Raw genomic sequence first — 57,082 nt, forward strand, 5'->3', positions numbered from 1 at the left:
GGGTCGTTGCCGCCCAGTTCCATCAGGCAGCGGATCAGTCCGCTGGCGTTCTTGAGCGCAAGCCCTGCCGCAGGCCCGCCAGTGAAGGACAAAAGATCGATAGGTGACCTCGCAAGCGACACCGCAGCTTCCGCCGCGCCGTGCACGATCTGGAACAGGTTGGCTGGCCATCCAGCTCTGCCTGCAAGTTCGTGCAACCGCGCGGCGGCCAGCGGCGCCTTGGGTGACGGCTTGGCAACTACCGCATTACCGGCCGCAATCGCTGGTCCCAGCTTGTGGCAGAGCAAATTAAGAGGGTAGTTGAATGGAGTTATCGCTCCGACGACACCAACTGGCTCATACGTAATCGTCGCGAGTCGGTCAGCGCCGCCTTCCACGATTGCGCAATGAAGTGCTTCCCCGTCAAGGAATGTTGCTGCATCGCCGGAGAGCTTCAGCGTGTTTTGTGCACGACGTACCTCGTTTCGCGCCTCGCGAATCGTTTTGCCCATTTCCGTGGAGATTATGTGTGCAAGGTTTTCGGCGTCCGCAGCAATCTCGGCAGCCAGGGCATTCAGCATGGCGCGGCGTACCGCCGGCGTCGAGCAACGAAACTCCCGCTGGGCTGCCTTTGCACGCACCACGGCTGCAGTAATCTCTGCGCTCGAATTGGTCGGAACTTCGCCGACCAAGGACCCATTGAAGGGGTTGCGGACAGCAATTGAATTGCTGGTGTCGAGTGCTCGGCGCTGGGCTTGCATCATGTCGGTGTACCTCGTCATTCGTGGTTGGTGCTTGATCGGCTGGCGCCAGTCAGCGCAGCAATGGAAACCGGGCGCAGCGGCCAGCGACGACCCGTTAGGTCATCTATCGATGGCTGGCGGACCTCCGGCATGATCTCGGCCATTAGTTGAGCGGTGTTAGCGGCACAGAAGCGACCTTGGCAGGCGCCCATAGCAAAGCGGCCATTATGCTTGACCTCGCGCCCCGTGAGCTTGTCTGCGCGGTCGCAAAGTTGGCGGAGATCACCGACCGTCTTGCTTTCGCAGCGGCAGAGGATGGTGTCGTCAGGGAGGTTTGAGAGCAGAGCCTCACCTTGGACAGGTGCAAAGAGTGCTGAGAGAGTTGCTTGGGCTTTGCGGGCGCGTTCGACCGTTCGGTCGACTAGGACCCCGTCGGTGGAGCGGGACAGTATTCCCGCGATCGCCCGACCGGCGCGACGTCCATCGGCTTGCGCGGCAAAGACCCCAAGCGCTTCGCGACAATCACCCGCTCTGATGATGATCGGCCGCTGGTTGGTTTGCATCGCCTTATTCGGGAGCCTGAAGTCATTGGGTTGAATGCCGTCATGAAGCCCGACGCGGTCGACATCGACGTTTTGCCTCTCGCCATCTTTTCGCACAATTAGGACACGCAGATTTCGATCAGTTCGTTCGATCGCCTCAATGCGAGTGCCACGCAGCCAGGGGATGCGGTGTCGATAAATGTCCACGAGGTAGCCGGCCGCTTCCCGCAGAATTTCTGGATAGGCAAGCATGCGGATGCCTGCGCCTGGCAGCCTGAGCGGGTCTCCCTCCTCGATGATGGCGACAGGCGGATTGCCCAGCCTGGTCATTTGAGCGGCGACGGCAATCAACAGCGGGCCCGTGCCGCCGATCAGGACGCGACCTTTCGGTGGCTGTCCGGTTTCCTTCATCGTGAGCTGCAGCCCACCGGCGGTTGAAACACCGGCCAGCTGCCAGCCAGCACGCGGTCGCACCTTTTCGACTGCGCCTGTCGCGACAATGAGGGCCTTGGTGCGTACTTGCTCAAGACTGCCGGAGTGTCGGTTTTCGATAAGCACGAGCCCGTCGCCGTCGACCCCGAGAAAGACGCAAGCATGACGTACGGGAATACGGGCGTCGGAGAAGGCCTTTTCAAGCGCCTTCCAATCGGCATGACTCGCTGCTGACTGTTGGATAGGCGCAAGGCCGGGGATCGGCTGCCGATGGATCGCGCCACCAAGTGTCTCGCGCTGTTCTATGACCTCGACCTTAAAGCCCGAACGCGCCGCTTCCACGGCGGCAGAGAGGCCCGCTGCACCGCCACCGATGACCAGGACATCAAGTTCAATCATTCGACTTCTCCAGTGCCTCGACCTGCATGCCCGGACGTGCCGAAGTGATACAGGCCTCCCGAATGAGCCCGTCGACACGCAACAGGCAGTTCTGGCAAGCGCCGATGCCGCAGAAATATCGGGTCTCCTCGCCAAGAGGGCCGTAACCGAAGCTGACGACGCCGGCAGCTTCAAGCGCTGCAGCCAGGCTCTCACCGGTGCGGAACGGTATGGCATGTCCCTGCCAGTGGAAGGTCTGATTGGTCATGCGGAGACCTCAAGGTGGGCGAACCTGGCGGGGTTGAAGAATGAGATATCGATGTCCGGCGTCTCGCCGCAGATCAACTGGACGATTGACTTGCCAGTGACTGGCCCAAGGCAAATGCCGTCTCCCTCGAAGCCGGTTGCTACGTAGGCGTTGGCAACGCCCGGGATTTGGCCGACCAGAGGCAGGCCATCGACCACTGCGGTGCGCGTTCCGGCAAAACTCCTCAGCAATCTCAGGCTGGCGAGCTGGGGAACGAGAGCAACGGCTTCGCTGAGAATACGGGTGACGGCATCAATGTCATTGGTCTCGCGGTCGCCATGATCCTCGCGGGTACCACCGATCAGGAACTGCCCGGTTACTAGCGGATCGATGACCAATCCCAAGCCGCGCGGTGTAGGCGCATTGCCGGCCTTTTGGCTTCCCTTGCTGAGCAGATAGCGGCCGGACATGATCGCGCCCGGCATAGCGCCGTTCAGCGCTGGTGCTCGTTCTGTGACCAGCAACTGACCCTTGCGCGGTGTCAGGACGTCAGAGAGGGCGAGAAGACCCGCCGAACCGTTGCCGGCCGCAATGACGACCACGTCTGCAGACAGTGAGCCGCGGCTGGTTGCAATCCCTGCAACACGAGAACCGCCACTTTCCAGCACCAATCCATCGACACGCAGGTTTCTGTCGACAATGATGCCGCTTGTCGTCAGCAGCCTGTGAACGATCTGATAGCCGATTGCATGCCCTTCGCCGCGAACCTCGACAGCTAGGGTCGCCGCTGGCGAAACGGCTGGCAATGCAGAGCGCAAGCTGGAAGCCGATAGTGTTTCCACCTCAACGCCTGCACTTGCAAGAGCCCTTGAATGCGCTTCAAGTACGGCGCCTTCTTCGTCGGAGGATGCAACAATGAAAGTCGAGCGCCTCTTGAAAGCACCGGCGAAAACTCCGTCTTCTGCCAGTTCGGCATAGAGCTGGACACCCTTAAGTGCCGCAGCCATCATCGGGCCGGGCTTCTTGCTTGCAACAGAAACGGCGCCATCGGCAGCCCCCGTTGCTTCGGCAGCGGGAGCTGCTGCATCAACGAGGCGCACGGCAATGCCGCGTTTGGCAAAAAAGTAGGCGGTTGCTGCTCCGACGATGCCGGAACCGACGACTATGGCACTGGACGGTGAACGCGATTGCATGGTTTGGAGCCGACCTGATTGGTTGTGGGCCAATATTGACGGCGGCGAGGTACAAGCGTCGATACAAGATGATGGGCTTGCTTGTTCACGAAATTTGTATCCGCTAGAAAGTTCTGACCCCTTAACAGGGAAGAAGGGGGACCAGCGCCATGGCCAAAATCAGCCTCACACTTATCCAGACCTTCTATCAGGTGGCGCGCCACGGTTCGTTTTCGGCTGCGGCGCGCGATCTCAACCTCAGTTATCAGTCGGCCGCCAATCATGTCCGGCGCTTGGAGCAGATACTGCAGGGAAAGCTCATCGATTCCGAGCAAGGGGCAAAGCGCATCTCGCTCACCCCAAGGGGGCGGGCACTCTTCAATCTCCTCCACCCCGAACTGGACATCATGCTGGAACGGCTGACGAAGCTGATCGAGAACCAGCGTTCGTCGCTGCGTGTTGGCATGCCTCAGGCGATCTTCTTCTATCTGTTCCCTAGGGTTCTCTCTCGCTTTCGAGAAGCCTTCCCCGACATAGAGTTCGCCGTCTACGAGCGCGACACCGTGCTGGCCGAATTGGTCAAGAATGGCAGTCTGGATGTCTGTATTTCGGAGCGCTACTTCGGTGATCCCGTCGTTCCTCAGCGCCTGCTGGGGAGCTACCGATTGAGCCTCGTTTATCCGCAGTCCTGGGGAGAACCGCCCGATCAACAGGACATTCCTGCATGGTCTGCAGGCCGATCGTTCATCACCTACGAGCCTGGCCAAACTTTGCGCAACCTGGCGGTCGATTTTCTTGGCCGTGACGGGGCCATCATTCAGCCGACGATCTCCACCTCGGGGAGTTCTAGCGTCAAGCGTTGTGTGGAGGAGGGGCTTGGCTTCTCGATCATTCCATCCTGGTGTGTTGGCCCGGAAGACGCATCGATCCGCAGCACAAAGCTGAGCAATCTTCCAGAGGTTCGCGTCTATTTCGGAAATGCTGGCTTTCTGCAGAAGCACCCTATGGTGCAACAGCTCTTCGAGGACTGTCGCAGGGAGTTGGTCGGCCCCGTGCTCGACCCACCACGCAGCAGCGAACTCGTCCCGCCACCTCTGTGACGTCGACATACAAAAAAGCCGATAAGTGGCTCGGACTCTCTAGCATTGTTCCCTGATAAATCGCGGCTAGGCTGACTTCGTCCGGTCGGAATGAAAGTCCTGAAATGGGCTTCGGCGACAGGCAAAAAAGAGATTCTGGGGAACAAAGGAGAATAAACATGAAGTTGCTCAATAAGATCTGCGGCGTGGCGACCATGGCGCTTTCGCTTCTCGCAGGTACCGCAGCGTCGGCCGGAACCATCGAGGACATTCGCTCCCGCGGTGTGCTTCGAATTCCCGCAATCCTCAACGAGACGCCCTATTTTACTAAGGATCCCCGCACCGGCGAGTGGCAGGGCTTCGTGATCGACATGGCAAATGACGTGGCCAAGACCTTGGACGTCGAATTGGAAGTGGTGGAATCCAGCTGGGCCAATGCCATCCTCGATGTTCAGAGTGGCAAGGTCGACATGGCATTTGCCGTGACTGCAACGCCGGTTCGCGCCATGTCTGTCTCTTTTTCCGATCCGACCTACTACAACAGCTTTGTGCTCGTATCGGCAAAGGAAGAGCTGACGGGCAAAACCTGGGGCGAATTGAACGATCCCAAGTTCACCTTCGCCGTCGACCTCGGTTCCGCTCAGGATCTTATCACCCAGCAATACCTTCCCAAGGCGAATATCCTTCGCTTCAAAACCCGTGATGAAGCAATTGTTGCCGTCACTACTGGCAAGGCTGACGGGCTGGTGAACACGATGCTAAATGGCCTGGTGATTGCCAAGAAGGCCCCGACCATCGGCGTCGTCAAGGTTCCCACGCCTATTTTGTCGACGCCGTCGGTCGTTGCGCTGAACTATGGTGCCGACGAAACGTTTAAGAGCTTTGTGTCGGCTTGGGCAGAATACAATCGCCGCATCGGTAACAACCAAACTTGGATACTCAAGAGCCTTGAGACTTTCGGCATCACTCTGGAGGATATGCCGGTTGGCTTTGGCTTCGGCGGCTGAAAAGCCAGCCTGTGGCCTTCCGATGTATTTGTTTGGAACTGATATGTCCGCTCCAGACTAATGCTGACGGCAAAAATAAATTGTCCGATCTTAATCGGGGGCTCCGAAGATATTTTCGGGTGCCCCCTGTTCGCATACGAGCGGCAGTCGTTGAGCGGGCACCCTCTTACATCAGTGGAGGGACCATGTCCTACACCAAATGCCGCGATGCAGTACTTGACAAAAGCAGCGAGCTCCCGCGTTCCCTAGTGGAATATTGCCCCCATCTGCGATCTGGGCCCGATCTGCAGAGGAAGGACAGGAAGGCGCGCAAGCAGCCAAAATATAACATCCTCAGTGTCCGAGAGGCCGGCTGCTTCTGAAGTTATCCGGCAGCATCTCTGTCGCTCCCGCAGCACATCAAAGCTTTGACATCAGGTGTGTTATTCCCGCTTGAGCACATTCACTATCCTGCGCCGGGGTGCCTGAGCTCAGGCCAATTGCGCCGACTACCTCACCGTCTATGACTACGGGCAGGCCTCCCGCAACTACCATCAATCGGCCTCCAATCGCCGAGTTGATGCCGTATGCGGGACTGCCTGGCTGGCTCGCGACACCGTAGCTTTCTGTCGTACGCTTTGCACCCGCGGCAGTATATGCCTTGTCTTGTGCGATAATCGTGCTGGTGATTTTGCCGCCGTCCATGCGTTCAAAGGCAATCAATTGCCCCGACTCATCGGTGACCGCGATACACATTGGTACGCCGATCTCTTCGGCCTTGTTGCGCGCGCCTTCGATTAGCACGCGGGCATCGGTGAGGCTTAAGCGTTTGATGGTCAGCATTTTGGTCTCCTTGCTTTAGGCTCTGGAAATGCGTTAGCAGGTCGATAGACTTGGAGCACCTCGAATCGCAGCTATCGCCGTCAGTTCGGGGAACTTATGTTTAATGCTGGGTCGAAACAGTCCCCGAGCGGGCGAGGCCACACCACTTCGCAATGATCATTGCCGTCGTTGCGACAAATCTCACATGATCTTCGCTGTCGACCCATTCGTCAGTTGCGCCGTTCTGAGTCAGACTGCCGCAAAGCGGCCCAAGACCTATCGTCGGGATGTTCCTCTGCACCATCGGATTTCGTATGTCAGAGCCTGTATGCATCGGATTGATCCAGGGTTTGAAGCCGCAGATCGCCTCAATCGATGAGGCCGCAGCCTTGACCAATTCATGGTCGGCCGGGACTTCAGCACCGGCAACGCCGGCGTCCCACAGGATTTTCGGTGGGTGAGTTGCCAGCCAGGGGTCGTTGGCGGTGAGCCATGTTCTTCCCGGCGGCCATGACGTGACTTAGTTTTCGTCAGTGGGGAGGCTCGCCCAAAAAAGAAGCAGTTACCTCGGTGTGTCCTTCAAATTTATTCTTGACAAGCCAAAAGCCGGTGGCACTGTAAATCGGTTTAGTAAAGCGTTTTACTAAAGCGGTTTACCTGATCGGCGATAGGGGTGTTGAACGGGATGGCAAGGACTGGAGCGACAAGCCTGAAGGACGTGGCGGAAGCCGCCGGCGTTTCGGTGGCCACAGTCTCCCGCTTGCTCAACGGTACGCTCCAACTGCCGCCAGAGACCAGAGAGCGGATCGAAACTGCGATCCGCGACTTGCGCTACGAGCCCAATCCCCATGCGCGCCGCCTCAGCCGCGGTCGCTCCGATACAATCGGTCTCGTCGTTCCAGATATCGCCAACCCATTCTTCGCAACGCTTGTTGCTGCAGTGGAGCAGGAGGCCGACAAGCGTGGGCTGTCGCTGTCGCTGCATGTCACCCTCAATCGTCCAGGGCGCGAGATTTCCTATGTGACTGCGCTTGCCCGCAATCATGTCGACGGACTGATCTTTGTGACCAATCACCCCGACGATGGCGTTCTGGCCGGTCTGATCAATCAGACTGGCAAAGTCGTGATCGTCGATGAAGACGTGCCCGATGCTGTTGTTCCGAAGCTCTTCTGTGACAACGAGGAAGGCGGATATCTGGCAGGGCGCCACCTTGCGGAGCATGGTCATCGGCGAATTGTCTATATCGGCGGTCCGCAGGACATGATCAGCACCCGCCGTCGTTACAGGGGGTTGGAGAGGGCGCTGCTTGAGACAGGTATGCCCTTCGACGTGACCCGCTACGAAGGCAGTTTCTCCGTCGAGTTCGGCCGCGAGGCAGCTAGGCGCTTCATCGAAGAAGGAATGCCGGCAACGGCAATCTTTGCCAGCTCCGACGAGATCGCGATCGGACTGGTTGAGGTCTTGCGAGCTCAGGGCGTCTCCATCCCGGATGAGATCTCGGTGATCGGCTTCGACGATGTCGGGCCTCTCCATCTCTTTTCACCATCGCTCACTGCAATACGCCAGCCTGTCAGGGCGCTGGGCGAGCGGGCGCTGGCGCTACTTCTCGAAACAAATTGGCAGAACTCGGACAGCCTGGCTTCCGAAGAATTGCTGCCTGTCGAAATCGTCGTGCGGCATTCCGTTGCACCGCCGGCGAAACAATAAAGCAACGAAGCTGAACCGAACCAGAGGATAAGAACATGACACATCTTACACGCAGAACAGTGACTGCCGCACTTGCGGCAACGGCATTTGCCAGCATCTCATTCGGCTCCATCGCTCATTCGGCCGAAAAAACCTTCGCACTGATTCAAATTAACCAGCAGGCTTTGTTCTTCAACCAGATGAATGAGGGCGCGCAAAAGGCGGCCGAGGCCGCCGGCGCGAAATTGGTGATCTTCAACGCCAACAACGACCCGGCGGCACAAAACAGTGCCATCGAGACCTACATCCAGCAGAAGGTCGACGGTCTTGCCGTCGTCGCAATTGACGTGAACGGGATCATGCCTGCCGTCCAGCAAGCGGCCGCCGCCGGAATTCCGGTGGTTGCCATCGATGCTATCCTGCCAGAAGGGCCGCAAATGGCGCAGATCGGTGTCGATAACGCCAAGGCCGGTGCCGATATGGGCGCATTCTTCGTCGATTATGTGAAGAACAGCATGGGCGGCTCCGTGAAGTACGGCGTCGTTGGTGCCTTGAACTCTGCCATCCAGAATGTCCGCCAGGAAGGTTTCGAGACCGCGGTGAAGGCTGCCGAAGGTGTGACCACCGCTGGCGTCGTCGACGGTCAGAACGTCCAGGACACTGCGCTCGCCGCAGCCGAGAACCTCATCACCGCCAACCCGGATATGACGGCCGTCTATGCGACTGGCGAACCCGCATTGATGGGTGCCATTGCTGCCGTGGAGAGCCAGGGCAAGCAGGCTGACGTCAAGGTCTTTGGCTGGGATCTGACCGCCCAGGCCATCGCCGGCATCGATGCTGGTTACGTGACCGCAGTCATTCAGCAGGATCCTGCAGCCATGGGTGCGGCAGCCGTGGATGCGCTGAAGACAATCTCGGATGGTGGTACGGTGGAGAAGACGATTTCGGTCCCGATCACCATCGTCACCAAAGAGAACTTCGAACCCTACCGGGCCGTCTTCAAATGATCTCTGACAGACAGCACCCAACCGCTGTCGCAGGGTCGGGGGGAGGAGAAATCCTCCCCCATCGATCCGGCGAAAGCGCTATTCGCCAGCCCCGTATTTCACTACAGGGCATCCGCAAGAATTTCGGATCGCATCAGGCTCTGCGCGGCGTCGATCTCGATATCTATCCCGGTGAATGTTTAGGCCTGGTCGGTGACAATGCAGCGGGCAAATCGACCCTGACCAAGGTGATTTCCGGGACCTATATCCCGGATGACGGCACGATCACTGTCGACGGCCAAAAAGTTCAATTCAGTGGGCCCGCCGATGCGCGCGATCGAAACATCGAGATGGTGTTTCAAGACCTTAGCCTTTGCGATCATGTCGATGTTGTCGGTAACCTCTTCCTCGGACGAGAACTGACCAAGGGTCTGTTCCTTGATCGGACTCGCATGATGACCGAGGCGCGTGCAATGCTGGACGCGCTCGAAATCCGGATCCCGCGGCTCAGCGCAAAGGTCGAGAAACTCTCAGGCGGTCAACGCCAGGCCATTGCAATCGCGCGCGCTGCGTCCTTCAATCCCAAGGTCCTGATCATGGACGAGCCGACCTCGGCTCTGGCCGTGGCTGAGGTCGAGGCCGTGCTCAATCTCATCAACCGGGTCAAGGCAAAGGGTGTGTCCGTCATTTTGATCACGCACCGTTTGCAGGATCTTTTCCGGGTCTGTGACCGGATCGCCGTCATGTATGAAGGCACCAAGGTTGCTGAACGCAACATCGCCAACACGGACCTCCAGGACCTCGTGCAACTGATCGTCGGAGGGCAGAGACATTGACCACCTATACTGAACGCGCGTCTGGATCGCCGATTGCAGACTTCGTGTCTGAACATGCACAGGTGATGTCCATCGCCGTCTTCTTCGTCGCCTGCCTCGTCTTCTTTTCGGCCATGACCGATACCTTCCTGACGTTCGGCAACATTTTGAATGTCCTCCGTCAGGCAGCGCCGATCCTGATCGTTGCAGTTGCCATGACGCTGGTGATCATCACCGGTGGCATCGATCTTTCCGTCGGCTCGCAGGTGGCACTCGTCAATGCGGTTGCCGCAATCCTGCTTGCCATGGGCTACCCGTGGCCGTTGGTTTTGGCCGGCATGGTCGCCTTCGGAGCACTGCTCGGCATCGCGCAGGGCTGGTTCATTGCCTATCAGGGCATCCCGGCCTTCATCGTGACACTGGCCGGTCTCTCTATTCTCAGGGGCTTTGCCCTCTGGCTGACACAGGGGTATTCGATCCCTATCAAAGACGTGCCGGGCTTTTTCTGGCTTGGTCGTGGCGAGCTTTTCAGCATCCCTGTACCCGCACTGATCGCGGTGCTGGTCGCGGTGATCGGGTATGTGATCATCGCTTACACCAAATATGGTCGGCAAGTGGTCGCTGTCGGCTCCAATCTCGAGGCGGCACGGCGTGTCGGCATGCCGGCGAAATGGATCGTTGCCTCCGTCTACATGGTCTCTGGTATCGCTTGCGCCCTGGCGGGGCTTTTGATCGCCGCACGGCTTGGCTCAGGTTCATCCAATGCTGCGGTGGGGTTCGAACTACAGGTGATCGCTGCTGTGGTTCTGGGGGGCACATCCTTGATGGGTGGGCGCGGGAGCATCCTGGGAACGGTTCTGGGCACGTTGACCATCGCCGTCATAGGGAACGGCTTGATCCTGATGCATATATCGCCGTTCTTCACGCAGATCGTCACAGGCGCCATCATTCTCGTGGCCATCTGGCTCAACACCAAGATCTTCACAACCAATTTTCGCTTCGGCGCAAAAGCGAGGTGAAGGCAATGAACGAATTATCTGAGGCGCATATCCGCTCGGGCAACGTCATGACGGTGGCTGGTGCCATCCCCGCATCCGCGCTCGGTGTCACCCTGATGCACGAGCATATCCTCAATGATTGCCGATGCTGGTGGCACGCCCCCAAAACGCCGGAACGCCAGTATCTGGCCGACTGCTTTGTCTGCATCGAGATCCTATCTGAACTGCGGCAGGACCCCTTCGTCAACAAACACAACATAACACTGGATGACGAGCCTCTGGCGATCGTTGAACTGAAAGACTTCGCCGCCCATGGCGGTCGGACCGTCGTCGAGCCGACATGCCAGGGCATTGGACGAGATCCCCGAGCGCTGCGACGCATCTCCGAGGCGTCGGGTCTCAACATCGTCATGGGTGCTGGCTACTATCTTGGCTCGTCACATCCGGCCAAGGTGGCCGACATGTCGATCGACCAGATCGCCGATGAGATTGTCCATGAGGCGACTGTCGGCGTCGACGGCACCGATATCAAGATCGGGTTGATCGGTGAGATCGGCGTTTCCTCGGAGTTCACCGCTGAGGAAGAAAAATCACTGCGGGCAGCAGCGCGGGCGCAAAGGCGCACGGGGCTGCCGTTGATGGTGCATCTTCCTGGCTGGTTCCGCCTTGGGCACAAGGTGCTTGATATCGTCGAAGAGGAGGGGGCAGAGCTCCGTCATACCGTGCTTTGCCACATGAACCCCTCACATGACGATCTTACTTACCAGCAGGAGCTCGCGATCCGTGGAGCCTTCCTGGAATACGACATGATCGGCATGGATTTCTTCTATGCCGACCAGCAGGTCCAGTGCCCGAGCGACGAGGAAGCGGCGCGCGCCATCGTCAAGCTGGTCGAGAGGGGGCTCATCGACCGTATCCTGCTCTCCCACGATGTCTTCGTGAAGATGATGCTGACCCGCTATGGCGGCAATGGATACGCATACATCCTCAAGCATTTCCTGCCGCGACTGAAGCGTCACGGCCTGAGCGATCGCCAGCTCGAGATCCTCATGCGTGACAATCCAAGATCGGTCTTCGAGGCGACGGCCTGATCGACAGACGACAAACCATGGAAGATAAGATGACAAAAAAAGTTCTACTCGTCGGTGAAAGCTGGGTCAGTTCGGCCACCCATTACAAGGGTTTTGACCAGTTTGGCAGCGTGACGTTCCATCTCGGCGCAGAGCCGCTGGTCAAAGCGCTTGAGGGCAGTGAGTTTGATCTGACCTATATGACTGCCCATGATGCCGTGGAGAAATTCCCCTTCGAAATGGAGGGACTGGACGCCTACGACGTGATCATCCTATCGGACATCGGCGCCAACTCCTTGTTGCTCCCACCAGCGGTGTGGCTGCATTCCAAGACCGTGCCGAACAGGCTGAAGCTGATCAAGGCATGGGTTGAAAAAGGCGGTGGCCTGTTGATGGTCGGCGGCTATTTTTCGTTCCAGGGTATCGACGGCAAGGCCCGTTGGCGTCGGACCCCCGTCGAAGACGTCCTACCGGTGACGTGCCTACCCTATGACGATCGTGTCGAGATCCCGGAGGGAACGGGTGCCGTCATCGTCAAGGCCGACCATCCAACGGTGGCGGGTATGGAGGGCGAGTGGCCCGTACTTCTCGGCGTCAACGAGGTTGAAGTGCGTGACCGTGCCGATGTCGAGGTGATCGCTCGTCTCCCTGAAGAGCAGGGCAGCCATGCTCTGCTGGTCACGGGCAAATTCGGCAAGGGAAGAAGCGCTGCCTGGACATCTGACATCGGTCCCCACTGGCTGTCGCCCGCATTTTGCGAATGGGAGGGCTATGGCCGACTTTGGAAGAACATCCTGGGTTGGCTCAGCGAAAAGGGTTGAGGCAATTGCGGTTCATCCAAGCGGGTCTCAACACGCCAGGATGGACCGCATTTCTTCGCTGGTCGGGAAGGCTGAACGCGTGCCGCGGCGGCTGACGGTCAAAGCCGAAGCTGCTGCCGCATGGCTGATGGCGCGTTTGTCAAGTTCGACGCCGCGCAAGGCTGCCGAAGCCAGAGCCACGGCCATGAAGGTGTCGCCAGCGCCGGTGGTGTCGATGGCCCTGGCGGAAACAGCCGGGATGGTCGCAATCGGTTCACTTTGGCTTGCCAGCAGCGCCCCATCCCCCCCAAGCGTCAGCACGACGTGGCGGACGCCCGACTGGAGCAGCCATTCGGTCGCAGCGTCATTTGAAGAACCAGTGAGGCTCTCTGCTTCGCCCCGGTTCAAGAATGCGATGTCGATCAGTGGCCAGAACGCCCCGAAATACGGCCTGAGCGGCGAGGGGTTGAAGGCGGTGACAAGTTTACGACGGCGGGCTTCCTGCAGCAGACCAAAGGTGGTCGCCTCGCTGAGGTTGCCCTGCAGGACTAAAAGGTCGCCAGCGGTGGCACCGTCGAGGGCAGCGATGGCTTCTTCTGGCGCCAATGAGCCTGCTGAATCGGTGGTAGTCACGATGGCGTTTTCGCCGTCCGGGGTTGTGAAGATGATGGAAAAGTCGCTGGAGCGACCGGCCAAGGTGATGAGCTTGGTCTCGACTGGCTCTAGCGCCAGCTGATTGCGAATGGTCTGGGCGCGGAAATCCTCGCCCACGGCTGAGACCAGGATGGTGGGCAGACCCGTGCGGCCCATGACCACCGCTTGGTTTGCACCTTTGCCGCCAAGGTCACGCGTTTCTTCGCGACCGAGGATGGAAGCCCCGGCTTCCGGCATGGTCGAAACGGAAATGGTTTCGTCGACAGCGACGTTACCGATCACATGAGCACGAACACTGACAGGCATTGCTGGCCTTCGGAAGGAAATGAAAATGCAGACGATTTCGGATAACAATTCAAGCGCCATAAGGGAAATATTCGGCACTGACAAGGCGCTGATCGGGATGATCCATTGCGCGCCCTTTCCAGGCGCCCCGCGCTATCGGGGAACATCAGTCGACGCAATCTACGATGTCGCGATGCGCGATGCTGAAGCCTTGATCGAAGGCGGCCTGCACGGTCTGATCATCGAAAATCACGGCGATATCCCTTTCTCGAAGCCTGAAGATATCGGACCTGAAACATCCGCCTTCATGTCTGTTGTCGCCGATCGTATCGGCCGTGCAACGGGCGTGCCAATGGGGATCAATGTGCTGGCCAACGCGCCGATCCCGGCTTTCGCGATTGCCATGGCCGGTGGGGCGCGCTTCATTCGCGTCAACCAATGGGCAAATGCCTATGTGGCGAATGAAGGCTTCATGGAGGGGCGCGCCGCCGAAGCGATGCGTTATCGTTCGGCCTTGCGTGCCGAACATATCAAGGTCTTTGCAGACAGCCACGTCAAACACGGGGCTCACGCCATTACCGCCGATCGCAGCATCGAGGAATTGACCCGTGACCTCGCTTTCTTTGACGCTGATGTCATCATCGCAACCGGCCAGCGGACCGGCAATTCTGCGACTGTCGAGGAGATCGAAACCATTGGTGCTGCAACCCATCTGCCTCTTCTGGTCGGATCCGGTGTCACCAAGGACAATATCCTCGAAATCCTGAAGCGAACAAATGGTGTGATCGTCGCCTCCTCGCTGAAAGAAGGTGGCGTCTGGTGGAACCCGGTCGAACCAGCACGGGTCAAGGCTTTCGTCGAGGCTGCACGCCCGGGGCTGGAGGCCTGATTATGGCAGAGACGCTTTCTGAGCAGATCCTGCGTGAAAACGCTGAAGTCCTCGAAGAGATGCTCGGGCATCGCTTTGTCGATGACATCAAGGCTGACCGTCTCCCAAAGGACGTGTTCGAGCGCTACCTCGTCTTTGAAGGCGCCTTTGTCGATACCGCGATCTCTATCTTTGCGTTCGCGACAGCCAAGGCCGAAACAATGGCTCAAAAGCGCTGGCTGGTCGCCGTCCTCGATGCGCTCGCCAATCAGCAGATTGTCTATTTCGAAAAGACGTTCGCAGCGCGGGGTATCGATCCTCGCGACTTCAACCTCTCGGTGGCAGAGGTGGCGAATTTTCGGGATGGCATGCTTTCGATCGCGCGCGACGGTGGTTATCTCGATACGGTTGCGGCGATGTTTGCTGCCGAATGGATGTACTGGACATGGTCTAAGCAGGCGGCACAACTTGAGATCAGCGATCCCTTGCTGAAGGAGTGGGTGGACCTGCATGCCCATCCGGATTTTGCGGCTCAAGCCCTCTGGCTGAAAGCTGAGCTGGATAGAGCAGGGGATGACATGAGTGCCTCCGAGCGGTCACGTCTGAGTGGCGTTTTCGGTCGGGCCCAGTCGCTCGAGATCGCGTTCCACGACGCACTTTACCTCTGAGGGAACCCGTCATGCTCACCATCAACGGCAATCGTCTCAACTCTCGCCTTCAAGCCTTTGCCGCCATTGGTGAAACCGCGAAAGGCGGCGTCAATCGCCAGGCTTTGACGGACGGCGACCGAAGCGCCCGGCGAATGCTCGCTGAGCTTGCCTGGGCCCGGGGGTTTCGGGTGTTCCAGGACCCTATGGCCAACCTCTTCGTCTGGCGCAACGGCCGCGACGAGGCACTTCCTCCTTTGCTGATCGGTAGCCATCTCGACAGCCAACCAGCGGGTGGCCGCTTCGATGGCGCATTGGGCACTCTGTCTGCGTTTGAGGTCCTGGAAAGTCTGGAAGATGCAGGGACGGCGACCGAGCGCGCCGTTGCCGTGGTATCCTGGACGAACGAGGAGGGATGCCGTTTCTCGCCAGGCTGTATGGGATCCATGGCGTTTTTTGAAGGCGCGATCCCGCCCACGTGGCAGGACAAGGTCGCAACGGATGGTGCAGCATTCACAGGAGAGCTGGCTCTCACAATCGAAAGCCTGCCGGAGGCAGCCATGCTGCCGCTCGGATTTCCGGTTCATGCCTATCTCGAAGTCCATATCGAGCAAGGGCCGTCATTGGAGGCAGCTGGGATTCCGATCGGTGTCGTGAAAGGCATCCAGGGAACACGGTGGCTGGATGTGACGGTTACGGGCCAGACGGCTCATGCCGGCACGACAGGTCTCGCCTGGCGTCGCGACCCACTTCGCGCTTTGACCGCTGCGCTGTCGAGCCTCTACGCAGCCGTTATGCCAGGCGATCCGGACGCCCGTTTCACCATTGGTCGGATTTCCGCAGAGCCAGGGTCGGTCAATGCTATCCCCGAGGAGGTTCGCTGTACGGTCGATATGCGTCATCCCGATCCAGGGCGGCTGGATGAGATCGAGGAGCTTGTGAAATCGCGGATCGGCCAGGAGGCGGAGCGGCAGGGCTGTAGCGTTCAGATCACACGGTCCTTCGATATGCCCCCTTGTGCATTCTCTCAAACACTATGTGAAGTGATCGAAGAAGCAGCGACCGCCTGCAAGGTCGAGAGTGTGCGGATGTTATCTGGGGCGTTTCACGATGCGCTGTTTGTCAATCGCGTCGCGCCAGCCGGGATGATCTTTGTTCCGTGTCGCGATGGGCTTAGCCACAACGAGGCAGAATATGTCGAGCCGTCGGATGTTGTCACCGGCTGCCAGGTGCTGGCGCAGGCGACACTGGAGTTGGCGCGCGGGGGCGGGATGGCTGTCGTCGATGGTTAGTTTGTGATGTTCTCGGTTTGGTGGACTGAGGGGATGCGGTAATGCTCATGGTTCTGTTCGTTAGCCGCCCTTTGTGCAACGCGATGCAAATTATCATGCGCGTTCGCCCTTTTTTTCCGAGATTAACGTGTTGTGCGTCGTTCTAAGAGTATAAATTTATATAGCTGATATATTCTGGCGATAATCGGAATGAATAGATATTATTTTCGATAAGGGTTAGTTATCGGCGGTAAGCCACCGCGGCGCGTTTGTGAGAAGTGCAGAGCATTATTGTGTATATAGCTCTCGCTTAACGAATAATTTAATATAAATTCAATGTCTTACGATCTCGCCAAATTGCCCATCCCGAGCCTGCTGCGGCCGATCTCCGAGGCCGCCGTCGCGCTTGCCCGTCTCGATGAGCGCATCGCCCGCTCTCCGGTCGGCGAGGGCTTTCTTGAGCGCTCGCATTTTCTCGAGGCGCATGCCTCGCTGTGGGTTGATGGAGAACTCGTCCATCTCGAGGACCTTGTCCTGCATGACGCGCTTCGAGACATCCGCGCACCCACCCACGAACTCACCATCGCCCGCGACATCCTGAAAACCCGCCGTCGCATCGCCGCCCATCCCCCGGCCTGGGCGCTCTCTGGTCAAGGCCTCGCCTCTCTCCGCGGGCAGGCGTTGCCTGCAGCATCATCGGGTAACGACGGGAAGGGTTTGCCGGATGGGAATGTTGAGGTCAGCGACACTCGGGCTGGGGTAGCGGAGGCCGACGGTCTGAGTGATGCGTTTGCCGCGATCGATGCGGTGCTCGCCCGGTCGGAGGCCGCGATCGAAGAGGCGAAGAAGCCGGGGCGCACCAAAAACGCTACCGAAAAGGATCCATTTGTCTACGATCTCGACTGGGATGAGGACGAGCGGCTGGAGGAGTGGCAAGCCGTCCTTGCCCGGGCCCAGGATCTTCCACCGGTCTGCCAAGCAATCGTGGCCCTCGGGAACGAGATCGCCGTGCTCCAGCATGCACCCTGGCTCGGTCGACTGCTGGCCGCCTCGGTCCTGCGCGAGGGCGGCGTTACCACAAGCATCCATCTCGCGGCGATCAATCTCGGGCTGAAAGCCATCCCCGTCGATCGGCGTCGGCATCGTGATCGCGAGACGCGGTTGCTAGCCATATCACGGGCGCTGACGATTGCCGCCGAGACGGGGCTGAAGGAGCATGACCGGCTGGTGCTGGCGCGGCAGATGATGATGCGCAAACTGGAGGGACGGCGGACGTCATCCAGGCTGCCGGAGCTTGTTGAGCTTGTCATGGCGCGGCCGCTGATCTCCGCCGGCATGGTGGCAAAGACGCTCGAGGTGACGCCGCAAGGAGCGCGGCGGATCGTTCAGGAACTCGGTCTTCGCGAGATGACGGGCAGGGGGAGGTTTCGAGCGTGGGGGATCCTGTAGTTTTGGTTTCCATGCGCAACGCCGGTTGGGCGCATTTCTCCCTGGAAACCAACGCTTTGACAGCGGCGCGCAAGTTTAGGGCTACCTATACGCCGGTCTTCAACTCCCGCGGTAAAGTCTATAAGGTCATCAAGGTCGCGACGGACATCAGCCCGCGCATGCGCGCGGTCAAGATCATCGGCCAGGCGATCAAGCGTTTGGCAGACGGGGATCTTACCCTCCGCCTTACTGAAGTCCTCGACCCTGTCCTCGAAAACACTAGGTTGGATGTCAACACGGCCGCCCAGGCGTTGGACGAAACCATGGCGGGGATCGTGGCTGCGGCACAGGCTCTGTCGGAGAACGCCGCGGTTATCAGCCACGTCTCTGAGAGCATCGCCTCCAATGGTGAGCGTCAGGCCGCCACCGCGGAGGAGACGTCAGCCGCGCTTGAAGAGATCAATTCGACGGTCAAGGATACGACGAGCAGAACGCTTGCCACCACGCGCCTCGTCAGTGAGACCCGTTCGAATGCTGAGGCGTCCGGTCTTGTCGTCGGCCAGGCAACTGCCGCGATGGGCGAAATCGCCGGCTCCTCACGCGAGATCGAAAACATCATCGGTGTAATCGACGAAATCGCCCTCCAGACCAACCTCTTGGCACTGAATGCCGGCGTCGAGGCGGCCCGCGCCGGAGAGGCCGGGAAGGGGTTCGCCGTTGTGGCACAGGAAGTGCGTGACCTCGCCCAGCGCTCGGCAAGTGCGGCCAAGGACATCAAGGGCCTGATCGCAAGATCGGCGGAGGCAGTCCGCCATGGCGTCGCGATCTCTATTGCGGCCCGCGACCAGGCCCAAGGCATTGGCGAGATCAACGGCTCGATCGGGATGCTCGACAAGGTGACGCCACAGAGTGCTGCCACTGTCGAGGAAGCCAGTGCCGCTGCAGCCTCGCTCGCTGACGGCGCCCGCGACCTCTACGGCCTCGTATCTCGCTTCAAGACCTCGCTCGGAAAGGGTGCCACAGCAACCCATAGTATGGGCGGGGCCGCGTGAAAGCTAATCAAATGCTTTCGTCGGACTTGGCGCGCGTGGCGACTGCACACATTTCCAAGCTGCCGGTAATGTTCCATGAAAAAACCGTTGTCAGACGGCTATCGCCATTCTCCTTATCGAAGTTTGCCATTTGTCCGACGTTTCCTTTACGGAAATGATTTCCGCTTTGCGCCTTTATTGTTGCCGTTTGGCTGAAATAGAACGGTACCGTATAGCGGACCATCCTGCCTACCTTTGCGAAGCGTCGTTAAGCGCTTAGGGGCCAGTCCAATGCGGCGGTAAGCCAGATTAAGTCCGCAGGTTCCTTCTTGAGGACCACTCCGTGGAGCTCTTCGATCTTCATCTTTTCGCTGACCTCGGCCGTGTATCCAGCAGTAGTCCCTGCTCAGACGTGCTCAGACGTGCTGCCGCGAATGAATGAAGGTGAGAAAACTGCGAATACGGCTTGACCTTCCCACACTGGAAACGACCATTTCTATCTTCGCCTGAAAATCGAAAGGAGGCGAAGTGTGGAGTATTATGTAGAACGAATGACCTGTTCCGGATGTGCCCGGAGTGTGACCAAAGCGATCCTATCAATCGACCAGACCGCAGAGATCTCAGCCGATCCGGCGAAGCGTAAACTTGTGGTGCAGACATCTGCAGCGCCAGGAGATATCGAAGCTGTGCTAGCAGAAGCGGGTTACCCTTCATCCCGACGGCCTGAGTGAAATCCATCTTGCAGCAGCTCTTCGTGGTCTTATTGCAGCGCCATAGTTGTGGCGAGAGTTGTGATCGTCCCGGCGCTGAAGGCGCCGGACTTTGACCAATTCATAGTTGCAGCAGTTGCTCAAGCCGAATGTGGCCCGGATTCACTACCGCAACGACCGCTCTGGTGAATCACATTGAAAAAAAAAGAGTGGCGGGCGACAGCCTCGAAGCTGTTCGCCACTCTTCCCGCCAAAGAGAGATCTCCGCGTCCGAGATTAAGCCATCGGCCGAGCGATATGCTGCGCCAACTCTGTAGGCCTTTTCTGGAGGCGAGGCGGAGGCGGGCAGGGTAATCACACATCCATGCCCCAAATTCCCCTAAAGAGCGCTTGACCTCGCCAGTGTGGGAAGGTGCACGCTTGCTCAAGTTTGACTGACATCAATCCGCGACGGCGGGAATCCGGCTAATGTGGCTTCATCAAGTGAGAGACGGCGATGAGCAATGACTTGAAGCTTCGGATATGGACCATGGCGGTCTTCGCCGCACTGGCGATAAGCCTTCTATTCGCCTCTACTGCCTCGCATGCTGGTCCCCAATCCTGTTCGACTCATGTCGCTCATGCCCACCAAGCCAGTCACAAGAAAACGGAAGATTTGGCGGCATCAGGTTCGTTGGCCGAGGCATGTTGCGCTAATGACTGCATGCTCTGTGTCGCATATTCATCCCTAGTGCTCTACAGCCCGGAAGGGTTCGGGCGTAGACCGATCTACCTTGAACCGCCGTCTCGACTGCATGGCCAGCTTCCCGTTCCAGGACGTCATCCCCCTCGATCTGCTGCCTGACAAACGCGCTTAATGCGCGATCTTCCTGTCAACAGCATGGTCGTCACAACGACCGGATCGAGAGAAACATCATGTATCGCAGAGACTTTCTGAAAACACTCGCCATGGGTTCCGTGGCCCTGTCCCCCCTCGGGCATGCCTGGGCATACTCCCCAACACAAACCAGCGAGCTTGTGATCGGCAAACGGACCCTGGACGTCCACGGCAAGGCTGCCTCCGTCTTCGGACTGACCGACAAGGCCGGGAAAGCCGGGCTGGTCCTCAACGCGCCCTTGGACTTCGACGTTCTTCTTCGCAACGAAAGCGACGAGGAGACGCTCATCCACTGGCATGGGCTTACGCCGCCTTGGGAGTTGGACGGGGTGCCAGGCAATCCGGCTGCACTGCTTCCGCCTAAGGAAAGCCGGGCCTACAAGTTTCCCTTGCGGAGAGGCGGCACCCATTGGATGCATGCCCACACTCTGCAGGAGCAGAACCTGCTCGCGGCACCCCTGATCATCCGAACCGCCGAGGATCTTGCCCGCGACGAGCAAGAGGTCATCGTGCTCCTGCATGATTTCTCCTTCAAGTCGCCCGAGGAACTGCTTTCCGACCTTCAGAGCGGTGGCGGTCATGCCATGCCTTCTAGACACGGAGATATGTCCTCCATGATGAACATGCATGGTGGCCATCAGATGGGCTCGGCTGAAACTTCGGCCGCGCCTCACACGATGATGGGCATGGACCTGAACGACATCGAATATGACGCCTATCTCGCCAATGACCGGACGCTCGATGACCCCGAGATCGTCAAGGTAGAACGGGGCGGCCGCATCAGGCTTCGCATCATCAATGGCGCAACGGCAACCGCCTTCACGATCGATACGGGCGAACTCGAGGGCGAGCTGATCGCTGTCGACGGGATGGACGTCGTTCCGGTCCGCGGCCGACAGTTCCCCTTGTCGATGGGCCAGCGGGCCGACATCCGTGTGGCCTTGCCGGCTGCCGACGGGGCATATCTTATACTGGCTTTGCGGGAAGGGGCCGTTGAGCGCACTGGCGTGATCCTCGCCACGGCCTCCGCACGAGTGGGAAAGCTTGAAACCACCGCGGCAGCCAAGGGACCGGTTCTTGACCTTTCGCTCGAGCAAAGCCTTCAAGGCCTGACACCTCTGGCACGGCGCGCTGTTGATCGGCAGTTTGCGCTGATGCTGGGCGGTGATATGGCAACCTATCGCTGGTCCATCGATACCGACGGCCCGATCGAAGTCAGCAGCGGACAGCGCATTCGGATTTCCATGCACAACATGTCGATGATGGCGCATCCGATGCATCTGCATGGCCATCATTTCCAGGTCACGTCAATCAACGGCAAGGCTGTTTCCGGAGCCATGCGGGACACTGTGATGCTGCCGCCCATGGCGCAGGTGTCGATCGAGTTCGACGCGGATAATCCAGGCCGCTGGCCGCTGCATTGCCATCATCTCTATCATATGGCGACAGGCATGATGACATTCGTCGACTATGTCCAGCAGGGCTGAAGGAGGGCGAGATGAACAACGCAAATAACGCGCATCACCACCATCACGGACATTCACACGATCCGGCAGTTTCTTCATCCAAGCCTGGTGGTCCGGGTGTGGTCAAAGCGTCGATCTACACCTGCCCCATGCATCCCCAAATCCGCCAAACGGAACCCGGCAATTGCCCCATCTGCGGAATGGCGCTTGAGCCGGAAGTGGCGAACTTGGAAACGGGTCCAAGTCCAGAACTGGCGGACATGACCAGACGGTTTTGGATTGGCCTAGTCCTCAGCGTCCCGGTGATCGCCTTGGAAATGGGTGGCCATCTCGCGAACCTCCACATGATACTGGGGCCACAGACGTCGAACTGGCTGCAGTTGGTGCTCGCGACACCTGTTGTCCTCTGGGCGGGCTGGCCCTTCTTCGAACGCGGCTGGAAATCCTTGGAGACGCGCCGCCTGAACATGTTCACCCTGATCTCGATGGGAACGGGTGCTGCGTGGATTTACAGCGTTGTCGCGACCGTTACGCCTGGACTGTTTCCGGTCACGTTCCGCGCAGAGGGAGGTTCGGTCGCCGTCTATTTCGAGGCTGCTGCCGTCATCACGGTCCTGGTCCTGCTTGGTCAGGTTCTGGAGCTGAGGGCGCGCGAACAGACGGGCGGTGCCATCCGCGCGCTTCTCGATCTGGCACCGAAGACCGCACGGCGCGTGCGCGCCGATGGTATAGATGAGGATGTCGGTCTCGACGCCGTGGCTGTTGGCGACCGCCTGCGGGTTCGACCGGGAGAGAAGGTGCCACTTGATGGCTTGCTTCTGGAGGGCCGAAGCTCCGTCGACGAATCCATGATTACGGGCGAATCGATGCCCGTCACCAAGGATGTCGGGTCGAAGCTGATCGGCGGGACCATGAACCAGACCGGTGGTTTCGTCATGGAGGCTGGCAAGGTCGGGAGCGACACCATGCTCTCACAGATCGTCCGCATGGTCGCAGAGGCCCAACGCTCGCGCGCGCCCATCCAGCGCCTCGCCGATGAAGTCTCGGGCTGGTTCGTTCCGGTAGTCATCGGGGTGGCACTCGTCGCGTTCGCTGTCTGGATGATCTATGGGCCGGAGCCTCGTTTCGCCCACGCCCTAGTGGCGGCCGTTGCCGTTCTTATCATTGCCTGCCCCTGTGCCCTGGGGCTGGCAACACCAATGTCGATCATGGTCGGCGTCGGTCGCGGAGCAAGTCTTGGCGTGTTGATCAAGAACGCCGAGGCCCTGGAGCGCTTCGAGAAGGTCGATACGCTTGTCGTCGACAAGACAGGCACTTTGACGGAGGGGCGACCCGAGGTGACAGCGATCGCCGCGGTCGCAGGCATATCAGAATCCGAATTGCTGCGGCTCGCGGCCACAGTCGAGCGTTCAAGCGAACATCCGCTGGCACTGGCAATCGTCAATGCGGCCAACAACCGTGGCATCGTTCTGGGAGATGCTACCGACTTTGACAGTCCTGTGGGCAAAGGCGCGACGGGCGTGGTCGAAGGCAAGCGGCTGATCCTCGGCAGCCACCGCATCATGGAGGAAGAAGGTGTCGACGTTACCGCGATGACTGCGAAGGCAGAAGAGCTTCGTAATGACGGCGCAACGGTCATCTTCACTGCTATTGATGGCCGCTTGGCAGGTCTCTTTGCCATTGCCGATCCCATCAAGGCGACGACACCGGATGCGGTGAAGGCGCTCATCGAAGACGGTATTCGCGTCGTCATGCTGACGGGCGATAACAAGACGACCGCTCTTGCCGTAGCACGCCGCCTCGGCATCTCGGAGGTGGAAGCGGAAGTCCTGCCTGAGGACAAGAGCAAGATCGTCTCGCGGCTGCGCAGTGAAGGCAGGATTGTTGCCATGGCGGGCGACGGTGTGAATGATGCTCCTGCACTGGCCGCAGCAGATGTGGGTGTTGCCATGGGAACAGGAACCGACGTTGCCATCGAAAGCGCAGGCGTCACTCTCCTGAAGGGTGACCTGCAGGGGATTGTCCGGGCACGGCAGATGAGCCGAGCAACGATGAGCAACATCCGGCAGAACCTCTTCTTCGCCTTCATCTACAATGCGGCAGGCGTACCCGTCGCGGCGGGCGTCCTTTATCCCATCTTCGGTCTGTTGCTCTCACCGATCATCGCGGCGGCGGCAATGGCATTGTCTTCGGTCAGTGTTATCGCCAACTCTCTCAGGTTGAGGAGCATGAAGATATGACAGCCAACCGCACGCTCCTGCTGAAGGGCGCATCCCTGGCCCTGATCCTGGTGTTCTACATCCTTCGTCAGCACTGGGTGCACGTTCTGGGCTACGTCACCTACCTGGTCCTGTTGGCCTGCCCGCTGATGCACCTGTTTCATCGACATGGCGGTCACGGCCACAAGGATCATCGGCCGTGACCTACCAGCGGTCGGCATCGAGCACTGTAGCCTTGTCGGCATTGGCCGAACAGGTCTTCGAGTTGCTCGACAATCCGGCTGTCCTCGGTGCGCACATGGAAGAGCCCTCAGTCATGAGGCTGGGGACTTCCATGACGTACCAAGTCGACAACGCGGAGGGACGTGCCGTCGGCTCTGTCTTCAAAATGACGGGGCTGATACTCGGCCGGGCGCTCTCCGTGGAGGCAGTCGTGACGGAACGGCATCCTCCGCTCTCAAAGACGTGGGAGACGCGCGGAACGGTGCGTCTCCCACATCATCGGTTCCTACCGTATGGGATTCAGGATCAGTCCCGCCAGATCGGGATGCAGCCTGAGCGTCAGGATCGAGTACAACCTGCCCACACGTCTCCCCAATAGGCTGCTGGGGCGCTTGCGGGGTGGGTTCTACGCCAACTGGTGCGTGACGAAGATGACCGTCGGAGCGATTGCGCATTTCCGTGCCGTTCAGCCGACGCGGTAACCCGGAGCCGACACCTGCAGGCCATCACGAAGATGCGAGCGAACCTTCTCTTTGCGGTATCGCAAGGACGCTTCGACGGACGCGGTGTCCAATAACAGGCAACGCAGACATTACTAGCAGGACCAGAATTATGACCAGCAGAACACTTCTCCGCGCCGCCCTTTCCGTCACACTCCTGTCGGCGACGGCAATGCCGGTGCTGGCCGACGCCACCCACAATCATCCGGCGGCGAACGGGACCGCTGCCGCTCCCCTTGATATCGTACGGGCGGCGACAGACCTTGCTCCGCCAGTAGGTGCGAGGGGACCGGAAACGATCAAGGTGAAGCTCGACACGGTCGAAGTTACTGGCGTCCTAGCGGACGGCGCGACCTACCACTACTGGACCTTCAACAAGAAGGTTCCGGGTCCTTTCGTTCGGGCAAGGGTCGGCGACACCGTCGAAGTTGAACTGACCAACCTTGCCGATAGCAGTGAACGCCACAGCGTGGACTTCCATGCAGTCACGGGACCGGGAGGTGGAGCTGAGGCGACGGACGCCGCACCCGGCGAGACTAGGGGCTTCACCTTCAAAGCAATGAAACCGGGCCTTTACGTTTACCACTGCGCTGTGCCGATGGCCGCCCACCATATTGCAAACGGGATGTACGGCCTGATCCTGGTGGAACCTGAAGCTGGCCTTCCTCCGGTCGACAGGGAATTCTACGTGATGCAAGGCGAGGTTTACACGAAACAGGCCTATGGAACGAAGGGCAAACTGACTGAGAGCCTCGACAGGCTGATGGACGAGACGCCGGAATACTATGTGTTCAACGGTGCAGCGAACGCGCTGACCGGTGACAATGCGTTGACCGCAAAGGTCGGCGAGACTGTTCGCATCTACTTCGGTGTCGGCGGCCCCAACAAGACGTCGAGCTTCCACGTAATCGGGGAAATCTTCGACAGGGCCTATCAACTGGCATCTCTGACAACCGAGCCACTGACGGATGTGCAGACCATCACCGTTCCTCCCGGCGGCGCTGCGGTTGTCGACATGACCATGGACGTTCCCGGTGAGTACATGCTCGTGGACCACGCTCTTTCACGCGCAGCGCGTGGCCTCGTGGGCAAGCTGGTCGTCGAGGGGGACGAGCGGAAGGAGGTCTTCAAGGTTCAACCGGCTAGCACGGCGGAAGCTGGGCACGGCGGACACGAAACCCACTGAAATTCTTTGACTGAGGTAGGAAGAGGTGGGAGAAGGTTCGATCCTTTTCCCGCCTCTTTGTTATGCAGCCATGCGCTCGCAGCTTTGAGCACACTTGCGGCAGGCATCGACGCAGGTCTGCATATCGCCAACATGTCCGCGCGCTGGGTCGACCGGCTTGGAATGCAGGCAAGCAAGTTGGCGTCAAGAAGCCCCTGAAGCAGCGCCAGATCTGGGCAGTCCGCTTCTTCCTGGACCGTGAAGGAAGGATGCGAGATTGGGCGCTTTTCGATCTTGCCATCGACAGCAAGCTCCGGGGCTGCGATCTGGTAAAACTGAAAATCGGGACACTTGTCACCGGCCACGAAATTCGAACTCGGGCGATGGTCGTCCAGCAGAAAACTGGACGACCCGTGCAGTTCGAAATCACGACGGAGGTCAGAGCTAGTCTGCTTGCCTGGCTTCAACGAAGGGGAGGAACAGTCGATGACTATGCCTTTCCCAGTCGCGTCGGCCACGCTGGTCATCTCAGCACTCGGCAATACGCCCGACTGGTCGATGAGTGGGTGACGGCGATCGGGCTTCGTCGGCAGGATTACGGGACGCATTCCCTGTGGCGAACGAAGGCTACCATGATCTACAAGGCCACCGGCAATCTTCGAGCGATCCAGATCCTGCTTGGCCATAACCAAGATCGAGAACACAGTCAGGTATCTCGGCGTCGACATTGAGGATGCACTAGAACTGGCCGAACGGACCGAAATCTAAAAGGGGGCGGCCCTGCATGTTGCGGGGCCGCGCCCGCTTCTTGCGTGAGCCTCTCGAAAGACTCAATCCGCTTTGCGCCGTCACTCCTGCCGTTCGGAGAAAAAATTGGATCTTGTAAGCAGTCATTCATCGACAACGGGAATGGTTGCCGGTCTCTGTAGCTCATGGCTAAAGACGCTACCCAATCCTAAGCCGTCACTCCGCCCGGAATGCGAGGGCAGTTCAAATTTTGAGTTATGCGAAGAGTCTGAGCTCCTTGCGTAAGACATGCTCATCATTCTGAAGATCGCCGGACGCCTGCGCCACAGTGTAACCCCACGCTCCTTGACCAACTTCCTTGCTCAGGCTTGTACTCGCGGCTGAACTTCGCTCAAGTTTCATTGGAAGCACCTAATTCGGTGCCCAAGAAACCGGCAGCAGGCGAGCCTGTTTGATAAATTCTAACCAATTGCTTGAGAGAAATCTTAAGGCGGGCGTGCGCAATCTAGCGGTCGAAGGAGTACTCGTATGCGCACCATCTTTTCGGCTTTGATCTGTCTATTCGTCGCCTGCCTTTCGGCGGCCCCGGCGGCGGCAAATGGGGAGTGGACGGCAGCAAGGGCAACGGATCAGGTCCGTTATACCCTTGACAATAAAACCTGGTTGGCTCTTCGCCAGGGTATGGTTGTCCCTAACAAAGCTTGGATCTCGACAGGAGCGCGTGGGCGCTTGCAGCTGGTGCGTGGAACCGAGAGTATTGCTTTTCAACCCAATACACTGGCTTCCGTCGTGACTCGGGGTACGGATCATAATCGTAAAACCGAGGTTAACCAGCAGGTCGGGGAAATAGTTCTTGAAATAGAAAAACGCCAGAAGCCACACACGACCGTCCAGACGCCTTTCCTGGCTGCTGTTGTCAAGGGCACACAATTTACCGTTACAGTTGGTGAAGCCAACGCAGCCGTCGCAGTCGATCAAGGCGTGGTAGAGGTTACTGGCTTCAAGACCAGCGAACGGAGCAATTTGACGGCTGGGCAGAATGCTGCAGTTACCGAAACAGGAATGACAGTCGATGGTAGTATACAGCAGCCTGCCATTACGCGCGCGGTATTCTCTCTTCAATCGATCAAAGCCAGCTTTGCCTTTCGCGATGCGCCTGCCCGGGATACCACGTCAAATGGGGCGAGGGCGGCACAGGCGATCGATGAAGCAATCAGCAAAAAAGTCGAGGCTGCGAAAAAAGATCAGCAGGCTAAGAGTGAGCGCGACGCCGATGCTGGAAAAGAGACCAGCAGCTCCGATGGTAAGGGCAAATCTGGCGAGAAGGGTAACGGGAACTCCGGTGGCAACGGCAACTCGGGCGGCGACGGCAGCGGGAACCCCGGTGGCAACGGCCACGGGAACTCTGGTGGCAACGGCAACGGGAACTCCGGCGGAAACGGCAATGGGAACTCGGGCGGAAATGGCAAAGGGCGGTCGGGCGACTAGCCATGCTGCTGTCAAGGGGCGTTACCCGAGATCGAACGCTGCGGTTTTGTGACGCCCCTTGACTGATGTCTGGACACCAGGCTCGATTTGTCCCGCAGAGTTGAGCTTCCCATCCGCAGCTCGGAGAGCCGCATCGGCTGCCGGCCTTTGAAGGTGGCGTTTGACGTTAGCAAATGACCACAGTGCGAAATCTAATGTATGCAGTTCCCGAGAAATTAGGCAGATGCAAATAGAAGAGATGGCTGTTTGTCTGTGAGTTCCGTATGAAACAAGTTTTTAGACAGAAGCCATTTCTCGTACTGGGGCTCCCCATGGCGGTAACGGCGCTGACGATCGGCTTGCTGTTTGGTGCGCTGCTCCTGTCTGCAGCAAAGTCAGATCAAGCCGCAATTCAGCGTCAGCAGGGTCTTTTGAACCTTGTGGTGGGGAATCTGGAAGAAGAGGTGGCCCACAACCAAGAGAGCGCAACTGTCTGGGATGACGCCGTCGTGGAGGTCCGCCAGCGAAACAGCGAGTGGATGGCGTCCAACCTCGGTGAGTGGATGCATAGCTATTTCCGGCATGATGCGGCGCTGGTTCTCAATGCGAGCGATGGCCTCGTCTACGAATTCATTGCTGAACCTTCCACATCAGCGTCAGGCGCAGAGATTGCTGAGCTGGCGAAACCCTTGGTGGAAAGGCTCCGGCAGCGGCTTGCCGCGGGCGAAACTGCGACCGGCACGACCATATTGTCGATCGGCGAGAGCGATCTTCTCGACCTCAACGGCCGTGCCGCAATCGTAAGTGTGAAGCCGATCGTCTCCGACACCGGAGAGATCGAGCAGGCACCGGGAACAGAGAACCTCCATATCGCCGTGCGCTATCTAGACGGCGTGCTGCTGTCCGAATTGGGGCGGAATTATCAATTCCAAGACCTCGCGTTCGCTCGTTCCTCAACTCTCGCTGCCGATGTTTCCCGTGTCCCTCTGCGAGCCAAATCCGGTGAGCTGATAGGCTATTTCCAATGGCAGCCTTTCACTCCTGGAGCGAGCGTCATCAAGTCTGTTTATCCAGTGATCCTGCTTGTAGGGGGCTCGGCCCTTCTTCTGATGAGCTTCCTGGGCCATGCGATCTGGCGGCGCTCGCAAAGCTTGGCTGAAAGCCAACAGGACCTCAGGCAATTGGCCATGCATGACCCTCTGACGGGACTTGCTAACCGAACGACGTTTCACGCTGCCCTTTCGGAGCGTCTTGAAAAAGCGACGGTTGAAAACAACGTCTCCGTCATGTTCGTGGATTTGGATCACTTCAAGGAGGTCAATGATACCTTCGGACATCCCGTCGGAGACATCCTCATCAAAGAGGTGGCAAACCGGTTGCTCGAACTCGGATCCTCGGCGCTTGTATCCCGGATCGGCGGGGATGAGTTCACGCTTATTCAAGAGGCCGGAGATCTTGCGGATGTCGAACGGCTCGCCGAAGAGATTATAGCCCTGCTCCGCCTGCCATTCCAAATCGACGGCAGACTGATAACGATCGGCGCAAGCATTGGACTTTCGTTCTCGGCACCCGGGCTTGAGGCGAGCGAAATCACGAGGCGTGCCGATATTGCACTTTACCATGCCAAGGCGGCGGGTAGGAATACTTTTGCGGTATTCGGCAACCACATGGAAGAGGTCTTGCGTCGTAGACGCGCCTTGGAGAGCGACCTGGCCGCCGCACTCGAGACAGGCACCCAACTCGCGGTTCACTTCCAGCCGGTGTACTCGGCACAAAATGGGCGGGTATCGTCAATGGAAGCACTCTGCCGCTGGACGCATCCCACGTTCGGTGAAATCTCGCCCGACGTGTTCGTTCCGATCGCCGAGCAATGCGGGCTGATCCAGAAACTGGGTCTGTACGTCCTTGAGGAAGCGTGCAGCCTGCTATCTGAGGTCCCCGATGGCGACTTGGGCATGTCAGTCAACGCCTCTGCGGTAGAACTCATGTCCTCCGGCTACGCGTTGCGGGTCCTGACGATGCTGGCAAAGTATGGACTTCAGCCGACCCGGCTCGAGATAGAGATTACCGAAAGCGTTGCGACAGACACCAACGGCAAAACAGCGGCAGCGATCCGGGACCTGAGAAAAGCGGGCGTAAGGTTTGCCGTTGATGACTTTGGGAAGGGTAATTCGTCGTTTGGGCAGCTTCTCAAGCTAGATGTGGATCGGATCAAGATCGACAAGATCTTCGTTGACCAAATCCATCAAGGTGGGGGCATGCCGCTGATCGAAGCCATCGTGCAGATGGCACGCCATAAGGGGCTGAAGACCACGGCGGAAGGGATCGAGACCGCCGACCAACGTTTAGCGCTCACCTCGCTGGGATGCGATCACCTGCAGGGCTTCGAACTCTCAAAGCCGCTGAGCCGAGTGAGCACGATTCATTTGATGTCTGGCCCGGATAGTCGAATGGAACGCACGGTTCTGTGACGCCGACAGGAAGGTGCTGGACCGCTTTTCCTGGTCTCCGACCGTGATACTGAGCAAGTGTTAGTCCGCTACCGGCGCCGACGCGACAGAACCGGACAGACCGCCCACGGCCCCTTTCCGGACATCTCAACTAAACCAGATGCTTGATCTGCCTCGTTTTCCTGCCTGCATGCATCCGACGTGATGGCGGGTCGGCGGTTCGTATCCGTTCAAGAGCACTACGGATGAGCATCACTGAAAGCAGGGCATCCGCCCCAAGGATTCAAGACTGAGCTCATCACGTCAATAGCGCGAGGTCACACAGCTTCTAAGGAGCGGAATTGGCCCTTAAACCTGTCCCATGGACGGCATATGGCCCCATCTTCGAATTACGGTGGCTCGGAGCGCTGGTGGCCGGTTGAAATTCTGATCATTTGCTGAAAGTTTGTGCTTTCAATCGATCGGGAATATTCAATTGCAGTTCTTACGTTCATTTGGGCCGGCAGTGACTGGCACGGCTCCAATGGAGGCTCTGCGCGCTGGCATTGGAGCTTTTATCGGGCTTTGGCTGTCCGGCTATTTCTTGCTGTCCCCCGGCGTTGATCTCGAAAGTGGCCTCTACCTTGTCGCACCGCTGGGCGCGACTGCCGTTCTCCTGTTTGCCGTTCCCAACAGTCCGCTTGCTCAGCCATGGTCTGCTGTTGTCGGCAATACGGTCGCGGCTCTTGTTGGCGTGGCAATCTCGCTATTCATTCACGAGCCGACGTTACGGATCGCCCTTGCTGTCTCGCTGGCGATCCTTGTGACAATCATGCTGCGGGCAGTTCATCCGCCGGCAGGAGCAGTCGCCATGACAGCTGCCATGAGCCCGGAAGCTGTGGAGCGCCTTGGTTTCTGGTTTGCGCTTGCGCCAATTGCGACGGGCACTGCAAGCCTCGTCCTGATTGCGATCGCCTATGCCAGGCTCGCAGGGCGTCGCTATCCATTTCGTCAATTCGACCAGCAAAACAGGCATGGCACAGCTGACAGGATCGCCGTCGAACGGCTGGGGCTCTCTGAGGCTGAGCTAAGCGACATCCTTCAACGCTATCGGCAGTCATTCAACCTCGGCGTTGAAGATTTGGCACGCCTTATCGGCGCAGCAGAGCTCCAGGCAGCAGCGCACCAGACCGGTACTCCAACGGCGGGCGCCATCATGTCCTCGAACCTGATCACTGTGAAGGCAAACACAGATTTGGGCACGGTCGCGGATCTCTTCCGGCGTCATCGTTTCACATCGCTACCCGTCGTTGACGGGAAGCAGCGGTTTCTAGGCATTATCTTCCAGATGCATCTCATCAGCCGCGCAAGAGAAGACGCACTTCGTCTCGATCGAGGTCTCATCCCCGCCCTGCGAAGGCTGATCGATCCCGAAAGGGATAAGCCAGTCCTCGCAATCGACATCATGAGTGTCACGGTCCCTCGCGCTATTGCGACCACGCCGCTCGGAGCCTTGTTGCCGTTGATGGGTGACACAGATGTTGATGCCGTGCCCATTCTGGAATACGGCAAACTCATCGGTATCGTCACCAGAACCGACCTCATCGCCGCGATGGCCCGCGGGATCGCTCGAGCAGAAATTTGATGGCGTCTGCAAGATAGGGCCCGCGCGCGGAACTACGAACGCCATGTATGTCGGCTGCGCACCGCCGTGTCGTCCGTCCCGTATGAGGATAGTGTATTCTCCATCGACTCAGGCCCTCATCCTTCCTGGCACGATGTTGCCGTCGGAAGGTGAGGTCAAACGGAAGCCAAGAAGCAGGCTCTGAAGAGTGGCGCTTTCGCTGGCCAAGGCTGCGCCAGCAGCGTTCATCTCTTCCACCATGGCCGCGTTCTGTTGTGTCGATTGATCCAGATGGTTCACCGCCACATTGACCTGCGAAAGGCCGACCGCCTGTTCCTGGGCTGCAATGGCGATGGCATCCACATGGCTTGCTGCTTCCTGCACCAGCTCGTCAATCTCGGCCAGTCCGGTACCGGTCTCGGAGACCAGCTCGACCCCCTGGCGAACAGCCAGTTCAGAATTACCGATCAGCCCCGAGATTTCCCGCGCTGCCTGTGCCGAACGTTGTGCCAGCTCCCGGACTTCCTGCGCAACCACGGCAAACCCCTTGCCGGCCTCGCCGGCGCGGGCTGCCTCGACGCCCGCGTTGAGAGCGAGCAGGTTTGTCTGGAAGGCAATCTGGTCGATCACATCGATAATTTGGCTGATCTGGCTCGATGCCTGTTCTATCTTGTCCATCGCCGCCACGGCGTTTCGTACCACTTCACCTGATCGATTTGCCCTTTCGCGTGCGCGCTTCGTCACGCTGCGGGCCAAATCTGAGCGTCTGGACGTGGCTGTCACATTTGCTGTGATCTGTTCCAGTGCAGCGGCCGTCTCTTCAAGCGAGGCGGCCTGCTGCTCGGTGCGCTTCGACAGGTCATCCGATGCTGAAGAAACTTCGGATGCTCCGCCGGTGACGGTCGTGACCGATTGGCCAACACCAACCAGCGCTTGCCGCAACTGCACCACCGAGCGATTGAAGTCATGGCGAAGGTCTTCGAACTGCGGCGCGAAAGCCTGGGTCACCTCGCAAAGAAGGTCGCCAGCAGCAAGTTTCCTCAAGGCCTGGGCAAGCGTGCCCGTCGCCTTGTTCATACGCGCTTCGGCCTCTGCCTCTGCTGCGATTTGCATGTCAACTCGGTCGCGTTCGGCCTGTTCGCGCGCACGCTCTGCCTCAAGCTCCAGTTCGCGATTGCGGATCGCAGAGAGCCGGAAGACTTCCACCGCTTTGACCATGTCTCCGACTTCGTCCTTCCGGTCGGCAGACTGCCCCGTTGTCTCAAGGTGCCCCTCCGCCAATCTGCGCATTGACAGTACGAGCGCCTTCAGTGGATGGCTGATGGTGCGTGCCAGGAGCATCGACGAAGCGATGACCAGAACTGCTCCAGCGACACAAAGGAGCAGAACCGTTCCGAGGCGAGTGAATGCGCCTGCGGCGATGGCGCGAGCCTCGCTGCCGAGGCGTTCAAGGCTTGCCGTTTCCAGAGCCTTCATTGCGTCAATGCGCTGACTGGCGGCTGCAAACCAGCGATCAGCACTCAAATCACTGGCCGCTGTTGGACCCATCCCAATCAAGGTCGACCTTGTAGTTTCGATCTCCTGCGACGCTGGAATGGATAGGTGCGAAGCGTAGGCGGATTGCCGTTCCTTCTGTTGCAGGGCGAGGAAGTTATCGATCAACACATTCTGCGCGCCAGCCATGCGGGCAAAGGGAGCAATGCGCTCGGGGTCGATATCCCCGGACGTGATGAAGGCGTTGCCGGTAGCGCGTTCCTGGCCTGCGATCTCCTTTGCCTGCATGAGCAGGTTATAGGCGATCATTTCGGCCGCGATCCTCGACCCGACACCCTGGAGGGACAGTTCCGAGGCGAGGCCCGAGAGCTCACCGATTAGGCCGCTATAGAAGTCGAAGGACTGTTTTCCGGTGAAGGACAGATTGTCTATAGATCGTCTTGTGTCGGCGAGGCTTTTCAATGTGTCCTGAGCGAAGCTCCAGCGACGGTTGAGCTCTGTGTTTTCGAATTCCGCCAAGGCATCAGCGAGATCCGGCAATTTTGCCAGAGCCACATCCGTCGATTGACGCGCTGTCACAAGCGGTTGTTTGTCCGCACTTCCCTTTGATCCGATGTATCCAGCGCTCTGCCCCCGCTCTCCCTGAAGGACGTGGATCAGCTCGCCCATCGCCGCGATGTTCTCGCTCACTTTGACCACGGTCTGCATCTGCTGGTAGGAACCCCAAGAGCTTAGAAACTCCATCGAGGCAAGGGTGAGTGCTGCAACCAGGGGGATCATGATCGCAAGCCAGAGGCGTTTGCTGATTGAAAAGTCGGTGATGCGCATCTGCAGGTTGTCCTGAGCTGGGGCATCATGCCGAATATCGTAACATCATGATACGATGTGAATTTTAGCTAGAATTGATGTGATGAGGTAAAAACCTGCCTAACGCATTCTGGCTCGGTTTGACGAATGCCAAGCGTCGAAAAAATAAACCTCAGCGTGCGTCAACCCAATGCAGGTTTGGTGGGGATTTGAAGCGCGAACTGCACATTTACGCGCAAACTCCAGGCGCAATTGAGCGGATGGCATGGAGGGGCCGATCATCGTCTGTCGCCTGTGTATCGAGGATCAAGTGACAGCAGCCGGTCCATGAGATAGGCGACCGTCTCGGGTCCGGCGCAGCCACGGATCACGCATTCATGCATGTCGCAGACGGTGTCACAGACTCGCTCACGCCGCGATCTAAAGACGACCGGAGGAACAAACCTGTCGCGGTCTATGCCTCGGTCCGGCTTCTGGCTCTTCAACATGATTCCTCATCTTCAATAGATTTGTTTTAGAGGGTCCCGCCGGTAAAGCGTGGAAAGAGGACTTCATTTTCCAGGTGCATGTGCTGGACGAGATCGTCGGCAAACTTCTTTACGCCTGTGTAAAGCGCGCGCCATGAATTGCAGGCACCGTCCGGTAGATGAAATCCGCCCGTCACGTGCTCGAGTTCCGTCAGATGCTCTGCCTCGACGTCATGTTCGTGGCGCATCTGTTCAATGGGTCTTGTCAGAGCTTTATGGTCGCCGCGTTCCATGAGTGGGAAGAGCATAAGCTCCTCGCTATGCATGTGGCTGTGAAGGTCGCTCTGGATGCGCTCGAGCAGATTTGCCAGGCCGATCGGTGCATCGTGGTGATCGCCATGCACCCGCTCGACCTTGGCTGCGAGAGGGATCAAAGAGTTGAGTTCCGCACGGTGGGTGTCGTGGTAGCGTGTCTTGAGGTGCTTGATCAGATCGACAGTTTCATCCGGTGCTTCTGTCGAGGCGGCATCGACAAGGCCCTGCAATTCGCCCACCAAGGTTTCCGGCGAGAGTCCTGCGGCTTCGGCCGCAACCTCGAGGCTATCAGAGCCACCGCAGCAGAAGCTGATGCCGTGACCGCGGAAAAGTGCGGCTGCACCGGGGAGGGAGGTCGCGATCTTTCCGACCGTCTGGCTTGCGTCAAGTTTCATCGAGTTCACCTTGCTTTGCGCTTTAATGCGTTACCGCTGTGGTGCCGACTATGGTGAGGAATGCCGATCCGGTCGTTGCGCTTTCGCAAACAAGATGTGCTCGTACTCCCTCGCGCATCAGGGCGCGTGGGCATTGTTTTTTGCCCGCGATACCCAGGCCGCTCCCTCTTGCGCGTGATGAAAGCCGTTCGAGAACTTGGCTGTGGGATAAGTATGCCCGATCAACTCGGCGGCCTCTTGGGGTTCCATGCTGCCCGACAGCGTTTCCTGGAAGATGACGGCGATGCGCGCCATGTCGCAGTCCTGTGGTGAGAGACGGAAGCCAGTGACCCCGGCCTCTTGCAACTCCTTCAGTTCGCTGAGCAGGAGTTGGCACGTGTGCGACATTGTCTGCACGCCATTAAGCACCAGGAATGACTGGCGATCGAGTGTCTTGATTGACAGGCCGTCCGGCTCTTCGCCACAGACGAACTGGCAATTGTCCTTGATCCTGCCCTTGGAACGGGCATGGGCGCAGCGAGCCGATATGGCAAGCGGCATGCGACCGAATACCATCACTTCGAGAGCCACATCCGGCGCGTCGGCGGCGATCCTGGCGATCGAGCTAAAGGGAAGTTCCGGCGGAAGACAGATACGGTCTGCCCCGCGTTGTGCCAGCAAGCGCACGGTTGGGCCATTATAGACATTGACCAAGGGGCCGACGAGGTGTCGGCGGCCCTTGATCAGGCCGATGGCGGAGAGGTCGTTTACCTCGATGGGGTAGTCCGACGTCTCGATCAGCTCTTTCACGATCCGACTTTCTCGCTCCAAGGTGATTAGCGCCAGCGAGGAAAAGGCCACCGACTTTCCCGCCCGTTCCAGGCGCTCCACCACGTCTGCCAAGTATGGCTCGATGAAATGCTGCCGTTTGGAGCAGACAGTCTCGCCGAGGATAATGTGATCCACGGGCGCTTCGTCTGCGATCTGATAATAGAAATCCCGCCATTTCGGGCCGTCCCAGAGATAGTATACAGGGCCCAGTGTCAGTTCAGTCATGCTCATCTCCAGCGCTTCTCATAGGCTCCGACCGTGGTCTTCTGCCCTTCGCTCAGCGCCCTCAGCCGGGTCAACAACGGGCCACGCCCCGAGGGGGCGGTTGCGAGTACCTGGCGCAGCGTGGATACGACTTCGGCCACATAGGCTTTGCCGCGCTGGCGTCCTTCGATTTTCAAGGCAGAGACGCCGGCATCCTTCAAGGCTTCGATTTCACCCATGACATCGAGGGACACTGGGTCTTCGAAGGCGTAGCCACGGGCATCGCCGATGTCGAAGCGTCCCTTGCACAGTGTGGGGTAGCCGGCGGCCTCCCCATGGCTGAACCGGTTGATCGTATAAGTGCCGAGCTCCGACACCATGTCGGAGCCGTCTTGTCGGTACTGCACATGGCTCGCCGGAGAGCAGACGCCGTTCATATTGGGCGATTTGCCGGTGGCGTATGAGGAGAGCGAGCAGCGTCCCTCGGCCATGACGCAAAGCCCGCCGAAGACGAAGACCTCGATCTCGCATTTGACCTTGCGACCAATGCGGGCAATGTCGCTGATCGTCAGCGTTCTCGGCAAGACGACCCGTTTTGCGTTGAAGGCTTCGACGAGAAAATTGATCGCTTCGGGATTGGAAGCAGACGCCTGGACCGAAACATGCAAGCGCTGCTCTGGATAGTGTTCCCTGACATGGGCCATGAGACCGAAATCCGCCAGGATTAGCGCATCGGCACCGAACCTTATCGCGTCGGCGGCCGCACGATACCAGATCTCTTCGTCGCCAGCCCGCATGAAGGTGTTGAGGGCGACGAATGTCATGCAGCCTTTCTTGCGGGCATAGACAATCGCGCCTCGCAACTCTTCTCGGCTAAAATTGAGGCCGGGGAAATTGCGGGCATTGGTCTCGTCGCGGAAGCCGCAATAGACCGCGTCAGCGCCTGCATCGACGGCTTCACGAAAGGCTGCTGGCGTTCCCGCCGGACAGATCAGTTCCATCACTGGATCCCCCTCAGCGACTGGCGTCGGATTTCCTCGGCTAGCCTGTGAACGATGGGCGCGGCAGGTCCTCCGATCCGTGCGAGATCACGCGGAAGATCGATATCGCAGTCATCGAGGGCGTTTCTCATCGCAAGCATCGCTTCCATGTCCCCGATCACCTTTAGGTCGCGGGAAAAGAACAGCGCATCAGCATCGCAACGCCCCTCAAGGAGCGCCAGCAGCATCACCAGCGGGGCCTCGACACCCGCATCCGCTGTGAATGCCTCGCTCTGGCGCACCACCTTGAGACGGAGGAGGTGAGGCTCGATCAGGAAGACTAAGGGCAGATCAGTCGGGGCAAACGAAAAGCGGCAGCTTTTGTATGTGCCAAGGCGCTCGAACATATCGCCATGAGCTAGGAGCAGGAGCTTGAAGAGGCGACTTGCCACGAGCTCAATTGATACGAGCGGCATGAGCGGCACGGCTTTCAGCGGGAGAGCCAGAATGGATGTTATCTGCATTGCGCCAATTTGAGTGGTTTGAACCGGCGCAAACCTATGGGAACGGCCGACAATCCAGATTGCTCCAGCGCAAAGACGCAACCGAATTCACAGGTCATAGCGGTCCGCATGACACAGAACGCACCGCCTCGTCGCTACGACGGTCTTCAAGCTTTCATGACCGAACTGGAAAGGCAGGGACGGCTTCTCCGCGTCGCGCAGCCGGTGAGCCTTGTTCATGAGGTAACCGAAATCCACAGGCGCGTCCTGGCAGAGGGAGGCCCGGCCTTGCTCTTTGAGCGCCCGGTCCGGTCGGACGGTGCAGTGTCAGAGATACCGCTGCTTGCCAATCTGTTCGGCACGCGCGAGCGGATCGAACTTGGCTATGGCATCCCTGGCGGCAAGATTGGCGATCTCGCGGACCTTCTGGCCGAATTGCGCGAACCGAGGCCGCCTGCGTCGCTCCGGGATGCCCTGAAGAAGCTGCCTGTGCTTCGCTCCGCCATGGCGCTGGGATGCCGCAGGGTGTCTCACGCCGAATGCCAGGATATCGTGTTCGAAGGCGAGGGCGTTGATCTCAACCGACTGCCGATCCAGTGGTGCTGGCCCGGCGAACCGGCACCGCTGATCACCTGGGGGCTTGTCGTCACCGCATCGCCCTCCGACCCTAGGGATGTCAATGTCGGCGTCTACCGGCTGCAAGCGCTGGATCGCAGGCGACTGATCACGCGCTGGCTTGCCCATCGTGGTGCTGCAAAACACTTCCGGCAGTGGCAGGCCGTGGGGCGGCATATGCCCATTGCGGTCGTGATCGGCGCTGATCCTCAGACAATCCTCGCAGCCGTTATGCCGCTGCCAGAGACCATGAGCGAGCTGTCATTCGCCGGTGTGCTCAGAGGCAAGCGCGCCCATGTGGTGCGAGCGCTCACCCAGCCGCTTGATATTCCAGCCACTGCAGAAATCGTGCTGGAGGGGACCGTATCGATCGCGGAGACTGCGCTCGAGGGGCCTTATGGCGACCACACTGGCTACTACAATTCTGTCGAGCCGTTTCCCGTCATGAACATGAGTGCGATGACGATGCGGCAGAATCCGGTTTACCTCTCGACCTTCACCGGCCGCCCCCCGGATGAACCTTCTGTGCTCGGAGAGGCAATGAATGCTCTCTTCCTTCCCCTCGTGAAGCGCCAGTTTCCAGAGATTGTCGATCTCTATCTGCCTCCAGAAGCCTGTTCCTACCGGGCGATCGTCGTCTCGCTCGACAAGCGCTATCCGGGGCAAGCCCGCCGGATCATGCTCGGGCTTTGGTCGATGCTGCCGCAGTTCAGCTACACCAAGCTCATCATCGTGGTCGATGCCGATGTTGACGTCAGAAACTGGAGCGATGTCATCTGGGCGCTGTCCACGCGGTTCGACGCCTCCCGCGATCTCGTGGTGGTGGATAACACACCCATCGACTACCTCGATTTTGCCTCTCCCAAGCCTGGGCTCGGTGGAAAGCTCGGTCTCGATGCCACCAACAAGCTTGGCGCAGAAACCGATCGGGAATGGGGCCGCGTGCTGCAAATGACGCCGGAGGTCTCGGCGCGCGTCGATGCGATCTGGCGCGAACTTGGACTTGGATCCCTCAAGACAAGGGAAGGTGAGCCATGATGAAGCGTGTCATTCTCGGCATGTCCGGTGCTTCGGGGGCGGCGATCGGTCTTCAGGTCGGCCGGCTCCTGGCGGCCATGGATGATGTTGAACTGCATCTCGTCGTCACGTCAGCAGCGCGCCGGACAATCGCACATGAGGCGGGCAACGAGGCGCTGGGGCGGCTAATCGGGCTCGCCGCTCATTTCCATTCGGAAAGCGATATCGGTGCATCGATTGCCAGCGGATCGTTCCGCACGGCCGGTATGATCGTCGCCCCTTGTTCGATGCGGTCTCTTGCAGCGATCTCGACCGGGATCACAGACAATCTTCTCACTCGCGCCGCCGATGTGCAGCTCAAGGAGCGTCGCAGGCTGGTTCTGCTTACCCGCGAAACGCCGCTTCACCTCGGGCACCTGCGCAACATGGCGGCGGTGACCGAGATGGGGGCCGTGGTGATGCCGCCGGTCCCCTCATTCTACCGCAATCCAGCGAGCGTAGAGGATCTCGTCGCTCATATTGCGGCTCGTGCCGTGGATCTGCTCGGGTTGACGGACGCACCCTTGATACCGGAGTGGAGAGGGTGAGGGCGCTCATGGCTCCCTCCTATCCCTTTCGCGCTATCAACGGCATGTAAAAGACCACGTAACCCAAGAATGCCACGATCCAGGCGATCCCTGCGATCGGCAATAGCAGCATGGTGTGCTGCGGCCAAATTGCGACCGAAATCCTCAGCAGTGCCGAGAGGATGATTGGTGCATAGATGAGCCAGGTTGTCGAGTGCGGGGACGTCAAAGCCTGGCCCGTATGGCCTCTCGTGGCGCGGGTCATCACCGCCAACGTCACGACCCCGACCCCACCTGTCGTCCAGGCATGGATGCCTGCCGAGGCGAAGCCGGAGTGGTCCAACAGCATCGACAGGCCGGTCAGCAAAAAGCCTACGGGAATGAAGAGATAGCCGACATGCAGGATCGTCACGAGGGGCTCCCCAAGCGTGCGCTCGGGGCACCATCTTGCCTGTCGCACGAGATGAGCAAGGCTGGCGACAAGCATCAGCAGCCCCGTGGGAAACTGGAGGCTTTCAAGACCGCCGCCGACAGCGATCCACATCGCCAGTGAAAGGCTCCCAAGGATCATGACGGCGAGATCGAAACGGGCGAAATTCTGCGGCAACCGCCCTGGATTGTTCGCCTTCAGCCAGTTGCCGGTAAATGCCGGAATAATGCGCCCCGCAACCAGAGAGATGAGGATGAGGATCGCAGACAGAGCCAGACGGTCGGCCATTTCGACGCGACCGTAGCGATCGAGCTCATGATGGAAAAACATCTGAGCGGCGCTCAGGAGCGCGAGAACGGCGACGATCTTGTAGTTGCGTCGGTTCGAGGCAGCAACAAGTTCTTTCAGAACAAAGATGGCGAGCACTGGCAGGAAGGCCAGCGCAACGAGTGTCGCGCCGAGCATGCCCGTCCATTCAGAGAGACTGATGGCAAGCCGCCCGGCGATCCAGAGAAGAAACAGTGCCAGAAGCGGCATGCCCTTCAAACCGGGCCTGCCGGTCCAGTTCGGCACGGCGGTGAGAAGAAACCCTGCTATCACGGCCGGGACAAAGCCGAAGAGAAGCTCGTGCTGGTGCCAGGCAACCGGGGGCAAGAGGGTCGGAACATGCATGAAGCCGAGGAACCACGGGACCCAGATAGCGATTGAGACGGCGGCCAAAAGCGCGCTGCCCGGGAAGAACAGACGGAACCCGCCAGACAGAAGACGCTGCGGGATGGAGGGGCCGGGAATTGTGGTCATGTCAGCACCTTTCCTGATCCACCGTTGCCGGCGACCAGAGCAGAGGAATATAGGCCTTGGCCCAGAGGAGGAAGGAAAGCGAAAACAGCGCAGAGGAGAAACCGTAAGCGCTGAAGGGCAGGGTGAGCGACGGCGCGAACTCCGAGAGGATCCGCAAAAGAACCGACAGGACCAGAAGCAGGATCGCCATCCGGGTTGTCTTCGAAAAAAGCAGCGGTTGACCGGTATGCAGCAGGCCTGCAATCGAGAGAACCTGCAGGACGCCGAGACCCAAGCCCCCCATTAATGCCAGATGCAGTCCGCCCAGCCACGGCAGGTCCAGGCCAATCAGGGAAAGTCCGCAGACAAGAAGGCCGGTGCCAGCCAGCGCACTCGACAGCCAAAGACCGCCAAGTTCGAAGGAAAAGCCTTCGCGCCCCACAAACCCCTCGGCGACCCGATCAAGAAAGGCTGCACCGGCAGCCAACATCAAATAGCCGCGCACGGCGTCCGAGAGCGTGGCCGCCTCTGCCACGATCACCAGCATGGTCAACCCCGCTGAGAGATGGATCCGGCCCGGATGCGGTCTGTAGGGCGAGGTCTTTTCCGTCGGATCAAGGATCAGATTGGTCACTGGGACGGTGATGCGGGCAAGGGCGAGACCGAGCAGGCCGAGAAGCGCGAACCCGAGAATTCTGATCGCGCTTTCCGACAGATCGTAGAGTTCAAAGGCCATTGCGATCCGCAGCATGGCCGCAGCCGCAGCAAAGGCGGTGACGAACAAGACGAAGCCCAGGAGATCTGTGCTCTTCTTGCTCCAGGACAGGCGCAGCGCATAGGCGAGCAGGAACAGCATCCAGGCCTGATCGAACATCAGACCGATCAGCCAGCCGCTCTCGACGGCAAGCAAGCCGAGCACTCGTGCGCCAGCCCAGAGGCCCGCAAACAGGAAAAGTGGACGGCCGCTAATCCGCCGCGTGTCCGTCCATTCCGGCAGTGCAGAGGTGAGGAAGCCTAAAAGCGCGGCTCCAAAGGAGCCGACCAGCATTTCCTGCGCGTGCCAGTGGGCGGGAAGAGACGAGGAAGCAAATGGCAGGTCGAGAGACCAAACGACCACCCAGAGAAACGGCCAGAGTGCCGCATGCAAGGCGGCAAGTGGAAACATCAACCTCAGACCTTCGGCGGACATTGCCCTGGCAAGATCGGCCGAGGGAAGCATGCGTATGGCTGGAAGCACACTCATGCCAGCCTCCGCTCGTCATGTTCTTCCACGACGGCAAACAGCGGATGATCGGAGATGAGCCTTCGCGCCGTCTCGAAAATCATCTCCTCACTGCGATGCCCCGGTGTCTCGGGAACAGCGACGCAGTCGAGAATTCCATGGCCGTAGCGATCGAGAACCGCGATCCGGTGGCAGATCCGCAGCGCTTCATGGATGTCATGGGTGATGAAGAGCCCGCCCTTGCCGCTGTTCGAGACCGTGGCGACAACGAGATCCTGCATCCGTCGTCGCAAGGCGGCATCGAGTGCGGTGAAGGGCTCGTCGAAATAGAGGAAATCGGGGTCGGCGACGAGCGCACGGGCAAGCGCCGTGCGCTGGCGCATGCCACCCGACAACTGCGATGGAAACTTTTGCCAGTCGCTCTCTTCCAGCGATACGCGATCACAGGCCGCTGCAGTTCTTACCCTTCGCTCGGACCGCGCCACTGGGAGGCCAGATAGGCCGAGTGCCACGTTGGCTTCGACCGTTGCCCATGGGAGGAGGCGCGGTTCCTGAAAGACGAAAGCGCAGCGCGCATAGCCTCGCTCGACCTGGCCGTGGCGGGGGATAATCAGCCCGGCGGCGATCTGGGCAAGCGTGCTCTTGCCGCAACCGGATGGTCCGACCAGCGCGACCATTTCCCCCTGGCTGACCTGCAGACTGACCTGTTCGAGAACGGGGCGGCCGAGAAAAACGTGCCCCACGGCTTTGAGCTGGAGGAGGGTCATCGGCGTACGCCCCAGGGTTGGGCGGCTTCCCGCCATGCCTCGGCTTCGGCGCGCAGAGGCTGAACAATTCCATATTCGACGCTGATCAGCGCAATGACCGACAGGAGGATCCACGCAAGAGCTGCTTCCACATCGAGTGCGGAACGGGCATTGGCGAGCGCGCCTCCTATCCCGCCGGCATTGGCCAGCAACTCGGCCATGACTGCTGCCTTGAAAGCCGTGCCCAGTGCCATGACCAAAGCAGGAAATAACGCATGAAGCGTTTGCCGTAGGGATATCTGAAACAGGCGGGCCAGCCACGACAGGCCGGCCATACGGGCCATGTCTTCCAATCCCCGGTCTCGTGTCTGGATGGCCTCGGCTGCACCAACAAAGACAAGCGGCAAGGCGGCGATAGCCGCAGTGGCAATGACCGTTCCGGCCCCCATGCCGAACCAGATCATCAGAAGGACGATCCAGGCGATTGGCGGGACGCCGATCAGCAAGGTTACTTGCGGACGCGCAAGCCTCATGATCGCCGGATGGTATCCGGCCACCACGCCTGCCATCGTTCCAAACACGGCGGCGAGTGAAAAGCCGCCGAGCGCCCTCAAGCTCGTCGACAGCACCAACATCTGATTGTCGGGGTCTGCTGCTAGCTTGAACAGGGTCTGGATCGTCTCGGCCGGTGCTGGCAACACGAAGCTGCCATAGGCTTCGGCTCCGAGCTGCCAAACGGCTGCAAAGACGGCAAGGCCGCTGAAACCCGCCCAGCCGGACCAGAGGAAGCGCGCCACCCTTCCCGCACGATAAGCTAGGCTCATGATGATCCCGCCCTACAGATAAAGTGACGCGTCCGGCATGCGACCGCCCACCATATCGAGATGCCTCTGTGCCACGGCTTTGAGCAGGGTCTCGATCGGTCCGCGAGCGTCCCGAGCGGCAATGGCGACGAGGTTCGAATAGGGGATCGACGCCTCCAGAACAGGCCATGGGAGTTCAAGTGCCGATGCGGCCTGGCTCGCAGCCGCTGCCGGATTGGCGTTCACCTCGACTGCTGCCCGTGCAAGTCCCGCAAGAAGCGCGGTCGCCTGTTCCGGATGATCGTCCAGGAAGTTTTGCGTCAGGGCGAGACCTGCCTGGGGCAGGACCGGCGTACTTGCGGTGACCTTACCCCATTCCTTCTGCATGTCGATGACGCGGTGAAGCGCCTGACCACCGGTACTGGCCTTGAAGATGGCGGCAGAGACTGCCGGTTCGGGTAGGAGCGCCGTGTCGATACGCCCTGCGAGCAGCATCTGCACAGCTTCGATCGGCGTGCCGGCCCGCTCTACCTTGACCTTGCCGGTCATCCGATGATGGGCAAGCGCCGCATCGAAGACAAGTTCCGGCGTGTCATTGGGAAATGGCACGGTTACGCTTTGACCTTCGAGATCTGCGAAAGCCGCGATCTTATCGTTGCGCGACACCATATAGAGAAGGCCATTGGTCATTACGCTGGCCAGTTTCAGGCCAAGGCCGCGCGTATGGAGATTTGCCGCCGCCGTTGTCGGCATGACTACGGCTCTCATGGATCCGGACGACAGGCCCGCCCGCATTTCATCGGGCGTGCGCCAGACCCTAAACTCCACCTTATCTGCGACGTTGCGCAGCAGGCCTTTGCCAACCGCATAGGCCAGCGTGATCGATGGTCCGGCAGGAGGGCCGAAGAGGACGAGTTGGTCGAGGGAGGAAGCGCGTGCCCGTGTGTTGAGGAAGGGAAGGGCAAGGGTCGCTGCGATGCCAGCGCATAAAGTGCGACGGGTTGTTGCATAGCCTGCCGCGTCGGCCTCAATGATATTCGTCTCGCTGACCTGTTTCAGGGTGTTGGGCATCCCGCTCTCCGAAAATTGATTTATTTACTCATGTTATAGCCGTCCGCGCGCGGATGTTTGACGTAGAGCAAGTAGTGTGTGGAATTGCCGGCTGGAATCGTTCTCAGATGTCGAGCGCGAGAATCGGGTCTGCGCCAAACAGGGCGGCATGGCCTCCCGCGAGCAGCCAGAGTGTGACAAGCAGCGTCACGGCGAACCCGGCTACCAGATGTCCATCCAGACGCAGCTTGGCGCGTCCAGAGAGCAGGGCGATCAACGGAAATATGGATGTTGATCTCTCGACTGGTAACCAGTCTTCTCCCATCCTGCGTCTCGCGCGCTTTTCCGCGACAAGGATACCGACAGCAGAAAACAGACCGAGGCCACCGAAGACAAGGAGCGATCTGGTATCACCGTTTGCTGCGAGGTGGCCGAGAGACCAGAGGAAAAATCCCCACAAGACCGGATGGCGGGTGAGAGTTGTAATCGCGCCAGGTGTAGTGCCTGTCATGAAGCTGATAGATGCGGGATTGGGACTGATTAGGCCTGCCGTGACCAGAAAGAGCCCGAGTGGCGACAACACGAGATTGGCGAGGATGCTCCGGGAATCCGGCCGCCAGATCTCTACATACTCGGTGTTCCAGGCGGCATGCAGGACCCATATCAGGAGTGCTACGGATGTTGTCGAATAGACTAGAAGGTAGAGCCGTAATCCAAGCGCTGCGGTTAGCCTTCCCCGGATGGTTGGTAAGGCAGGCACCGAATGCAACAACAAGAAGGCTACAAGCGCAAGAACGATCTGGTTCATGTTGGGAACACCTGCGTTTCGGGTTCCACGTTTAGAAGCTGTTGCAGCAGCATCTGCTCCGTAGTGATATGGCGCCGGACAGCTTCCTGAAAACCGCGAACCATATGGGCCACCGTTTCCAGGCTCAGTCTGCATCGTTTGCGAGCGACAGCGGCCAAAGTGAGAGATAGCTCACGGGCCGCGCGACGGTCGACGCGATGTTCGGACTTGACCTGATCGAGAAGAAGAGAGCCGAAGCAGGAGCCGGCATGCAGCTCGAGGTCGGGGTAGAACTTTTGCTCTTCCAGAGTGTGGGCGGCTGCGACCAACGGTTCGATGTGCTTGGCAACCTTCTGGATACCACGTGGAATCTCACCAGTGTCAAAGTCCGCGGCCAATTCCTCCAGCTTCAAGCAGAGAATGAGAAGATCGCGGTGCTTGTTCTCAAGCGCCCTGACCTCGGAGGCCGTCAGGCTGGATCCAGTCGTTTCCATGGTTTTTCCCTTATTGGCCGATGAACAGGATGACGCCGATCGCAAGCGAAGTCAGAACGGCGGCTAGAGTGCCCCCGCCCTGGAGCACCCCCATGCGTTTCAGCATCAGGGCAAAGCCCACGATGACAGGTGTCGCAACGACAAGGCCGATTTGTGCATCCGTCATTTCAGTCATTCCCTTCTGTTGTGGAAGCACTCTGCCTTGTCTTTCGTCAGTCTTCTTTGCGCTCCCACAAAGAGCGCTTCGGATTTTTCTCTAGAAACGATCCCGATCAACGGGAGAACTGACGATGGCCATGCAAACGAGCCTCCAGCAAGAGGCAAAGGACGACCACCTGCTGCTCTGGATCCTGGTGTGGAGCGAGTTGATCGCTTTCGGCATCCTGATCCTTGGCTTCCTCGTCGTCTCGACCTTCGATGCAGAAGCCTTCAAACTGGCGCGTCTGCATTTAAGGCCGGGGATCGCCGGCGCGAACACGCTTGTTCTGCTGGTGAGCGGGTACTTTGTCGCTGTGGCGATGCGAAATCGGCTTGATCTCGAGGCGGTGAAACGGCCGTTGACGATTGCAGCCCTGCTCGGCTTCTGCTTCGTGGCGGTCAAGCTCTTCGAATACTGGGGTGAGGTTCGCTACGCCCACGATGCAACGCTCGACACCTTCTTCGAGCTCTATTTCATCATTACCGGCTTTCATCTCCTGCATGTCTTCTTCGGCGCCATTGCGCTTCTTCTCGTCGCCTGGCGCCCGGCACGTGAGAACCTCGTTCTGATCGCCACACTCTGGCACGTGATCGACCTCGTCTGGCTGGTCATCTTTCCCATTCTCTATCTCGCGTGAGGCGTCCCATGACCCGCAGACAACACGAGGAATTGGTGGGTGTGCTCGCCATGCTGATGACCTTCGCGATTGGCGGCGCAATTGTTACGGCGCTCGCTGGTCCAACGATCGTACCGATTGCCGCCGTTCTTGGGATTGCCTTTGCCAAGGGACGGCTTGTGGTTCTCGACTTCCTCGAACTCAGGGGCGGACATCATCCCATGCGGATCGCACTGATCTGCTGGTTAAGCATCATTCTGATCGCCGCACTGTCTCGGTCGCTGGTGGTCCTTCTGTTGGGATGAACATTCGCACCGTTGCTTGCCAAAGCGCAAAGAACAACTCCGCTCACTCTCTATGAAAAGGACATCCCGCAGAGCCGGCGAGGGGATCGCTGGAGCCTTCGAGGCGGGGAAACCAGGTCGGGCCTTCTTAGCCCGGCAGACGGAAGGACAAGGGCATGGCAGAGCGCCTGACCAAGACCGGAGCGCGCAACGTCTTCTATGGCGGCTCCATTTTCTTTTTTGCGATCTTCGTGGGGCTCACCGCCCACAGCCATTACTACATCCGCACGGTATCGACCGACGAAACGACACTGACTGACAGCGTCGCGCGCGGCAAGCATATCTGGGAAAAGCACTCCTGTATCAACTGCCACTCGATCCTGGGTGAAGGCGCCTATTTTGCGCCCGAACTTGGCAACGTCTGGACGCGCTGGGGTGGCCAGGACGATCGCGACGGTGCACGTGAGACGCTTCGTTCTTGGATGGCTGCACAGCCCTCTGGTGTCGAAGGTCGTCGCCAGATGCCGCAATTCAACCTGACCGACGAAGAGATCAACGATCTCGCCGACTTCCTCGAATGGACCAGCAAGATCAAGACGCAGAACTGGCCGCCGAACGAGGCGGGCTGAGCCCTTCGTGACCCAAGGAGACAAACCTATGAAATATCAAAGCCAGAAGGTCGCGATGCTGTATTTCTACGGCGCGCTTGGCCTCTTCGTTGCCCAGGTCCTGTTCGGCGTTGTTGCCGGCACGATCTACGTCCTGCCCAATACGCTCTCGGAACTCCTGCCCTTCAACATCGTGCGCATGATCCACACCAACGCCCTGATTGTGTGGTTGCTAATGGGCTTCATGGGCGCGACCTATTATCTGCTGCCGGAAGAGGCGGAGACGGAGCTTTACAGCCCAAAGCTCGCCATCGTGCAGTTCTGGATCTTTCTAATCGCCGCCGCCGCCGCCGTCGTCGGTTACCTCTTCGGCATCCATGAAGGCCGCGAATTTCTGGAGCAACCCTTCATCATCAAGATCGGCATCGTCATTGTCGCATTGATGCTGCTGTTCAACGTCACCATGACATCGCTGAAGGGCCGCAAGACTGTCGTCACCAACATCCTGATCTTCGGTCTTTGGGGTGTGGCGATCTTCTTCCTCTTTGCCTTCTACAACCCAACGAACCTGGCACTCGACAAGATGTACTGGTGGTATGTCGTCCACCTCTGGGTCGAAGGCGTCTGGGAGCTGATCATGGCCTCGGTGCTCGCCTTCTTGATGATCAAGCTCAACGGCATCGACCGCGAAGTGGTCGAGAAGTGGCTCTATGTCATCATCGGCCTGGCGCTCTTCTCCGGCATTCTCGGCACGGGCCATCACTATTACTGGATCGGCGCGCCGGGCTACTGGCAGTGGATCGGTTCGCTCTTCTCGACCCTCGAAGTTGCCCCCTTCTTTACCATGGTCATTTTCACCTTCGTGATGACCTGGAAGGCCGGCCGCAAGCACCCGAACAAGGCAGCTCTTCTGTGGTCGATCGGTTGCTCGGTCATGGCGTTCTTCGGTGCTGGCGTCTGGGGCTTCCTGCACACGCTGTCCTCCATTAACTACTACACCCATGGGACTCAAGTGACGGCAGCGCACGGGCACCTCGCCTTCTTCGGCGCCTATGTGATGCTCAACCTTGCGATCATGGCCTATGCCATTCCGGAAATGCGCGGCCGCCAGCCCTATAACCAGTGGCTGTCGATCGCGAGCTTCTGGATGATGTGCACGGCCATGTCGGTAATGACCTTTGCGCTCACCTTCGCAGGTGTTCTGCAGGTGCATCTCCAGCGCGTGCTGGGTGAAAGCTACATGGCCGTCCAGGACCAGTTGGCGCTGTTCTACTGGGTGCGCCTCGGCTCCGGTGCGGTCGTTTTGGTCTCGGCCCTGATGTTCGTCTGGGCCGTGTTGATGCCGGGCAAGGAAAAAGAGCCTGCCTTCGGCGGCTATGTCGAGCCTGCCGAGTGAAACAGCGGCCCCGCTGTTTCAAAAAGCGGCGGGGCTCTCCCCAATTTTGAGGATCAGGAACATGAATATCATCGCCCGCAACATTCAGCCGGATATCCCGGCCTATTCTCCAGCCGGCAACGAATGCACTCTCTTCGAGACAGCCTGGACGCGGCAGTTGCCGCTTCTCCTCAAAGGACCGACAGGCTGCGGAAAGACCCGGTTCGTCAGTCATATGGCGCAAAAGCTTGGCTTGCCGCTGACCACCGTCTCCTGCCACGACGATCTGGCGGCTGCCGATCTCACTGGCCGTTTTCTTTTGAAGGGAGGTGAGACGGTCTGGGTCGACGGACCGCTGACCCGGGCGGTCCGTGAGGGCGGTGTGTGCTATCTCGACGAGGTGGTCGAGGCGCGCAAGGATGTCGCCGTCGTGCTCCACCCGCTCACCGACGACCGGCGCATCCTGCCATTGGAGCGGACAGGCGAAGAGCTTGAAGCGCCGCCGGCCTTCATGCTCGTTGTCTCCTACAATCCTGGCTATCAAAGCCTCCTCAAAGCGTTGAAGCCCTCGACTCGCCAGCGTTTTGTCGCCATCGAGTTCGACTTCCTGCCCAAGGCGAGGGAGATCGAGGTTGTCTCGGCAGAAAGTGGACTGCCTGCCACGGCTGTAGAGCCATTGGTCGAACTGGCGCGGCGGCTGCGGGCATTGAAAGGTCATGACCTGGAGGAGGGCGTCTCGACGCGTCTGCTGGTTTACTGCGCGAGCCTCATCGATGCCGGTCTTGCGCCACGGGACGCCGTTCGTGCCGCCATGATAGAGCCGCTGACCGACGAACCTGACGTGCGTACCGCACTCCTTGAACTGGCACAGGCGGTCATCCGCTAGGAGAATGTCATGCTGGACTTTCTGGAGCTTGAGGAGACGGTCGGGCGCGCCTGGCACAGGCTGGCAGGTGATACCCGCACCTGGCCGCGTTATCCCGAAGCGGCTGTCCTGCTGGAGGACGTGCTTCCGGTACTCTCTGTCTGCTTTCGTGGCTTCGGCGGTGAACGGACGGTTCAACTGGTACCGGCGCGGGGCAAGACCTCGCAACACCGGCTGAAGTTCCGGCAACGCATGGGGCTGGGCGAAGAAAAGCTCATTCATCCGGCGCGGGACGAAGCTAGCGTGATGTTGCCCCCAGTCTTGGATCTCATGCCGGAGCAGTCGCTCAATCTTGACCTTTATGTCTGGCTGGCCGCCGCCATGGCCGTGATGCCGCTTCAACCGATGACCGAGACTGATCCCCTCAAGGCAGATCTTGCACTTTTGGACGCGGCGTCGGCGCTTGAAGCACAGGTCCTGGAGACCTTCCCCGGTCTGGTCGATCGTTATAGTCGGCTTTGCCGCGCCCTTCTGTCGGAGCGCCGCCGCGGCTCGCTGCCTCGGGTTGAGGGGCTGCTGGAGGACTGCATCATTGATCTCCTGCGCCGTGGCGCGGGGCTTGCCCCGCTCTCTGCAGGTAATGAAATGCCTATGCAGGCACCTGCGGGCTATCTGCCGATGTTGCCCGTGCCGCTCTGGCCGCAGGCAGTTCTTAGGGAGGAATGGGCCGGTCGCCAGGAATTAGACCAGCCGGTCGGCTCCAGCCAGGCGGATGCGCAGGCGGCCGGACGCCATGTGGCGATCCGTGAGAAGGACTCTGCCGCCAAGGGTGAGCGCAGTCCCTTCATCCTCAACCGCTTCGAGAAGATCCTTGCCATGGCCGAGATGGTCAATGTCGACCGTCCCGCCGACGACAGCGACGATCACGATGCGTCAGCCGCCGACGAACTCGACGAGATGGTGCTTGGAGAACGCAAGGGCCGGCCTGCCGCGAAATTTCGGTTCGACCTGGACCTGCCGCCCGAGGCGCTCATCCATTCCGCGATCGAAGCGGAACTGACCTATCCGGAATGGGACTACAGACACGGGGTCTATCTGAAGGACCACTGCCGGGTCTTTGCCGGTCCGGCCTGCGAACAGGACATGGCGCCGGTCCAGTCGTCCGAGATGAAGGCGATGATTCGCCGGGTGCGGCGGCAGTTCGAAGCGATGCGTCCGCGCCATGAGCTGCTGCGTGCACAGGTCGACGGTGCCGATCTCGATCTCGATGCGGTCGTGCGCAGCCGCACCGAGCTTGCTGCGAGCGGCGAATGCTCGGATCGCATCCATATGGCAAGCCGGCCGCAGGCCCATGATCTTGCGGTGACCCTGCTGGTCGACGTCTCGCTGTCAACCGACGCCTGGTTCAACGACCGCCGGGTGCTCGATGTCGAGAAGGAGGCGCTTCTGGTATTGGCCGAAGGGCTGGCCGCCTGTGGCGACATGCATTCTATCTTGAGCTTCACGTCGAGACGGCGGGACTGGGTGCGCGTTGAGACGATCAAGGACTTTGATGAGCCGATGAGTGCGTTGGTGCGCCATCGCATCGCCGCGCTGAAGCCCGGTTACTATACCCGCATGGGAGCAGCCCTACGCCACGCGACGGCCAAACTTGCCGAGCGTCCCAATCGCAAGCACTTGCTTCTTGTCATGACCGATGGAAAACCGAATGATGTCGATCACTATGAGGGACGTTTTGCGCTTGAAGACACACGTCGGGCAGTGAGCGAAGCAAGGCGGCGTGGCATCCATGTCTTCGGCGTCACGGTCGATCAGGACGCTAAAACCTATGTGCCGGCTGTATTCGGCCACCATGGCTATGCCGTCGTTCCCGACATTCGCCGCCTTCCAGCGGCCTTGCCACAGATCTACCGCGCGCTCGTCCGCTGATCCGCGAACGCGCAAAGGGAAAGCCCGGACCGAGCGATCGGACCGGGCTTTCTCTTATTTCGTCGCTTTGTCTCAGGCCGCCGTGGCGTGTGTTCTGCCCGTTTCGCCGAGATAGGCGTCAAAGCACGACGCCACCGTTCGAACGAGGAACCTGTGCTTTGTGTCCACGCTCAGCACATCGCCACGCCAGGTGACAATGCCTTCCTCCAACAAGGTCTTCAGCGGTAAATTGGCTTTTCCAAAGCCCTCGTCCGGAAGTTCAAAGCCATCCGGCATGGTTGAAAAATCCACCTGGAAGTCGCACATCAGCCGTTCGATGATCCAGGCTCGGACGCGGTCTTCTTGGGTGAGGCGATAGCCTTTCGACGTGGCCAGTTCACCGGATGAGATAAGACTTGCATAGCGTCCGATGGCAACGTCGTTTTGCGCGTAGCCTTCCGTTAGGCGTCCAATCGCCGAGGAACCGAACCCGATCAGCGTTGATGCAATGTCGGTCGTATATCCCTGGAAATTGCGGTGCAACGCCTGGCAATCGGCGGCGATCGAAAGTTGATCCTCAGGAAGCGCAAAATGGTCGAGACCGATCCGTCTATACCCGGCTTCGCACAGGGTTGCCGCGATGGCTTCCGCCTGCGCATGTCGTTCATGGGCATCGCCGAGCGCTGCCGTGTCGATCAGGCGTTGATGCTTCTTGAAGGCCGGGACATGGGCGTAGCCGAAGACGGCGAAGCGTTCAGGGCGCATGGCCGAGGCCACACGGGCAGTTTCAATCGCAGAGTCGACATTCTGATGCGGCAAACCATAGATCAGGTCGAAGTTGACACTTCTGGCTCCTGCCTTGCGCAGGTTCGAAAGGGCTGTTTCGGTCTGTTCTGCTGACTGGATGCGATTGATCGCTTTCTGCACCTTGGGATCGAAACTCTGAACGCCAAGGCTAGCCCGAGTTATCCCCGCCTTCCCCAGTGCCTCCGACATTTCTACGGTCAGTGTTCTGGGATCTATTTCCACCGCAAATTCGGTCGCGCCGCCGATGCCAAAAGCTGCGGCGAGCGTCGCAGTGAGGTCGAGGAATTCCTCTGGCGTCATGATCGTCGGAGTGCCGCCGCCGAAGTGAATGTCGCTGACATCCTGTCGTCGCCCGATGGCTTTCGTCACCAATCTGATTTCCTGTTTGAGCACTGTCAGATAGTCGAGGATTGGCGCATCTTTCTGGGTGATGGTGGTGTGGCAGCCGCAATACCAGCACATGGATCGACAGAAGGGCACGTGAAGATAGAGTGACACCGGATCGCTTTTCGGCACCGCGGCCAGCCAGTCCCGATAGGTGCCGGCTCCGATATTGGGCGAGAAGCGGGGGGCGGTCGGATAGCTCGTGTAACGGGGCAAGCGGCTTTCGCCGTAACGGCGGATAATCTCTGCGTTCATGATATCGCTCCGGTTTCATGCCGCAACGATAGCCGCTCGCCGAAGGACTTCGTTGTCGAAAGGCAAAGAGGACAGGCTTTCGGGGATTTGCTTGTCACAGCACAACGATGCCTAGGCGCGGGTGTTTCAGTATCCTGTGGTGCAGCCGAGCTGCATGCGACCCCGCAAACCCGCATCGATGAAAGCCAGCGAATGACTGTTGTAGACGATCATATTCTCAAGCTCGACGTGCGCGAAATTCCGCGCGTGGAAAGGCATCCTCGTATATTCGGAATGTTGAATTCGCTGCTTCCGGATTATCAGTTGATCTTGACCGTCGATCATGATCCGGTTCCGCTCTACTACCATCTCGAGATGCATTATGATGGGGTGTTCGGGTGGGAATACCTTTCCCGCGGTCCGGAGATATGGGAAGTCCGCATTCGCCGGAAGAAACACGAAGGCTGCAACTGCAACTGCGGTGGTGGTCATTGAACTGTATGGGAGCGACCTGTCGACAGCGGCCGCTCCCATGCACATTCATCGTGATCGGACAGGTGAAGTCGAAAATTGGGAGGTCACGTGTCGACAACAGCCAACTTCAAAGAACTCGACGTGCGGCCCATCCTTCGTGACGGAGGTGAGCCATTTCCTGCGATCATGCATGCGGTTCAGTCGTTGAAGCCAGGGGAAGGTTTGCGCCTGCTTGCAACGTTTCGCCCGATGCCGCTGTTGAGCGTCATGGCGCGCCGCGGCTATTCGGCCGAACTCAAGGAGTTGGATGGCGGCGAGTGGGAGGTTCTGTTCATCCCGGCGCCAGACATTTCTGCAGAAATTCTCCATTCGATCGGTGCAGAGGAAGCGGCGGCCTGGCCCGATCCATTGTGGCGGCTCGACCTGACAGAACAACAGCCACCGGCTCCCATGGAAAAAGTTCTCTCGCTGATCGAGCTCATGGAGCCGGGCGAAGTGCTCTTCGCGGTATTTTCTGAGGAATCGCGCTTTCTCGGCGCGGAGCTGGAAAAACGCGGTCACCAATGGGTCGGCAATCTCGATACGTCAAAGCGTGCCTATCGCATGTTGATCCGCGTGGGCGGTGAAGGTTGACGACCGGCTTGCCGCTGAACTTGGCAAAGTAGACCAGCATTGTCGGCGAGAAAGAAGACAAAGGCGGCAATCCAGAACAGTCCAGACGCAGACATCAACGGCGCATAGTATCCGGGAATGAAATCGGCTGTTATGCGCAAGCTTGCCGCGATGAGCAGGCATGGAACGGACAGCCGCTGGCACCAGGAGAATTTCTCATTTCGACCGGTATGAAGCCGGATCGAACGCATCATGATTGAGAGCATCATTCCCGTCACGGCACCGATGGCCAGAAGATGAATTGCAGCGAGCGGGCCAAGCATGCCGAGCGCTGTTGCTGCAATCCCCAACAGCCCGATAGCCAAAAAGCCGTAAGACACCTGCATCGCTGCGATCATGGACGATCGCAGAATGATTGGCCTGAACCATTGTGCTGCGCGCACGAGGTGTAAGCTGGCTGCGACAAGGGCCATGATGGCGGTGAGTGGGCCAAACGGTTCAAAGGTCCAGATCATCGCTGCAAGGATAGTGGCGATCAGGACAAAACGATCAATCATGCGACTGGTAGGCGCGAGGCGTGACCTGCCTGCCTGGGCAAGCCAGTTGTTTGTAAAGCTCGGGATGAGCTTGCTCGCGGTCGCCGTGATCAACAGGATATAGACGGAAAGGCCTGCCCGCGCCCAGACCCCCACATCCCCTCCGTCCATGGCAACGATGTGGAACCCGCCATTGATCAGGGCGAGACACGTGAGGCAAAGGATGGGCTTCGCATCCGCAATTCGCCTGGCGACCCAGGCTTCTCTCACGCAGAAATAGGCGAAGAGTGGAAGGAAGATCCAGTCGATCAGGAGGGTGATGAGGGCCGATGTATCTGCGATCAACAGCATGGAAATGCGACCCGCGATCCAGATGAAGGCAAGTCCCGCAAGCGGGCTACCGGACAGTGGAAAGCGACCGGTCCAGTTTGGAACTGTTGTCATCAAGTATCCGACGAGGACCGCTGGCATGAAGCCGAACAGCAATTCATGCGCATGCCAGGCGGATTGGCCGTAGACTTGCGCCACCTCAAGCCAGCCGTTCATCGCGCAAATCCAGATTGTGATGGTCGCGATGGCCCATAGAGGCGCCCCGAGATAAAATGGCCGGAACCCATAAGACAGCAGGACGAGGCCGTCGCGCCTCAGGCCCCGCGGGATCCCGCCACTCGTCGGTCGTTCCTTATCCTTCATAAAAACAGCTCTCCAAAATACTCGATCGTTCCTGCGCAATGATTTCCAAGCAAAGTAATTGATCTCGATCAAAGGGCGCCGGCAATTCTATTGTTTGGTACGCGGCTCAATGACGCACTCTCCCTCATGAGTTCTTTGTTCTGGAACAAATAAAACTGGGCGCCATCAAGTAAAACAGTCTCAACAGTTCGGGCGAAACGCTCACTGCACGACAAGGAGAGAAGATTATGACCCAGAGCCTGAATTTGACCAGAAGAACAATGCTTGCGGGGGCTGTCTTTGCAAGCGCGCTTATCCCTGTTCTGACAGGGACTGTGGCACGCGCCGAAGGTGGCGACATTAAAACGAATGCCGCCGCCGTTGCCGGTGACATCGCCAAGCTGGAGCGGGTGAAGGTCGATCTCGTCGCACCTCCCTTCGTCCATGCGCATAGCCAAAAGGCCGAAGGCGCGCCCAAGGTCGTTGAGTTCACGCTCACCATCGAGGAAAAGAAGATCGTCGTTGACGATGCAGGCACCGAGGTCCATGCCATGACCTTCAACGGCTCGGTCCCCGGTCCGATGATGGTCGTCCATGAGGGTGACTATGTCGAGGTGACGCTTATCAACCCCGATACCAACAGCCTTCAGCACAATATCGACTTCCATTCGGCAACT

Annotated in this window: 54 protein-coding genes and 1 pseudogene (2 of these 55 only partly in view); 33 read left to right on the forward strand and 22 right to left on the reverse strand. The window is 59.1% G+C overall.

The features are described 5' to 3' along the window. The 4 genes in view from BSY240_RS00275 to BSY240_RS00290 are tightly spaced (at most 14 nt apart) and all read right to left on the reverse strand, a layout consistent with a single transcriptional unit that may run on beyond the window. Positions 1–743, reverse strand: partial view of an aldehyde dehydrogenase family protein gene (locus BSY240_RS00275; protein WP_069041009.1) — the 5' portion only. 658 nt of this gene lie to the left of the window's left edge; only the first 743 of its 1,401 coding nucleotides appear in the window; the start codon lies at positions 741–743; its stop codon lies beyond the left edge, outside the window. A gap of 14 nt (positions 744–757) precedes the next feature. Next, a complete protein-coding gene (locus BSY240_RS00280) occupies positions 758–2,095 on the reverse strand; it encodes an FAD-dependent oxidoreductase (protein WP_069041010.1) in 1,338 nt (445 codons plus the stop codon). Further along, positions 2,088–2,342 carry a 2Fe-2S iron-sulfur cluster-binding protein gene (locus BSY240_RS00285; protein ID WP_069041011.1) on the reverse strand — a complete coding sequence of 85 codons (255 nt, stop codon included), beginning with the start codon at positions 2,340–2,342 and terminating at the stop codon, positions 2,088–2,090. The genes BSY240_RS00280 and BSY240_RS00285 overlap by 8 nt, the downstream gene beginning before the upstream one ends. Further along, positions 2,339–3,514 carry an NAD(P)/FAD-dependent oxidoreductase gene (locus BSY240_RS00290; RefSeq protein WP_069041012.1) on the reverse strand — a complete coding sequence of 392 codons (1,176 nt, stop codon included), beginning with the start codon at positions 3,512–3,514 and terminating at the stop codon, positions 2,339–2,341. Before BSY240_RS00290 ends, BSY240_RS00285 begins: the two co-directional genes overlap by 4 nt. Before the next feature lie 149 nt (positions 3,515–3,663). Here BSY240_RS00290 and BSY240_RS00295 point away from each other — a divergent pair, with 149 nt between their 5' ends. After that, positions 3,664–4,593, forward strand: coding sequence for a LysR family transcriptional regulator (locus BSY240_RS00295; RefSeq protein ID WP_069041013.1), 930 nt, complete (start codon positions 3,664–3,666; stop codon positions 4,591–4,593). A 158-nt stretch (positions 4,594–4,751) separates the two neighbouring features. Then, positions 4,752–5,579 (forward strand): transporter substrate-binding domain-containing protein, encoded by an 828-nt coding sequence (locus BSY240_RS00300; RefSeq protein WP_069041014.1) that lies wholly within the window; start codon positions 4,752–4,754, stop codon positions 5,577–5,579. Between the two features lie 399 nt (positions 5,580–5,978). Here the strand turns inward: BSY240_RS00300 and BSY240_RS00305 are convergent, their stop codons facing one another. After that, positions 5,979–6,401, reverse strand: coding sequence for a GlcG/HbpS family heme-binding protein (locus BSY240_RS00305; RefSeq protein ID WP_069041015.1), 423 nt, complete (start codon positions 6,399–6,401; stop codon positions 5,979–5,981). A 664-nt stretch (positions 6,402–7,065) separates the two neighbouring features. Here BSY240_RS00305 and BSY240_RS00315 point away from each other — a divergent pair. The 6 genes from BSY240_RS00315 to BSY240_RS00340 are packed head-to-tail and all read left to right on the forward strand — an operon-like array spanning position 7,066 to position 12,757. Beyond that, complete coding sequence (locus BSY240_RS00315) at positions 7,066–8,088, forward strand: LacI family DNA-binding transcriptional regulator (protein WP_069041017.1); 1,023 nt, start codon at positions 7,066–7,068, stop codon at positions 8,086–8,088. Between the two features lie 35 nt (positions 8,089–8,123). Further along, a complete protein-coding gene (locus tag BSY240_RS00320) occupies positions 8,124–9,074 on the forward strand; it encodes a substrate-binding domain-containing protein (RefSeq protein ID WP_069041018.1) in 951 nt (316 codons plus the stop codon). Beyond that, positions 9,071–9,889 carry an ATP-binding cassette domain-containing protein gene (locus tag BSY240_RS00325; protein ID WP_069041019.1) on the forward strand — a complete coding sequence of 273 codons (819 nt, stop codon included), beginning with the start codon at positions 9,071–9,073 and terminating at the stop codon, positions 9,887–9,889. Before BSY240_RS00320 ends, BSY240_RS00325 begins: the two co-directional genes overlap by 4 nt. Next, the gene (locus BSY240_RS00330; RefSeq protein WP_069041020.1) at positions 9,886–10,887 is read left to right on the forward strand and encodes an ABC transporter permease; all 1,002 of its coding nucleotides are present in this window, start codon (positions 9,886–9,888) and stop codon (positions 10,885–10,887) included. The genes BSY240_RS00325 and BSY240_RS00330 overlap by 4 nt, the downstream gene beginning before the upstream one ends. Before the next feature lie 5 nt (positions 10,888–10,892). Further along, positions 10,893–11,957 (forward strand): phosphotriesterase family protein, encoded by a 1,065-nt coding sequence (locus BSY240_RS00335; RefSeq protein ID WP_069041021.1) that lies wholly within the window; start codon positions 10,893–10,895, stop codon positions 11,955–11,957. 29 nt (positions 11,958–11,986) lie between these two features. Beyond that, on the forward strand, positions 11,987–12,757 hold the full coding sequence (locus tag BSY240_RS00340; RefSeq protein WP_069041022.1) for a glutamine amidotransferase: 771 nt from the start codon (positions 11,987–11,989) through the stop codon (positions 12,755–12,757). A 27-nt stretch (positions 12,758–12,784) separates the two neighbouring features. On the opposite strand, the gene BSY240_RS00345 is transcribed toward BSY240_RS00340, so the two are convergent. Beyond that, a complete protein-coding gene (locus tag BSY240_RS00345) occupies positions 12,785–13,696 on the reverse strand; it encodes a PfkB family carbohydrate kinase (protein ID WP_069041023.1) in 912 nt (303 codons plus the stop codon). 25 nt (positions 13,697–13,721) lie between these two features. Here BSY240_RS00345 and BSY240_RS00350 point away from each other — a divergent pair, with 25 nt between their 5' ends. The 5 genes from BSY240_RS00350 (at position 13,722) to BSY240_RS00370 (ending at position 18,941) form a co-directional block, all read left to right on the forward strand. Continuing rightward, positions 13,722–14,564 carry a BtpA/SgcQ family protein gene (locus BSY240_RS00350; protein ID WP_069041024.1) on the forward strand — a complete coding sequence of 281 codons (843 nt, stop codon included), beginning with the start codon at positions 13,722–13,724 and terminating at the stop codon, positions 14,562–14,564. After that, positions 14,564–15,211 carry a TenA family protein gene (locus BSY240_RS00355; RefSeq protein ID WP_171901606.1) on the forward strand — a complete coding sequence of 216 codons (648 nt, stop codon included), beginning with the start codon at positions 14,564–14,566 and terminating at the stop codon, positions 15,209–15,211. The genes BSY240_RS00350 and BSY240_RS00355 overlap by 1 nt, the downstream gene beginning before the upstream one ends. An 11-nt stretch (positions 15,212–15,222) precedes the next feature. Further along, positions 15,223–16,482: a Zn-dependent hydrolase gene (locus tag BSY240_RS00360; RefSeq protein ID WP_069041026.1), complete on the forward strand. Its 1,260-nt coding sequence runs from the start codon at positions 15,223–15,225 to the stop codon at positions 16,480–16,482. Between the two features lie 315 nt (positions 16,483–16,797). Next, positions 16,798–17,910: an RHE_PE00001 family protein gene (locus BSY240_RS00365; RefSeq protein ID WP_069041027.1), complete on the forward strand. Its 1,113-nt coding sequence runs from the start codon at positions 16,798–16,800 to the stop codon at positions 17,908–17,910. After that, a complete protein-coding gene (locus BSY240_RS00370; protein ID WP_236759295.1) occupies positions 17,895–18,941 on the forward strand; it encodes a methyl-accepting chemotaxis protein in 1,047 nt (348 codons plus the stop codon). The genes BSY240_RS00365 and BSY240_RS00370 overlap by 16 nt, the downstream gene beginning before the upstream one ends. A 7-nt stretch (positions 18,942–18,948) precedes the next feature. On the opposite strand, the gene BSY240_RS23870 is transcribed toward BSY240_RS00370, so the two are convergent. After that, the gene (locus BSY240_RS23870) at positions 18,949–19,164 is read right to left on the reverse strand and encodes a hypothetical protein (protein ID WP_150127359.1); all 216 of its coding nucleotides are present in this window, start codon (positions 19,162–19,164) and stop codon (positions 18,949–18,951) included. 307 nt (positions 19,165–19,471) lie between these two features. Between BSY240_RS23870 and BSY240_RS23545 the strand changes: the two genes are divergently transcribed. From BSY240_RS23545 to BSY240_RS00415, 9 genes and pseudogenes are all read left to right on the forward strand, one after another. Continuing rightward, on the forward strand, positions 19,472–19,651 hold the full coding sequence (locus BSY240_RS23545) for a heavy-metal-associated domain-containing protein (protein ID WP_335622546.1): 180 nt from the start codon (positions 19,472–19,474) through the stop codon (positions 19,649–19,651). Positions 19,652–20,545: 894 nt separating this feature from the next. Next, on the forward strand, positions 20,546–21,994 hold the full coding sequence (locus BSY240_RS00375; RefSeq protein ID WP_069041028.1) for a multicopper oxidase family protein: 1,449 nt from the start codon (positions 20,546–20,548) through the stop codon (positions 21,992–21,994). A gap of 11 nt (positions 21,995–22,005) precedes the next feature. Then, positions 22,006–24,213 (forward strand): copper-transporting P-type ATPase, encoded by a 2,208-nt coding sequence (locus tag BSY240_RS00380; RefSeq protein WP_083229522.1) that lies wholly within the window; start codon positions 22,006–22,008, stop codon positions 24,211–24,213. Then, positions 24,210–24,395 carry a DUF2933 domain-containing protein gene (locus BSY240_RS00385; RefSeq protein WP_069041029.1) on the forward strand — a complete coding sequence of 62 codons (186 nt, stop codon included), beginning with the start codon at positions 24,210–24,212 and terminating at the stop codon, positions 24,393–24,395. Before BSY240_RS00380 ends, BSY240_RS00385 begins: the two co-directional genes overlap by 4 nt. A 631-nt stretch (positions 24,396–25,026) precedes the next feature. Then, on the forward strand, positions 25,027–26,100 hold the full coding sequence (nirK, locus tag BSY240_RS00395; RefSeq protein WP_069041030.1) for a copper-containing nitrite reductase: 1,074 nt from the start codon (positions 25,027–25,029) through the stop codon (positions 26,098–26,100). A 143-nt stretch (positions 26,101–26,243) separates the two neighbouring features. Next, a pseudogene (locus BSY240_RS00400) lies at positions 26,244–26,847 on the forward strand (tyrosine-type recombinase/integrase). 507 nt (positions 26,848–27,354) lie between these two features. Then, positions 27,355–28,314 carry a FecR domain-containing protein gene (locus BSY240_RS00405; RefSeq protein ID WP_069041031.1) on the forward strand — a complete coding sequence of 320 codons (960 nt, stop codon included), beginning with the start codon at positions 27,355–27,357 and terminating at the stop codon, positions 28,312–28,314. A gap of 311 nt (positions 28,315–28,625) precedes the next feature. After that, positions 28,626–30,764, forward strand: a complete 2,139-nt coding sequence (locus BSY240_RS00410; protein ID WP_236759296.1) for a putative bifunctional diguanylate cyclase/phosphodiesterase — start codon at positions 28,626–28,628, stop codon at positions 30,762–30,764. A gap of 424 nt (positions 30,765–31,188) precedes the next feature. Next, a complete protein-coding gene (locus BSY240_RS00415; RefSeq protein WP_236759297.1) occupies positions 31,189–32,367 on the forward strand; it encodes an HPP family protein in 1,179 nt (392 codons plus the stop codon). A 108-nt stretch (positions 32,368–32,475) separates the two neighbouring features. Here BSY240_RS00415 and BSY240_RS00420 read toward each other — a convergent pair whose 3' ends face one another. From BSY240_RS00420 to ubiT, 5 genes are all read right to left on the reverse strand, one after another. After that, positions 32,476–34,668 (reverse strand): methyl-accepting chemotaxis protein, encoded by a 2,193-nt coding sequence (locus tag BSY240_RS00420; RefSeq protein WP_069041033.1) that lies wholly within the window; start codon positions 34,666–34,668, stop codon positions 32,476–32,478. A gap of 493 nt (positions 34,669–35,161) precedes the next feature. Continuing rightward, entirely contained in the window at positions 35,162–35,833 is a 672-nt protein-coding gene (gene ric / locus BSY240_RS00425; RefSeq protein ID WP_171901536.1) for an iron-sulfur cluster repair di-iron protein, read from the reverse strand. A 108-nt stretch (positions 35,834–35,941) separates the two neighbouring features. Continuing rightward, a complete protein-coding gene (ubiV, locus tag BSY240_RS00430) occupies positions 35,942–36,865 on the reverse strand; it encodes a ubiquinone anaerobic biosynthesis protein UbiV (protein WP_069041035.1) in 924 nt (307 codons plus the stop codon). Beyond that, entirely contained in the window at positions 36,862–37,839 is a 978-nt protein-coding gene (gene ubiU / locus BSY240_RS00435; protein WP_069041036.1) for a ubiquinone anaerobic biosynthesis protein UbiU, read from the reverse strand. Before ubiU ends, ubiV begins: the two co-directional genes overlap by 4 nt. Further along, positions 37,839–38,342 (reverse strand): ubiquinone anaerobic biosynthesis accessory factor UbiT, encoded by a 504-nt coding sequence (gene ubiT / locus BSY240_RS00440; RefSeq protein ID WP_069041037.1) that lies wholly within the window; start codon positions 38,340–38,342, stop codon positions 37,839–37,841. The genes ubiU and ubiT overlap by 1 nt, the downstream gene beginning before the upstream one ends. 108 nt (positions 38,343–38,450) lie before the next feature. Here ubiT and BSY240_RS00445 point away from each other — a divergent pair, with 108 nt between their 5' ends. Then, complete coding sequence (locus BSY240_RS00445; protein ID WP_069043763.1) at positions 38,451–39,974, forward strand: UbiD family decarboxylase; 1,524 nt, start codon at positions 38,451–38,453, stop codon at positions 39,972–39,974. Continuing rightward, complete coding sequence (locus BSY240_RS00450) at positions 39,971–40,540, forward strand: UbiX family flavin prenyltransferase (protein ID WP_150127360.1); 570 nt, start codon at positions 39,971–39,973, stop codon at positions 40,538–40,540. The genes BSY240_RS00445 and BSY240_RS00450 overlap by 4 nt, the downstream gene beginning before the upstream one ends. A gap of 19 nt (positions 40,541–40,559) precedes the next feature. Here the strand turns inward: BSY240_RS00450 and BSY240_RS00455 are convergent, their stop codons facing one another. The 8 genes from BSY240_RS00455 to BSY240_RS24055 form a co-directional block, all read right to left on the reverse strand. Next, a complete protein-coding gene (locus BSY240_RS00455) occupies positions 40,560–41,750 on the reverse strand; it encodes an NnrS family protein (RefSeq protein WP_054149247.1) in 1,191 nt (396 codons plus the stop codon). Between the two features lies 1 nt (position 41,751). After that, positions 41,752–42,972 (reverse strand): NnrS family protein, encoded by a 1,221-nt coding sequence (locus tag BSY240_RS00460; protein WP_150127361.1) that lies wholly within the window; start codon positions 42,970–42,972, stop codon positions 41,752–41,754. Further along, positions 42,969–43,718, reverse strand: a complete 750-nt coding sequence (locus BSY240_RS00465; RefSeq protein ID WP_069041039.1) for an ABC transporter ATP-binding protein — start codon at positions 43,716–43,718, stop codon at positions 42,969–42,971. Before BSY240_RS00465 ends, BSY240_RS00460 begins: the two co-directional genes overlap by 4 nt. Further along, on the reverse strand, positions 43,715–44,521 hold the full coding sequence (locus BSY240_RS00470; protein ID WP_069041040.1) for an ABC transporter permease: 807 nt from the start codon (positions 44,519–44,521) through the stop codon (positions 43,715–43,717). The genes BSY240_RS00465 and BSY240_RS00470 overlap by 4 nt, the downstream gene beginning before the upstream one ends. Positions 44,522–44,533: 12 nt before the next feature. After that, positions 44,534–45,571 (reverse strand): ABC transporter substrate-binding protein, encoded by a 1,038-nt coding sequence (locus tag BSY240_RS00475; RefSeq protein WP_069041041.1) that lies wholly within the window; start codon positions 45,569–45,571, stop codon positions 44,534–44,536. A gap of 103 nt (positions 45,572–45,674) precedes the next feature. Then, complete coding sequence (locus tag BSY240_RS00480) at positions 45,675–46,358, reverse strand: NnrU family protein (protein ID WP_069041042.1); 684 nt, start codon at positions 46,356–46,358, stop codon at positions 45,675–45,677. Beyond that, positions 46,355–46,831 (reverse strand): hemerythrin domain-containing protein, encoded by a 477-nt coding sequence (locus tag BSY240_RS00485; RefSeq protein ID WP_069041043.1) that lies wholly within the window; start codon positions 46,829–46,831, stop codon positions 46,355–46,357. Before BSY240_RS00485 ends, BSY240_RS00480 begins: the two co-directional genes overlap by 4 nt. A gap of 10 nt (positions 46,832–46,841) precedes the next feature. Beyond that, positions 46,842–46,997, reverse strand: coding sequence for a hypothetical protein (locus BSY240_RS24055; RefSeq protein WP_171901537.1), 156 nt, complete (start codon positions 46,995–46,997; stop codon positions 46,842–46,844). Between the two features lie 124 nt (positions 46,998–47,121). On the opposite strand from BSY240_RS24055, the gene BSY240_RS00490 reads away from it, so the two are divergent. The 6 genes from BSY240_RS00490 (at position 47,122) to BSY240_RS00515 (ending at position 52,707) form a co-directional block, all read left to right on the forward strand. After that, entirely contained in the window at positions 47,122–47,667 is a 546-nt protein-coding gene (locus BSY240_RS00490) for a cytochrome c oxidase subunit 3 (protein WP_069041044.1), read from the forward strand. 8 nt (positions 47,668–47,675) lie between these two features. Beyond that, a complete protein-coding gene (locus tag BSY240_RS00495; RefSeq protein ID WP_069041045.1) occupies positions 47,676–47,951 on the forward strand; it encodes a cytochrome C oxidase subunit IV family protein in 276 nt (91 codons plus the stop codon). 155 nt (positions 47,952–48,106) lie between these two features. Next, positions 48,107–48,559: a c-type cytochrome gene (locus tag BSY240_RS00500; RefSeq protein WP_069041046.1), complete on the forward strand. Its 453-nt coding sequence runs from the start codon at positions 48,107–48,109 to the stop codon at positions 48,557–48,559. Positions 48,560–48,587: 28 nt separating this feature from the next. Then, positions 48,588–49,934: a nitric-oxide reductase large subunit gene (locus tag BSY240_RS00505; protein WP_069041047.1), complete on the forward strand. Its 1,347-nt coding sequence runs from the start codon at positions 48,588–48,590 to the stop codon at positions 49,932–49,934. Between the two features lie 61 nt (positions 49,935–49,995). Further along, positions 49,996–50,799 carry a CbbQ/NirQ/NorQ/GpvN family protein gene (locus BSY240_RS00510; RefSeq protein ID WP_069041048.1) on the forward strand — a complete coding sequence of 268 codons (804 nt, stop codon included), beginning with the start codon at positions 49,996–49,998 and terminating at the stop codon, positions 50,797–50,799. Positions 50,800–50,808: 9 nt separating this feature from the next. Next, positions 50,809–52,707 (forward strand): nitric oxide reductase activation protein NorD, encoded by a 1,899-nt coding sequence (locus tag BSY240_RS00515; protein ID WP_069041049.1) that lies wholly within the window; start codon positions 50,809–50,811, stop codon positions 52,705–52,707. A gap of 72 nt (positions 52,708–52,779) precedes the next feature. Here the strand turns inward: BSY240_RS00515 and hemN are convergent, their stop codons facing one another. Then, positions 52,780–54,132, reverse strand: a complete 1,353-nt coding sequence (hemN, locus tag BSY240_RS00520) for an oxygen-independent coproporphyrinogen III oxidase (protein ID WP_069041050.1) — start codon at positions 54,130–54,132, stop codon at positions 52,780–52,782. Between the two features lie 192 nt (positions 54,133–54,324). Between hemN and BSY240_RS23550 the strand changes: the two genes are divergently transcribed. Together BSY240_RS23550 and BSY240_RS00530 are read left to right on the forward strand one after the other, a co-directional pair. Then, positions 54,325–54,606, forward strand: a complete 282-nt coding sequence (locus BSY240_RS23550; RefSeq protein WP_083229525.1) for a DUF2249 domain-containing protein — start codon at positions 54,325–54,327, stop codon at positions 54,604–54,606. A gap of 87 nt (positions 54,607–54,693) precedes the next feature. After that, positions 54,694–55,218, forward strand: a complete 525-nt coding sequence (locus BSY240_RS00530; protein WP_069041052.1) for a DUF2249 domain-containing protein — start codon at positions 54,694–54,696, stop codon at positions 55,216–55,218. On the opposite strand, the gene BSY240_RS00535 is transcribed toward BSY240_RS00530, so the two are convergent. Further along, positions 55,182–56,498 (reverse strand): NnrS family protein, encoded by a 1,317-nt coding sequence (locus BSY240_RS00535; RefSeq protein ID WP_150127362.1) that lies wholly within the window; start codon positions 56,496–56,498, stop codon positions 55,182–55,184. The two genes, BSY240_RS00530 and BSY240_RS00535, sit on opposite strands and share 37 nt — an antisense overlap. Positions 56,499–56,653: 155 nt before the next feature. On the opposite strand from BSY240_RS00535, the gene nirK (BSY240_RS00540) reads away from it, so the two are divergent. Continuing rightward, positions 56,654–57,082, forward strand: partial view of a copper-containing nitrite reductase gene (gene nirK, locus BSY240_RS00540; protein ID WP_069041054.1) — the beginning only. It continues 711 nt past the right edge of the window; the window shows 429 of its 1,140 coding nt (coding positions 1–429); its start codon is at positions 56,654–56,656; its stop codon lies off the right edge, out of view.

It is taken from the genome of Agrobacterium sp. RAC06 (assembly GCF_001713475.1).
Taxonomy (GTDB): Bacteria; Pseudomonadota; Alphaproteobacteria; order Rhizobiales; family Rhizobiaceae; genus Allorhizobium.

Coding starts and splice junctions, on each gene's coding strand:
- BSY240_RS00280 (WP_069041010.1), bottom strand. CDS start 2,095: ATGATTGAACTTGATGTCCTGGTCATCGGTGGCGGTGCAGCGGGCCTC.
- BSY240_RS00285 (WP_069041011.1), bottom strand. CDS start 2,342: ATGACCAATCAGACCTTCCACTGGCAGGGACATGCCATACCGTTCCGC.
- BSY240_RS00290 (WP_069041012.1), bottom strand. CDS start 3,514: ATGCAATCGCGTTCACCGTCCAGTGCCATAGTCGTCGGTTCCGGCATC.
- BSY240_RS00295 (WP_069041013.1), top strand. CDS start 3,664: ATGGCCAAAATCAGCCTCACACTTATCCAGACCTTCTATCAGGTGGCG.
- BSY240_RS00300 (WP_069041014.1), top strand. CDS start 4,752: ATGAAGTTGCTCAATAAGATCTGCGGCGTGGCGACCATGGCGCTTTCG.
- BSY240_RS00305 (WP_069041015.1), bottom strand. CDS start 6,401: ATGCTGACCATCAAACGCTTAAGCCTCACCGATGCCCGCGTGCTAATC.
- BSY240_RS00315 (WP_069041017.1), top strand. CDS start 7,066: ATGGCAAGGACTGGAGCGACAAGCCTGAAGGACGTGGCGGAAGCCGCC.
- BSY240_RS00320 (WP_069041018.1), top strand. CDS start 8,124: ATGACACATCTTACACGCAGAACAGTGACTGCCGCACTTGCGGCAACG.
- BSY240_RS00325 (WP_069041019.1), top strand. CDS start 9,071: ATGATCTCTGACAGACAGCACCCAACCGCTGTCGCAGGGTCGGGGGGA.
- BSY240_RS00335 (WP_069041021.1), top strand. CDS start 10,893: ATGAACGAATTATCTGAGGCGCATATCCGCTCGGGCAACGTCATGACG.
- BSY240_RS00340 (WP_069041022.1), top strand. CDS start 11,987: ATGACAAAAAAAGTTCTACTCGTCGGTGAAAGCTGGGTCAGTTCGGCC.
- BSY240_RS00345 (WP_069041023.1), bottom strand. CDS start 13,696: ATGCCTGTCAGTGTTCGTGCTCATGTGATCGGTAACGTCGCTGTCGAC.
- BSY240_RS00350 (WP_069041024.1), top strand. CDS start 13,722: ATGCAGACGATTTCGGATAACAATTCAAGCGCCATAAGGGAAATATTC.
- BSY240_RS00360 (WP_069041026.1), top strand. CDS start 15,223: ATGCTCACCATCAACGGCAATCGTCTCAACTCTCGCCTTCAAGCCTTT.
- BSY240_RS00365 (WP_069041027.1), top strand. CDS start 16,798: ATGTCTTACGATCTCGCCAAATTGCCCATCCCGAGCCTGCTGCGGCCG.
- BSY240_RS23870 (WP_150127359.1), bottom strand. CDS start 19,164: ATGGTCCGCTATACGGTACCGTTCTATTTCAGCCAAACGGCAACAATA.
- BSY240_RS23545 (WP_335622546.1), top strand. CDS start 19,472: ATGACCTGTTCCGGATGTGCCCGGAGTGTGACCAAAGCGATCCTATCA.
- BSY240_RS00375 (WP_069041028.1), top strand. CDS start 20,546: ATGTATCGCAGAGACTTTCTGAAAACACTCGCCATGGGTTCCGTGGCC.
- BSY240_RS00380 (WP_083229522.1), top strand. CDS start 22,006: ATGAACAACGCAAATAACGCGCATCACCACCATCACGGACATTCACAC.
- BSY240_RS00385 (WP_069041029.1), top strand. CDS start 24,210: ATGACAGCCAACCGCACGCTCCTGCTGAAGGGCGCATCCCTGGCCCTG.
- nirK (WP_069041030.1), top strand. CDS start 25,027: ATGACCAGCAGAACACTTCTCCGCGCCGCCCTTTCCGTCACACTCCTG.
- BSY240_RS00405 (WP_069041031.1), top strand. CDS start 27,355: ATGCGCACCATCTTTTCGGCTTTGATCTGTCTATTCGTCGCCTGCCTT.
- BSY240_RS00410 (WP_236759296.1), top strand. CDS start 28,626: ATGGCGGTAACGGCGCTGACGATCGGCTTGCTGTTTGGTGCGCTGCTC.
- BSY240_RS00420 (WP_069041033.1), bottom strand. CDS start 34,668: ATGCGCATCACCGACTTTTCAATCAGCAAACGCCTCTGGCTTGCGATC.
- ubiV (WP_069041035.1), bottom strand. CDS start 36,865: ATGAGCATGACTGAACTGACACTGGGCCCTGTATACTATCTCTGGGAC.
- ubiU (WP_069041036.1), bottom strand. CDS start 37,839: ATGGAACTGATCTGTCCGGCGGGAACGCCAGCAGCCTTTCGTGAAGCC.
- ubiT (WP_069041037.1), bottom strand. CDS start 38,342: ATGCAGATAACATCCATTCTGGCTCTCCCGCTGAAAGCCGTGCCGCTC.
- BSY240_RS00445 (WP_069043763.1), top strand. CDS start 38,451: ATGACACAGAACGCACCGCCTCGTCGCTACGACGGTCTTCAAGCTTTC.
- BSY240_RS00450 (WP_150127360.1), top strand. CDS start 39,971: ATGATGAAGCGTGTCATTCTCGGCATGTCCGGTGCTTCGGGGGCGGCG.
- BSY240_RS00455 (WP_054149247.1), bottom strand. CDS start 41,750: ATGACCACAATTCCCGGCCCCTCCATCCCGCAGCGTCTTCTGTCTGGC.
- BSY240_RS00460 (WP_150127361.1), bottom strand. CDS start 42,972: ATGAGTGTGCTTCCAGCCATACGCATGCTTCCCTCGGCCGATCTTGCC.
- BSY240_RS00465 (WP_069041039.1), bottom strand. CDS start 43,718: ATGACCCTCCTCCAGCTCAAAGCCGTGGGGCACGTTTTTCTCGGCCGC.
- BSY240_RS00470 (WP_069041040.1), bottom strand. CDS start 44,521: ATGAGCCTAGCTTATCGTGCGGGAAGGGTGGCGCGCTTCCTCTGGTCC.
- BSY240_RS00475 (WP_069041041.1), bottom strand. CDS start 45,571: ATGCCCAACACCCTGAAACAGGTCAGCGAGACGAATATCATTGAGGCC.
- BSY240_RS00480 (WP_069041042.1), bottom strand. CDS start 46,358: ATGAACCAGATCGTTCTTGCGCTTGTAGCCTTCTTGTTGTTGCATTCG.
- BSY240_RS00485 (WP_069041043.1), bottom strand. CDS start 46,831: ATGGAAACGACTGGATCCAGCCTGACGGCCTCCGAGGTCAGGGCGCTT.
- BSY240_RS24055 (WP_171901537.1), bottom strand. CDS start 46,997: ATGACGGATGCACAAATCGGCCTTGTCGTTGCGACACCTGTCATCGTG.
- BSY240_RS00490 (WP_069041044.1), top strand. CDS start 47,122: ATGGCCATGCAAACGAGCCTCCAGCAAGAGGCAAAGGACGACCACCTG.
- BSY240_RS00495 (WP_069041045.1), top strand. CDS start 47,676: ATGACCCGCAGACAACACGAGGAATTGGTGGGTGTGCTCGCCATGCTG.
- BSY240_RS00500 (WP_069041046.1), top strand. CDS start 48,107: ATGGCAGAGCGCCTGACCAAGACCGGAGCGCGCAACGTCTTCTATGGC.
- BSY240_RS00505 (WP_069041047.1), top strand. CDS start 48,588: ATGAAATATCAAAGCCAGAAGGTCGCGATGCTGTATTTCTACGGCGCG.
- BSY240_RS00510 (WP_069041048.1), top strand. CDS start 49,996: ATGAATATCATCGCCCGCAACATTCAGCCGGATATCCCGGCCTATTCT.
- BSY240_RS00515 (WP_069041049.1), top strand. CDS start 50,809: ATGCTGGACTTTCTGGAGCTTGAGGAGACGGTCGGGCGCGCCTGGCAC.
- hemN (WP_069041050.1), bottom strand. CDS start 54,132: ATGAACGCAGAGATTATCCGCCGTTACGGCGAAAGCCGCTTGCCCCGT.
- BSY240_RS23550 (WP_083229525.1), top strand. CDS start 54,325: ATGACTGTTGTAGACGATCATATTCTCAAGCTCGACGTGCGCGAAATT.